The organism is Olsenella sp. AGMB03486, assembly GCF_040884255.1.
GTDB lineage: Bacteria > Actinomycetota > Coriobacteriia > Coriobacteriales > Atopobiaceae > Olsenella_L > Olsenella_L kribbiana.
The window spans coordinates 1-57029 of the sequence record NZ_JBEVTM010000004.1; the positions used below are offsets into that span (position 1 = coordinate 1).

General features: G+C 58.8%; 51 protein-coding genes and 1 pseudogene (1 of these 52 running past the window's edge). 14 read left to right on the forward strand and 38 right to left on the reverse strand.

Annotation, left to right across the window (positions count from 1 at the left end):
- Positions 1–153: 153 nt before the first annotated feature.
- From ABVS03_RS02725 to ABVS03_RS02775, 11 genes are all read right to left on the reverse strand, one after another.
- Positions 154–699, reverse strand: a complete 546-nt coding sequence (locus ABVS03_RS02725) for a flavin reductase family protein (protein ID WP_368017923.1) — start codon at positions 697–699, stop codon at positions 154–156.
- Between the two features lie 433 nt (positions 700–1132).
- Positions 1133–1606 carry a DUF1097 domain-containing protein gene (locus ABVS03_RS02730; RefSeq protein WP_368017924.1) on the reverse strand — a complete coding sequence of 158 codons (474 nt, stop codon included), beginning with the start codon at positions 1604–1606 and terminating at the stop codon, positions 1133–1135.
- Positions 1606–2850, reverse strand: coding sequence for an NAD-dependent dihydropyrimidine dehydrogenase subunit PreA (gene preA, locus ABVS03_RS02735; RefSeq protein ID WP_368017925.1), 1245 nt, complete (start codon positions 2848–2850; stop codon positions 1606–1608). The genes ABVS03_RS02730 and preA overlap by 1 nt, the downstream gene beginning before the upstream one ends.
- Positions 2850–4070: an FAD-dependent oxidoreductase gene (locus tag ABVS03_RS02740; RefSeq protein ID WP_368017926.1), complete on the reverse strand. Its 1221-nt coding sequence runs from the start codon at positions 4068–4070 to the stop codon at positions 2850–2852. Before ABVS03_RS02740 ends, preA begins: the two co-directional genes overlap by 1 nt.
- A gap of 407 nt (positions 4071–4477) precedes the next feature.
- The gene (locus ABVS03_RS02745; protein ID WP_368017927.1) at positions 4478–5413 is read right to left on the reverse strand and encodes a class C sortase; all 936 of its coding nucleotides are present in this window, start codon (positions 5411–5413) and stop codon (positions 4478–4480) included.
- A gap of 75 nt (positions 5414–5488) precedes the next feature.
- The gene (locus tag ABVS03_RS02750; RefSeq protein ID WP_368017928.1) at positions 5489–7177 is read right to left on the reverse strand and encodes a SpaA isopeptide-forming pilin-related protein; all 1689 of its coding nucleotides are present in this window, start codon (positions 7175–7177) and stop codon (positions 5489–5491) included.
- 79 nt (positions 7178–7256) lie between these two features.
- Positions 7257–8924: a SpaA isopeptide-forming pilin-related protein gene (locus ABVS03_RS02755; protein ID WP_368017929.1), complete on the reverse strand. Its 1668-nt coding sequence runs from the start codon at positions 8922–8924 to the stop codon at positions 7257–7259.
- On the reverse strand, positions 8911–11559 hold the full coding sequence (locus tag ABVS03_RS02760) for a DUF5979 domain-containing protein (RefSeq protein ID WP_368017930.1): 2649 nt from the start codon (positions 11557–11559) through the stop codon (positions 8911–8913). The genes ABVS03_RS02755 and ABVS03_RS02760 overlap by 14 nt, the downstream gene beginning before the upstream one ends.
- A gap of 1016 nt (positions 11560–12575) precedes the next feature.
- Positions 12576–13346, reverse strand: coding sequence for a phosphotransferase family protein (locus ABVS03_RS02765; protein ID WP_368017931.1), 771 nt, complete (start codon positions 13344–13346; stop codon positions 12576–12578).
- Between the two features lie 40 nt (positions 13347–13386).
- Entirely contained in the window at positions 13387–16092 is a 2706-nt protein-coding gene (adhE, locus tag ABVS03_RS02770; RefSeq protein ID WP_368017932.1) for a bifunctional acetaldehyde-CoA/alcohol dehydrogenase, read from the reverse strand.
- Positions 16093–16420: 328 nt separating this feature from the next.
- Entirely contained in the window at positions 16421–17227 is an 807-nt protein-coding gene (locus ABVS03_RS02775) for an HAD family hydrolase (protein WP_368017933.1), read from the reverse strand.
- Between the two features lie 248 nt (positions 17228–17475).
- Between ABVS03_RS02775 and ABVS03_RS02780 the strand changes: the two genes are divergently transcribed.
- On the forward strand, positions 17476–18342 hold the full coding sequence (locus tag ABVS03_RS02780) for an EamA family transporter (RefSeq protein WP_368017934.1): 867 nt from the start codon (positions 17476–17478) through the stop codon (positions 18340–18342).
- A 105-nt stretch (positions 18343–18447) separates the two neighbouring features.
- On the opposite strand, the gene ABVS03_RS02785 is transcribed toward ABVS03_RS02780, so the two are convergent.
- The 9 genes from ABVS03_RS02785 to ABVS03_RS02825 all read right to left on the reverse strand — a co-directional run bounded on the left by ABVS03_RS02785 (position 18448) and on the right by ABVS03_RS02825 (position 28567).
- A complete protein-coding gene (locus ABVS03_RS02785) occupies positions 18448–19176 on the reverse strand; it encodes a DeoR/GlpR family DNA-binding transcription regulator (RefSeq protein WP_368017935.1) in 729 nt (242 codons plus the stop codon).
- Positions 19177–19533: 357 nt separating this feature from the next.
- Positions 19534–20931 carry a dicarboxylate/amino acid:cation symporter gene (locus ABVS03_RS02790; RefSeq protein WP_368017936.1) on the reverse strand — a complete coding sequence of 466 codons (1398 nt, stop codon included), beginning with the start codon at positions 20929–20931 and terminating at the stop codon, positions 19534–19536.
- Between the two features lie 60 nt (positions 20932–20991).
- Positions 20992–21978, reverse strand: coding sequence for an aldo/keto reductase (locus ABVS03_RS02795; protein WP_368017937.1), 987 nt, complete (start codon positions 21976–21978; stop codon positions 20992–20994).
- Positions 21979–22086: 108 nt separating this feature from the next.
- Positions 22087–23100 (reverse strand): carbohydrate kinase family protein, encoded by a 1014-nt coding sequence (locus tag ABVS03_RS02800; RefSeq protein ID WP_368017938.1) that lies wholly within the window; start codon positions 23098–23100, stop codon positions 22087–22089.
- Positions 23101–23106: 6 nt separating this feature from the next.
- Positions 23107–23949, reverse strand: a complete 843-nt coding sequence (locus ABVS03_RS02805; protein WP_368017939.1) for a ketose-bisphosphate aldolase — start codon at positions 23947–23949, stop codon at positions 23107–23109.
- A 69-nt stretch (positions 23950–24018) separates the two neighbouring features.
- Complete coding sequence (locus tag ABVS03_RS02810; protein WP_368017940.1) at positions 24019–25089, reverse strand: NAD(P)-dependent alcohol dehydrogenase; 1071 nt, start codon at positions 25087–25089, stop codon at positions 24019–24021.
- A 127-nt stretch (positions 25090–25216) separates the two neighbouring features.
- Entirely contained in the window at positions 25217–26599 is a 1383-nt protein-coding gene (locus ABVS03_RS02815) for an MFS transporter (protein WP_368017941.1), read from the reverse strand.
- Between the two features lie 46 nt (positions 26600–26645).
- Positions 26646–27341 (reverse strand): allulose-6-phosphate 3-epimerase, encoded by a 696-nt coding sequence (locus ABVS03_RS02820; RefSeq protein ID WP_368017942.1) that lies wholly within the window; start codon positions 27339–27341, stop codon positions 26646–26648.
- A gap of 65 nt (positions 27342–27406) precedes the next feature.
- Positions 27407–28567 (reverse strand): zinc-binding dehydrogenase, encoded by a 1161-nt coding sequence (locus ABVS03_RS02825; RefSeq protein ID WP_368017943.1) that lies wholly within the window; start codon positions 28565–28567, stop codon positions 27407–27409.
- A gap of 758 nt (positions 28568–29325) precedes the next feature.
- Between ABVS03_RS02825 and ABVS03_RS02830 the strand changes: the two genes are divergently transcribed.
- Positions 29326–30045: a PrsW family intramembrane metalloprotease gene (locus tag ABVS03_RS02830; protein ID WP_368017944.1), complete on the forward strand. Its 720-nt coding sequence runs from the start codon at positions 29326–29328 to the stop codon at positions 30043–30045.
- 266 nt (positions 30046–30311) lie between these two features.
- On the opposite strand, the gene ABVS03_RS02835 is transcribed toward ABVS03_RS02830, so the two are convergent.
- Positions 30312–30995 (reverse strand): SDR family oxidoreductase, encoded by a 684-nt coding sequence (locus ABVS03_RS02835; RefSeq protein ID WP_368018071.1) that lies wholly within the window; start codon positions 30993–30995, stop codon positions 30312–30314.
- A 262-nt stretch (positions 30996–31257) separates the two neighbouring features.
- On the opposite strand from ABVS03_RS02835, the gene brnQ reads away from it, so the two are divergent.
- Both brnQ and ABVS03_RS02845 read left to right on the forward strand, forming a co-directional pair.
- Positions 31258–32592 (forward strand): branched-chain amino acid transport system II carrier protein, encoded by a 1335-nt coding sequence (brnQ, locus tag ABVS03_RS02840; RefSeq protein WP_368017945.1) that lies wholly within the window; start codon positions 31258–31260, stop codon positions 32590–32592.
- A gap of 55 nt (positions 32593–32647) precedes the next feature.
- Positions 32648–32842, forward strand: a complete 195-nt coding sequence (locus ABVS03_RS02845) for a hypothetical protein (protein ID WP_368017946.1) — start codon at positions 32648–32650, stop codon at positions 32840–32842.
- Positions 32843–32845: 3 nt separating this feature from the next.
- Here the strand turns inward: ABVS03_RS02845 and ABVS03_RS02850 are convergent, their stop codons facing one another.
- Positions 32846–33268, reverse strand: coding sequence for an HPr family phosphocarrier protein (locus tag ABVS03_RS02850; RefSeq protein ID WP_368017947.1), 423 nt, complete (start codon positions 33266–33268; stop codon positions 32846–32848).
- 14 nt (positions 33269–33282) lie between these two features.
- Positions 33283–33918: a family 1 glycosylhydrolase gene (locus ABVS03_RS02855; protein ID WP_368017948.1), complete on the reverse strand. Its 636-nt coding sequence runs from the start codon at positions 33916–33918 to the stop codon at positions 33283–33285.
- A gap of 48 nt (positions 33919–33966) precedes the next feature.
- On the opposite strand from ABVS03_RS02855, the pseudogene ABVS03_RS02860 reads away from it, so the two are divergent.
- Positions 33967–34023, forward strand: a pseudogene (locus tag ABVS03_RS02860) (hypothetical protein); the annotation flags it as partial.
- Between the two features lie 73 nt (positions 34024–34096).
- A complete protein-coding gene (locus tag ABVS03_RS02865) occupies positions 34097–34345 on the forward strand; it encodes a PTS sugar transporter subunit IIA (RefSeq protein ID WP_368017949.1) in 249 nt (82 codons plus the stop codon).
- 117 nt (positions 34346–34462) lie between these two features.
- Here the strand turns inward: ABVS03_RS02865 and ABVS03_RS02870 are convergent, their stop codons facing one another.
- Together ABVS03_RS02870 and arcC are read right to left on the reverse strand one after the other, a co-directional pair.
- Positions 34463–35788, reverse strand: coding sequence for an MFS transporter (locus tag ABVS03_RS02870; RefSeq protein WP_368017950.1), 1326 nt, complete (start codon positions 35786–35788; stop codon positions 34463–34465).
- Positions 35789–36195: 407 nt separating this feature from the next.
- Positions 36196–37152: a carbamate kinase gene (gene arcC / locus ABVS03_RS02875; protein ID WP_368017951.1), complete on the reverse strand. Its 957-nt coding sequence runs from the start codon at positions 37150–37152 to the stop codon at positions 36196–36198.
- A 204-nt stretch (positions 37153–37356) separates the two neighbouring features.
- Here arcC and ABVS03_RS02880 point away from each other — a divergent pair, with 204 nt between their 5' ends.
- Entirely contained in the window at positions 37357–38193 is an 837-nt protein-coding gene (locus ABVS03_RS02880; RefSeq protein WP_368017952.1) for a Cof-type HAD-IIB family hydrolase, read from the forward strand.
- A gap of 129 nt (positions 38194–38322) precedes the next feature.
- The gene (locus ABVS03_RS02885; protein WP_368017953.1) at positions 38323–38490 is read left to right on the forward strand and encodes a hypothetical protein; all 168 of its coding nucleotides are present in this window, start codon (positions 38323–38325) and stop codon (positions 38488–38490) included.
- Positions 38491–38786: 296 nt separating this feature from the next.
- On the opposite strand, the gene ABVS03_RS02890 is transcribed toward ABVS03_RS02885, so the two are convergent.
- The 8 genes from ABVS03_RS02890 to ABVS03_RS02925 form a co-directional block, all read right to left on the reverse strand.
- The gene (locus ABVS03_RS02890; protein ID WP_368017954.1) at positions 38787–40199 is read right to left on the reverse strand and encodes an APC family permease; all 1413 of its coding nucleotides are present in this window, start codon (positions 40197–40199) and stop codon (positions 38787–38789) included.
- Between the two features lie 8 nt (positions 40200–40207).
- Positions 40208–40555, reverse strand: a complete 348-nt coding sequence (locus ABVS03_RS02895; protein ID WP_368017955.1) for a P-II family nitrogen regulator — start codon at positions 40553–40555, stop codon at positions 40208–40210.
- A gap of 101 nt (positions 40556–40656) precedes the next feature.
- Positions 40657–41556, reverse strand: coding sequence for a helix-turn-helix domain-containing protein (locus ABVS03_RS02900; protein ID WP_368017956.1), 900 nt, complete (start codon positions 41554–41556; stop codon positions 40657–40659).
- A 152-nt stretch (positions 41557–41708) separates the two neighbouring features.
- On the reverse strand, positions 41709–42836 hold the full coding sequence (locus ABVS03_RS02905; protein WP_368017957.1) for a tyramine oxidase subunit B: 1128 nt from the start codon (positions 42834–42836) through the stop codon (positions 41709–41711).
- Positions 42837–42895: 59 nt separating this feature from the next.
- On the reverse strand, positions 42896–44062 hold the full coding sequence (locus ABVS03_RS02910) for an NAD(P)/FAD-dependent oxidoreductase (protein ID WP_368017958.1): 1167 nt from the start codon (positions 44060–44062) through the stop codon (positions 42896–42898).
- Positions 44052–44384, reverse strand: a complete 333-nt coding sequence (locus ABVS03_RS02915) for a (2Fe-2S)-binding protein (RefSeq protein WP_368017959.1) — start codon at positions 44382–44384, stop codon at positions 44052–44054. Before ABVS03_RS02915 ends, ABVS03_RS02910 begins: the two co-directional genes overlap by 11 nt.
- A 15-nt stretch (positions 44385–44399) precedes the next feature.
- The gene (locus tag ABVS03_RS02920; protein WP_368017960.1) at positions 44400–45995 is read right to left on the reverse strand and encodes an FAD-dependent oxidoreductase; all 1596 of its coding nucleotides are present in this window, start codon (positions 45993–45995) and stop codon (positions 44400–44402) included.
- A complete protein-coding gene (locus ABVS03_RS02925) occupies positions 45992–46342 on the reverse strand; it encodes a (2Fe-2S)-binding protein (RefSeq protein ID WP_330972025.1) in 351 nt (116 codons plus the stop codon). The genes ABVS03_RS02920 and ABVS03_RS02925 overlap by 4 nt, the downstream gene beginning before the upstream one ends.
- A gap of 403 nt (positions 46343–46745) precedes the next feature.
- On the opposite strand from ABVS03_RS02925, the gene ABVS03_RS02930 reads away from it, so the two are divergent.
- Entirely contained in the window at positions 46746–47741 is a 996-nt protein-coding gene (locus ABVS03_RS02930; RefSeq protein ID WP_368017961.1) for a DMT family transporter, read from the forward strand.
- 15 nt (positions 47742–47756) lie between these two features.
- Here the strand turns inward: ABVS03_RS02930 and ABVS03_RS02935 are convergent, their stop codons facing one another.
- Positions 47757–48929 (reverse strand): alpha/beta hydrolase, encoded by a 1173-nt coding sequence (locus ABVS03_RS02935; protein WP_368017962.1) that lies wholly within the window; start codon positions 48927–48929, stop codon positions 47757–47759.
- A gap of 187 nt (positions 48930–49116) precedes the next feature.
- On the opposite strand from ABVS03_RS02935, the gene ABVS03_RS02940 reads away from it, so the two are divergent.
- The 3 genes from ABVS03_RS02940 (at position 49117) to ABVS03_RS02950 (ending at position 51166) form a co-directional block, all read left to right on the forward strand.
- Positions 49117–50082, forward strand: a complete 966-nt coding sequence (locus ABVS03_RS02940) for a 3-hydroxyacyl-CoA dehydrogenase family protein (RefSeq protein ID WP_368017963.1) — start codon at positions 49117–49119, stop codon at positions 50080–50082.
- 306 nt (positions 50083–50388) lie between these two features.
- Positions 50389–50706 carry a hypothetical protein gene (locus ABVS03_RS02945; protein ID WP_330972021.1) on the forward strand — a complete coding sequence of 106 codons (318 nt, stop codon included), beginning with the start codon at positions 50389–50391 and terminating at the stop codon, positions 50704–50706.
- 13 nt (positions 50707–50719) lie between these two features.
- Complete coding sequence (locus tag ABVS03_RS02950; RefSeq protein WP_368017964.1) at positions 50720–51166, forward strand: hypothetical protein; 447 nt, start codon at positions 50720–50722, stop codon at positions 51164–51166.
- Positions 51167–51295: 129 nt separating this feature from the next.
- Here the strand turns inward: ABVS03_RS02950 and hslO are convergent, their stop codons facing one another.
- Entirely contained in the window at positions 51296–52207 is a 912-nt protein-coding gene (gene hslO, locus ABVS03_RS02955; protein ID WP_368017965.1) for an Hsp33 family molecular chaperone HslO, read from the reverse strand.
- Positions 52208–52446: 239 nt separating this feature from the next.
- Between hslO and ABVS03_RS02960 the strand changes: the two genes are divergently transcribed.
- Positions 52447–53742, forward strand: coding sequence for a serine dehydratase subunit alpha family protein (locus ABVS03_RS02960; RefSeq protein WP_368017966.1), 1296 nt, complete (start codon positions 52447–52449; stop codon positions 53740–53742).
- A 104-nt stretch (positions 53743–53846) separates the two neighbouring features.
- Positions 53847–54173, forward strand: coding sequence for a hypothetical protein (locus tag ABVS03_RS02965; protein WP_330972017.1), 327 nt, complete (start codon positions 53847–53849; stop codon positions 54171–54173).
- Positions 54174–54735: 562 nt separating this feature from the next.
- Here the strand turns inward: ABVS03_RS02965 and ABVS03_RS02970 are convergent.
- The 3 genes from ABVS03_RS02970 to ABVS03_RS02980 form a co-directional block, all read right to left on the reverse strand.
- Positions 54736–55659 (reverse strand): Abi family protein, encoded by a 924-nt coding sequence (locus ABVS03_RS02970; protein WP_368017967.1) that lies wholly within the window; start codon positions 55657–55659, stop codon positions 54736–54738.
- A 247-nt stretch (positions 55660–55906) separates the two neighbouring features.
- On the reverse strand, positions 55907–56284 hold the full coding sequence (locus ABVS03_RS02975) for an IS3 family transposase (RefSeq protein WP_368017968.1): 378 nt from the start codon (positions 56282–56284) through the stop codon (positions 55907–55909).
- Positions 56187–57029, reverse strand: the 3' portion of a protein-coding gene (locus tag ABVS03_RS02980; RefSeq protein WP_368017969.1) for a tyrosine-type recombinase/integrase. Its footprint extends 162 nt past the window's final position; 843 of the gene's 1005 nt are visible here — the last part of the coding sequence; the start codon falls outside the window, past its right edge — the gene reads right to left on this strand; its stop codon occupies positions 56187–56189. Before ABVS03_RS02980 ends, ABVS03_RS02975 begins: the two co-directional genes overlap by 98 nt.

Genomic DNA, 57029 nt, shown 5'->3' on the forward strand with positions numbered 1-57029 from the left:
AGGTCCCCCCAGAAGGATGCGGGACCGTATCTGCAGACAGAATCCCGGATACAGCAATGCCCGGTCCTCATCAATCCGGACGCATGACGGTGCAAAAGCATGCCGAGGCTGCCACAGCGGCAGCCCCGGCAGAGGAACAGAAGAGCTGGGAGGCTAGTTCTCGATCAGGTAGGAGCCTACGATCTGGCCAAAGACCATGATGTGAGGATTGCAGTTGGAGCCGGTAGCCGAAGAGTCCACATCCTGCGGATAGAACCTGCCTGCGATATCTTCAGGATAGAGCGCAAGATCCTGCACCTGGCGGTAGATGACCCTGCACTCGAGCGTGAGCGGAAGCTCCGCTATGCCCGGCACGCTCACCTCGTCGGAGTCGACAAGCGTGAGTCTTGCTTTCTCGACCTTGTCCACCTCGTTGCCATGGCAGCTGCCGCAGATGCCGACAATCTTCCTGTCGAAGCCGGTGAGCGGCACATTGACCGTGAACTCGGGATTGCGCTCGAGCATCTGGGCCGTATAGCGGCTCGTGCGGATATAGGCCTCGAAGACCGGCGCCGACCAGTTCGTGCCGATCGTCCCCCATCCGATGGTCATCGTATTGACCTTGCCGTCAGCCTTTGTCGTGAGAAGCACGCCCCGCGGGATTGCCCTCACGATATCCGATGCAAAGTCCTGCCATTCCACCTTGCGCTTGTTAGCCATAGACATCCTTTCTCCCAATACGTCACTGCGTAGGTTCTACCCTGTCATCCGCCACAACTTGCCGGCGTCCACAAGATGGCAGGACTGAGCAGATGCCGCAGCAAACGCCTGCTGTTGGCATCCGCTTGAGATGCTTGGGATCTGAGCCTGCCGGGCGCTTGCGAAGCGCTGAGAGAACCTTGTGCTTGCCGCACCGCTGTCCCCATCTTTTCCCATCGCCTAAAACCGCAGGGACAGCTCCAGCGGCACGCTCTGGGCAGACACCCTGATGCAATCGATGCAGGGGGCATACCAGCTGCCTGGCTCCTGTGCCATTCCTGCGTGCAGAGCATCTCCGGGCCAAGAGGCTGCTTCCCCTCTTATGCCAGGGCAGGCAGCCTCACAGGGAGACTGCCTGCCCAAAGAGACAGATGGTGACGTCGGTGGCTTGTGTCTACCGGCTCTGGACCTTCCTGTTCTCAGCTCTGTGCGCTGCTGCCTGTCCTGCCTTGTCGCAGGCAAGGCCGAGCAGGATGCCTGCCGCAAGAGACGGCACAACCATGGGAGATCCGCCTGCCGCGAAGGTGGAGAACGATCCTATGAAGGCACCCGAGATGAAGCCGAGGATATCGAAGCGGGCATCGGCGCACATGAGATAGGTCGTCACGCACGTCATTCCAAGTCCGACCGCATACCCAAGGACGCCCGATCCGGCAAGGCTGCCCAGAAGAAGCGATATGAAGGCAAAGAGGCTGCCGCTGCCGACGCTGGCAAAGAGCATCGGCAGGCCGTCTGCGCCCTTTCTGGGGCTCGTGAAGTAGGCGGTGCAGCCGGCAAAGCCTGCCCAGCCGACAAGGCCTGCTGCTGGCCCTATTGCCATCCACGCAGTGCAGAGAAGCGCTATCGCCAGAGACTGCGCACGGCCCATCAGCACACCTTCTTGGCAGCCGGATCTCCGGCAAATCCCGGCTTGATCACGACATCGCCCTTGGAGATGGCATGTGCAGGGCAGACGAGGGCGCAGAGATGGCAGCCGACGCAGCGCTCGCGGTCCAGCACCGGGCGCCTCTTCTCCTCATCCCACGCAAGTGCCTGATGCGCGCCATCATAGCAGGACACGTAGCAGCGGCCGCACCCGACGCACTTGTCCATATCGAAGGCGGGATAGACCTTGTAGCTGCGGTCAAGCTCCTCTGCCGGCAGCATGTTTTCTGAGGCAAGCCCGACCAGATCTTCCAGATGGTCGACGCCGCGCTCCTTCATGTAATAGGCAAGGCCACTCGTCAGATCGTCGATGATGCGGTAGCCATACTCCATGATAGCAGTGCAGACCTGGAGATTGCGGGCACCCAGAAGGATGAACTCTGCAGCATCCTCCCAGGTCTCAATGCCGCCGATGCCGGAAATCTGGACACCGGGAATGCGCTTGTAGAGCTCGTTCACAAAGCGCAGGGCGATTGGCTTCACGGCCTTGCCCGAATATCCCGAGACCGAGGACTTCCCGTCGATCATCGGCATGCCCACCAAGTTCTGGAGGTCGAGATTGGCGATGGACTTCACGGTATTGATGGCGGAGATGCCCGCGGCGCCTCCTCTGAGCGCAGCCTCTGCAGACGGCACCATATCGGTGATGTTGGGCGTCATCTTCGCGACGATCGGCAGATTCGTGCCCCGCTTGGCAGCAGCGACATACTTCTCGCAGAGCTCGGGATTCGTGCCCACATCGGAGCCCATCGCGTGTGTCGTCATCTGCGGGCAGGAGAAGTTGAGCTCGAGCATGTCGGCACCGGTCGCGGTGGCGCGGCGTGCCAGCTCGGTCCAGTCAGCCTCGGTCGGACCCATAATGGAGGCAATCAGCACTTTGTTCGGGAACTCCTTCTTGAGGCGCGCCATGTCAGCCATGGAATCCTCGAAGGGGCGCTCCGAGGTCTGCTCCATGTTCTTGAAGCCGACGAAATCCGTGCCCTCCTTCTTGAGGGTATCGAAGCGCGGAGACACCTCATTGATAACAAAGGAGGCAGGGGCTACCGATTTGAAGTAGACGCCGCCCCAGCCTGCCTGATAGGCCTTGCGGCACATCTCATAGCAGTTGCCTACCGGCGAAGAAGCCAGGCAGAACGGATTGTCGAAGTGGACTCCCAGAAAGTCGATGGAAAGATCCTTCACAGCCATCAGCGCTCCCCTCCCAGATATGCATCGATCGCGGCCACGGCCTGCTTGGCGCAGCGCACGGCATTGACGACCGTCTTGTCGCCCGAGACGATATCGCCCGCGACGAAGACCTGAGGATCTTGAGTCGTGTTTCCTTGTGCGTCGGACGTGAGGTCAAGCTGGAGGCCCGAAGCATCTGCCTTCTGGCCAACAGCCAGAACGATAAGGTCAGCCGTGCAGGTGAAGCTGGCATCTGCCTCGCGGTGGCGGAAGGTCACGGTATGGCCATCCACGCTCTCAGGCGCATAGCCATCGATGATCGTGACGCCTGCACGCTGCGCAGCCTCGAGCTCTGCCTTGGAGGCGCGGAACGCCGTCAGGAACTTGCGGCAGACGACCGTGACATAGGGGACGCCCGCCTTCTTGGCCGACGTGGCGGCATCCATAGCGGAGTCTCCGCCACCGATCACCAGAACGCTCTTGGGCAGGGAGAGCGTGCCTGCCGACTCCTTGACCCTGTGCAGGAAATGCACCGCCGTCTCTGCTGCCTCGTTGCCCTCGAAAGCGGAAAGCATCTTGGGCTCGGAGTAGCCGACGCAGACCAGCACGGCATCATGCGTGCTCTTGAGCTCATCGAGCGTGATATCCTGGCCGACCTTCGTGTTCAGATGGAAGTGAGCACCCAGCCTCTCGATGCGTGCGACCTCGCTGTCGACCACGGCATTCGGAAGGCGGTACTCGGGGATGCCATAGCGAAGGACACCGCCTGCTACCTTTTCTGCCTCATAGATATCGACCGCATAGCCAAGAACCCGAAGCGATGCTGCTGCCTGAAGGCCAGCAGGGCCCGAACCCACGACAGCAACCGACTTTCCGTTCGCCTCGCCAGCAGCAAGGACCTCCATGTCACAGGATTCCTCGAAGTCGCAGACGAAGCGCTGGATGCCGCCGATATCGATCGGCTTGTCGATGCCGGTGCGCGAGCAGGCAAGCTCGCAGGTGCGCTCTGTCGGGCACACACGTGCGCAGACAGCGCCAAGCGCATTGTTGCTGCGGATGGTTGCTGCAGCGCCCTTGAAGTTCCTGAAGCGCACGCTCCTGATGAAGCGTGCAGGATCGGTGCCTGCCGGGCACCCCTTCGAGCAGGGCGCGTCATGGCAGAGGAGGCAGCGTGCTGCCTCCTGGGCTACGGTCACGCCGGTATAGGCCTGGCCGAGCTCTTCGGTATAGGGAGTAGCCATATTCTCTCTTCCTCTCCACATCGTGCAGAAAACTCCCTGCCAGCTCTGCCCTTCCCCCGAAAATGCAGAGCCCTCAGCAGGGAGTTCTCACCTTAGTAACTATTCAGATATCTTTTGATAATTCTCTGTAAACGGTTATGCAATGAACTGCTGTCCATGCCAGAAAGATGTACACGCATCCATAGACATTCAACGCAGTGTCCGTCACAGACACTCAGCATCCATTGCAGCCATGAGCTGCGCCTTTGCAGATTGCAGGGGCTATGGCCATGTTCTTGGACAGCGTTTCAGCAAGCCAGCGAAGATATCCTCTCGATTCCATGAACGGTATAAGACGCTCCGGCACAGGTTCGCAGAATGGCCTCCAGCAGCAAAGAAGGCCCGCACGGATGGCGGGCCTTCGCTTCCTATCTCTTCTTCTGTCCAGGCAAAAGGATGTCTGGCCCATCGCTGCCGGATGGTCCCTGATCCTGTGCTTTCTTCTTGAGCTTTGCCTTCTTGCGGAGACGGTAGACAACGATATCGAGGACAAGGGCAGCGGCGGCAACGGCCACGATAAGGACAGCCCATTCGCGGGCACCCCAGTGCCTGTTCTGAAGCATTGATGCTTCCTGTGCTTCCTCCTGCGAATAGTCGGTCCTCACGCAATGGACCAGAAGCCGATGGTCGTTCACGCCGTAGGGCGTGCAGGTAACAAGCGTCAGGAGATCCTGGCCTGGCTGGATGGCAAGCGATGAGGTCTCATCGGGCCAGACCACCTCCGAAGAGGTGACACGGTAGGCCAGGACATCTCCCATCGTATGCAGCAGGACGATGTCGCCTTCCTCGAGCTCGTGGATATCGTCGAACATCCTGAGGTTCCGCATGCCGGAGTGTGCCGTAAGGACCGTATGCGTCGATGCGCCCCCGACAGGCAGGCTCGAGCCCTCAAGATGTCCCACGCCTGCCATCAGGACCGCATCGGAGGTGCCGTGATAGATCGGCATGCTGACATTGATCGAGGGAATCTCGATCCAGCTCATCATGGGGTCGTTCTCATAGGTGAGCTGCTGGCCATAGGAAACGATATCGTCCTCGGGTATCGAAGGCGCATCTCCGGCAAGCACGGTATTGTAGCTCTGTGCCTGCTGGAGATACCACTGCTTCTGGTCAGCAGGAAGCGCATCGACCTCGGCTGTGACCTTCGAGATCGTAGCGCCAACGCCCTGGCTTTCGAAGTAATCGACCACCCACGGCCACACAAGAAGGCCGACACCAAAAAGGATCACCAGAGCCGTGATGAGCCGGTCTGCCCAGCGCGGCAGTCTGCGCCGGGCTCTCTTCTTTCCCTCACCTTTTCCCAAACGATCTCACCTTCTCAAAGAACAGGCCCCGCAATGCGGGGCCTGCCAGAGCATGAATAACGTGCAGGGCAGATGCTACTCAGCGCTGTTCTCGTCACGCTTGCGGGAACGCACAAGGTGCGTGATACCGAAGGCAAGGACGACACCGCCGGCAACCCAGGTAAGGGTCACGCCCGCCTGGCCGGTAAGAGGCAGGCTCATGCCCGCCTTGTCCTTGACGGTGACGGTGACGGCGTTATCGCTGCCCACCGAGGCGTCGGCAGCGGTGGCGTTCGTGGTGCTCGCACCGACCTTGGTGAGTGCGCCATTCTCGTAGGTAGCCGTAATCGAGAAATCGAAGCTCGGTACCGTGTTGTAGCCATCCGGAGCCTGAGTCTCGACCACCGTGTAGGTGCCCACATCGAGGCCAGACACGGAAATGGAGCCGTCGTCGCCTGTCGTGAATACGTAAGGGTCGTCGCCCAGGGTGCCGTCAGACTGCACGTACTGCGTACCGGTACCCTCATCGGGCTTCGTTGCCTGGATGGTGAACTTCGCGCCGGAAAGCTTCGTGCTCTGCTGCGAGCTGTCGACCTTCACCAGATTGAGCTTGTAGGTGTAGTCGCGCACGCTCGCCGGCGTGGAATCGCCCCTGCTGTCGGTACCGGGGTTGTTGGAGTAGGTGAGCTTGACGGAGTTGTCATTGTACTCGCTCGCCACCTTGTACGCCTTGGCTGTGTCGAGCTTGGCGTTATAGGTCACATACACATGGGTGCCTGCATTCACCGGAATCGTTGCACCGGAGGTGTCTGTCAGGCTCTTGAGGTTGGCGAACTCCACCCCGAGCGTGCTCGTACCGTTGTCGTTGGAATCAAGCGACGTCGTATACGAAGTTGACGCAACCGTATAGTCTGTGCCGTTGGTGTTCACCGTGACCTTAACAGTCGAGCTATCGGCAGTAAGGCCAGCAGAAAGGGTATCGGTGAACTTGTAGTAGTAGGTTCTGTAGCTGGGCAGTGCATCAGCGACCGTACCGCTCAGACGGTACTGCAGGTTCTGGCCTACCTGGGAATCGGCGACGTTGCTCCAGCCGGCACCCGCTGCATCGTTCTTCACTTCCTTGGTCACCTTAGGAAGATCGGACTTGGGCGAAATGGTGAGGGCGCTGCCGCCTACCACCGCATAGATGGGAGCGGTGCCCACCTGGTTGGTGCCGTTGTTGGTCGAATCGCTATTGGTCAAGAAGAGCCAGTAGCCTGGGGAGAGGACTTTCGCCTCACCAATCGTGAGCGTCGTCGGGGTCAGGCTCGTGTCAGCACGCAGGGCGTTAGCGATATTGGAATAGAGCTTCCCGCTCTCGATGATCGTGTCCGTACCGGAGCTTCCTTCCGCAGGAAGATGCGTCGCCAGATAGTCTGCGGCTTCCTGGGCCGTCGTTCCCGTATAGGAGCTGTCGAGCGCTTTGATCTGGGCATTGACCACGGTTGCGACCTCGTCGCTTGCCCAGGCGATATTCGAGGCGGTCTTCGATGACCCGTTGTCCACAACATCGGCCTTGAAGATCTGATAGCCGACCGTCGTCGTGGCATCGGAGGTGTTGTTAGCGTTCTTCTCGATGGTCACAGAGTCCGTCTGGCTGTCCGTGGTCGTCGTGGTGCCGCTCGCAGAAGTGCCTGTATCATCTGCCAGTGCGATCGTGACCGGTGCTGCCACGCTCCCCATCGTCAACGCAAAGCTCAGGCCTGCTGCTATGGCCTTTGCGGCAATGCTTGTGTGCTGCTTCATAGTGTCCTCCATATTTTTCTGTACGCGGATCAATATCTGTCTGCAATCACATGATGCTTCCTGCATCACGCATCTGTGCCTAGTGCCTGTCTCCCCCTCTTCTTCTGAGAACGCCTGCTGCTATCAGAATGGCTGCTCCTAGGACCACAAGCCCCAGAGCAAGGCCGGAAGGGTTCAGATCGCTCATGTCGGGAAGGCCAAGCTTCTCAAGAATGGAAGTTTCTTCATGTGCATTGGGCACCGATACCGTAGCTATGCCGCTCGCGCTATCGAAGCCAGACGCTTTGAGCGGAGATTCTGCAGAGAGCTCGGCTTCAGCTGAGTTCCTCGTGGCAGGGCCAGACACAATCTGGTCCGGCTCATAAGGAACCGCAAGCGTGATGGTCCGCGTCCCAGCAAATGCCTGGTATCCCGCCGGTGCCGAGACCTCCTCCACTGTGAAGGTGCCTGCATCGACACCTTTGGCACAGATCATACCGTCGCTCCCGGTCGTGACCGTTGCCTCGTCAGAAGACCAGGTGCCATCCGGGGCCAGATAGCGTCCCCTGTCGTCCCTGATCCTCAGCACCGCTCCAGAAAGCGGCGTGCCGTCATCTGCATCGCATTTCGTGAGGATGAGATTCCAGCTATAGGCAACCGCCTTGGATTCCTGGGTAGTGGTCGTCTCGGTCGAATAGGTCGACTTCGGATAGATGAGCGTGACAGTGTTCACACTGCCGTTCTCCAGGCCGGTCCCAAGAGATGCGCTCAGAGGCGCACTGTAGATGACGACAACACGAACTCCTTGGGAAGCATCGATTGCATGGGCCTTGACAGCCTCCATCAGATCGAGCGCAACCTTGAAGCTTCCGCCATCTGCTGCAGGCGTATAGGTAGGTGTGTATTCCCCATCGTCGAGCTCTGTCCAGCCTTCGGAAACCTCAAGACCTGTCTCCCACACGTCTGCGGCTGCAGAAGCAAGGTAGACATGGATATCGGAAGGCTCGGCAAGGCCTGCGCCAAGCGTGTCGTCGAAGACGATCTTGTAGGAGGTATAGCTCGAGAGGATGGAAGGCACCGTCGCATCGAGACGCCAGTAAAGGTCGTCTCCTGCTGTGGCGTCCGCCTGCTTCTGCCAGACATCATCCGAGTCCTCGAGCACCTGCTTTTCCACTGTCGGTACGCCGGACTTGGCAGCAACCGTCACATCGGAGCCGCCAACCACCACAAGGATGGCAGAAGTCCCAGACTGGTCCTGGCCGACGCTCGAATCCCTGCTCGCGACAATCCAATAGCCTGCGCTCAGAGGCTTGGACACGCCCGCTTCAAGGGTCTCCCTCTCAGCTGCCGTCTGCATAAGAGCGGAAGCGATTGCGTTGGGAACAAAACCCTGGGCAGAAGCAGAGCCGCTCTGGACATTGTTTCTGATCCATTCTGCAGCATCGTTTGCATCTGCGACGCTCTCGGCACGCACGGACGGATTGACACTCTGGATTGCCGCGGGGACAGCCGAGGCAGCTGCTTCGGTTGCCCACGCGATGTTTGCGACAGTCTTCGCGCCGTTAGTGCTGTCTGCCACATCGCCCGCGAAGATCTGGTAGGCGACAAATTCAGTCGCTGAGCCATCGGCAGCATTGACGGTCAGGTTTCCCGCGTCCGATGCATATGCAGGAGCAGGCATAGCGAGAAGGAGCGCGAAAGCTGTGACGGCAGCCAGGACGAGGCTGCGCCTGATTGCAGTGAAGCGGTTCTTCCTAGTCACGGCCATCACCGCCCTTCGCAGAAGCATGGCGGCGGATATGCATCCAGACGGCCGCGCCAGCAAGCACGGCGATGCCCGCAAGGTAGGTCGGCCCCACTCCATCAGATCCGGTGAGAGGAAGCGATGACATGCTGCGCGTGTTGGTGAAGCTTGCCTGAGACGTCACATCCTTTGCAATCGTGCCTTCCGCATTCTCGGAAGTGGTGGTGTAGCTATTGTTCAGCTCCTCGGTCACTGTATAGGTAGCACCTGCCGGCAGATTCGATGCGGTTTTGGTCTGGCCGTCAGCAAGCGTGAAGGTTGCCTCTCCGTTGGAGAATTCCATATCGCCGTATGTTCCTGTGAGGTTTGCACCCGATCCGCCAAGCTTCACCGTAAAGGTGAAATTCCTCGTGGAGTTCACTTCACCCTCCACATGCTTGGTCACCGAGAGAGTGCCCACCTGTACTGTATTGGTGAAAGCAGCGGTTGCATCAGCAGACAGCGCGCCTGACGATCCGGTGGACGTGACATCGTATTTCAGGGCATTGTCTTCATTGCTTGTGGCTTCTTCCACCGTATAGCTGCTGCCGGAAGGGATGCCTCCGATCGTGACCTGCTGGCCACTGCTCAGGCTGACCTTTCCCACGCCGTTTTCGTTAAACGTGATCGTGCCATCTGCAGGAGCTGTGGCACCAGAATCTGACGTCGTTGCACCGGTATAGGCATACGTGCCGGAAAGCGGATTTCCGTCTGCGCCCTTCAGCGTGACCGTGAAGGTAAAGACCTGCGAGGCATCTGCCGCCTGGCCCGAGACAGTCTTGCTCACTGTAAGCTTGTAGAGGCGGGTGTTGGTGAAGATGGCCGTAGCGGTTGCGTCCTTCGCAATCTCGCCACTACCGCCAGTCGTGGCAGACGAGTAGTCTGAATTCGGGGTTTCGACAACCCCATAGGTCGTCCCTGCAGGCAGATGCTCGGCCATCGCAGATTCGCCATTCTTCAGAGTGACGTTTGCCACGCCATTCATGAACGTCATGTTCCCGTATTTCCCGTTGATGTTCGTATTGTCCAGCGTGACCGTGAAGGTGAATTCGGTTGCGGAGTCCGTCTCCCCCACCACCGACTTGGAAACGGTGAGGCTGCCCTCGTTTGCAGGCGAGAGCTTCAGCGTGGCGTTCACCTGCTTCTGCTTGATGACAGCGCCGATCATGTGCTGGAAGTTCTTGCCGTCGGAGGCGGTGTAGGTATCGGGGTTGGGCGAGTACTGGCGATATTCCTGCAGCCAGGTGAGCGTGTCGCTCACCGTGATCTTCATATCGGTCGCCGTAGGCTTCGTCGTCGAAACGAGGTAGAAGCTCGTGCCGGCGGACACTGTCGAGACCGGGGTGCCGTCGAGCAGGTGAGCCGACACGCCCGAGGGGAGCGTGAGCGTGTACAGGCCATGGTAGTTCTCGCCTTCTGTCACCGAGAGCGTGCCCGTCTTCCATACCCCGTACTCGGGATCGTAGGCGAACTGGCTGTCGCCGGAGACCGTGACATCGGCCTCGTCAGGCTCGGCGCGCAGGACCTGGTCGGCAATCGCAGAGTTGAGCAGCTTGACGGCGAGCGCCTTCTGCGTGACCTCGCCGCTCTTCGAGTTGAGCGTATTGTTCTCGATGCCGTAGTCGCCGAGCACTGCCCAGATGGCATACTGGGTGGCCTCGTATGCCTCAGCCTCTGTTACCGCATTGGCATCTGAATGGTTCTTGTTGTATATCTCGAGCGGCGTCTTGTCGTACCAGGGAGCATAGGCCATAGCGACTGCCGCCTGGTAGAAGGGCGTGGCGCGGATCTCCGCCGACGTGTGGCCGGAGGGGGTCGTAGTGCCTTTCATGTAGTAAGTCAGCTCTTCGTTCACAAACTGCATAAGCTTATTGAGGTTTTCGGTATTGTCCGGGTAGTCGCTGTAGGAGAACACCGTGTCACCGATGGAGTCGGGGAAGTCGGTCCTGATCCAGCTTGGCGGGTTGAGCAGGGCGTTGAAGGCGTCCTCGGAGATGCCCGTGGTCGAGTCGACGATTGTATACATGTTCAGGCCGTTGTAGGGATAGCCGGCATAGAGGATAGCGAGAAGCTTGTTCATGCAGGCTTCGTACTCTGCCTGGGACTTGAATTTATCCGGCGTCAGGTAGCCTTCGATATAGGAAGGCACGGTCGGAATGGTCGGCGTGGTATGCGGCCAGTGCGACGAGTTGTTCATGCAGTAGAGGATGATGCGGCCGTTGGCGCTTTCGGGATCCGCTACATAATGAATGTCGGTAGCTGTGTCGTATTGGATTGTGATGCCACCTGTCGCAGTCAGGGGCGATGCCAGAATCTGTGCAGCAAGTGCCGTTGCAGCGCTGTCAGAGCTGCTCTGCCCTGCAGCAGATGAGCTGGTGCTCTCAGAGCTTGCGGAAGCGCTCGAAGAGGACGACGTATCAGAAGATGCTGAAGAGGAAGAAGGGCTGGCACCTGCCGTTTCTGATGCAGACGAAGTGCCTGCGGCTGCTTTGGCAGACGTGCTGTCTGTTGAGCTGCCGGCAGTCCCTGCACTATCGTCTGCGGATGGCGTGACGGTGGCATCTGCCGATGCCGCAGTCTCCGCTGCGCTTTCCTCGCCCGCAAAGGTACGTATAGGCACCAGGAACAATGCCAGAACAATGGCGCACATTGCTGCAATAAGAGCAATGCCGCTCCCTCTCCCCAATTTCATCTATCCGTCCTAATCTGTGCCAATCGCTATCCCTTAGTTTTGAGAACTATTTAGTAGCACTTATCGTTATGAATATTCCTATAATCGAGCTTGGAATTGTGCGGGCAGCAGCTGTTATTCATGCTGTCTCTACAAATGTTGGCATAACTGTCACATATTTTCAGGTTTCTGAGTCCATTTCTTCCTATGGAGACAGCTCCACGAACTCGGCAGATACAGTATCCTGAAAGAATCTGGGCAACATCTGTTCTGAAATCTCAGCCATAAGTTCTGGACAGCCTTTTCAGATTGACAGCATTCATGCAGGCATTCCCTGTCTTGAGACGCTCTGACGCCGCACTCATATGAACGCGGACACCTGCTTGTCAGGATGAAAAGAAAGAAGCTTACAGAATCGGATTTGTCCGATCTCGCTTTCCGTCCGCTGAAATGATGCCTCTCGGTCTGCACAGGACCGGAACCCAAGACACGCCTGCAATGGCCCACGAGATGCAAGGATGCTGAAAGAGTGTATCTGAAAAGCAGTCTGCAGCATTTCTTGAATCTCTTCTAAATACTTGATTCATCTCATTTTATTATTTTCTAAATCAATTACTGTTTAGTTGCATCTCTCTGTAGTGTCGCTGCTGTCACATGAGCATCACTTCCCGTCTCTCCGATGTTCTGCAGCCAGACAAGCGAAGGGGCTGGCAGACATCAAGACGGCAGGCATGCTCAGATACGCCCTATCTGCAGTTTGGGGGCACCACCGAAGGTCTGTACCAGACAGCGACGTTTGATGGACAGGATGTACAGCGGAAGAAGCCCGAAGCCGGCACTGTGCCAGATAGGCTTCAAGGCAGCAGTTGCCATACGCACGCCCGGCAAACAGGAGAGCGGCAAAAAAACGGAGGCGTCCTCCTTTCGGAAGACGCCTCCTGGACAATGCTCTTGCCTTGTGAGCTTTATTCGTAGTCGCTCGCTGCGTCGATCCAGCTCTTGAGGAACTCCTCGTTGCCCTTGCGGCCACGGGAAAGCTCGGCTGCCGCAACAACCGGCAGCCAGTACATGATCTTCTGCTTCGGCACATCTGCCGTCACAGAATAGAGGTCGAGGTACTTGTCTGCGGCCTCGGGGAACTCGAGCTTCAGCAGCATGTATGTCATTGCTGCGTCAGCCTCGGGCAGGCCCACGGTCACATGCGTCCAGTCGCAGATGAACGGCTCGCCTTCGCCGATAACGACATTCGTCGGATTGAAGTCGCCGTGGCAGATGGCAAAGCCGCGCTTCATGCGGTCGGCCTTCATCTGGAGGTCATAGCGCACGGAAGGATCGAGATCCTTGACGCGGGCAATCATGCGGACGAGCTTGTCTCCCTGAGCCGTGAGTGCGGCAGGAGCAGGCGTCTTCTGCACCTTGATCTGAAGATCGACGAAGAGCTGCAGGAGCTCGTCGAACTTCGGCGTACCCTTGGCCTCGACCATCATCTCGTGGAGCGTGGTGCCCGGATGGTACACCATGGACAGAGCCCAGGAGCCATCCATCACCTGGGAGACCTCGAGGACCTTCGGCGTGTTGAGGCCAGCGGTCGCAATGCGGGCGAGGTTCAGGGCCTCGCGGAAGATGTCGATGTCGGGCTTCGTCGGAACGAAGACCTTGACGGTACGGTCGCCGTCCTTGTAGACGACCTTGTTGTGACGGCGGGCAAGCTCGACCTTATCATCGGAAAGCTTCATGTTTTCCTTCTTCCTCTCGGAAAATGCTTTGACCCAGCTGCTACTCGGACTTCTTCTCGTCTGCTGCCTCTTCGGCCTCGACCTGGCCCGGAGCAGGCGTCTCCTTCATCTCTTCGCGGATCTCGAGACCCTCGTCCTCATAGGACGTCGCAGGACGGCCATAGTAGGCATCGAGGTACATGCTCTTGATCTCTGCCACGAGCGGGTAGCGCGGGTTCGCACCAGTGCACTGGTCGTTGAAGGCGTTGAGCGACATCTCGTCAAGCGTGTCGAGGAAGTACTTCTCGTCCACGCCGTACTCGGCGATGGTCTTCTTGACGCCGATGAAGTCCTTGAGGTCCTCGATGCCCTTCATGAAGTTCTCGAACACCTCGTCGTCGTCCTTGCCGGTGAATCCGCAGAAGCGGCCCATCTCGGCGTAGCGCGCCTTGGCATGCGGATACTGGTACTGGGAGAACGTGCCCATGCGGGTCGGACGCTCAGCAGCGTTGTAGCGGGCGACACGGGTGAGGATGACAGCGTTGGCCCAGCCGTGCGGGATGTGATGATAGGCACCAAGCTTGTGTGCCATCGAGTGGTTGAGGCCAAGGAAGGCGTTGGCGAATGCCATGCCGGCGAGGCAGGAGGCGTTGGCCATGTGGTCGCGGGCCTCGACATTCGTGGGCTCCGCATAGGCCTTCGGCAGCCAGTCGAAGACGAGCTTTGCGGCCTTGAGGGCGATAGCGTCGGTGTAGTCCGATGCCATGATGGAGACATAGGCCTCCATGGCATGGGTGAGGACATCGATGCCGGAAGCGGAGGTGAGGCCCTTCGGCTGCGTCATCATGTTGTCGGTATCGACGATCGACATCGTCGGCATGAGCTCGTAGTCCGTGATAGGCCACTTGATGCCGGTCTCGGCGTCCGTGATGATTGCGAACGGCGTGACCTCGGAGCCGGTACCAGAGGAGGTCGGGATTGCGACGAACTTTGCCTTCTCGCCCATCTTCTTGAAGCGGTAGACACGCTTGCGGATATCCATGAAGTCGACAGCCATATCGTCGAACTTCTCTTCGGGATGCTCATACATGGTCCACATGATCTTGCCGGCGTCCATGGCGGAGCCGCCGCCGATTGCAATGATCACGTCAGGCTGGAAGGCACGGAGGAGCTCCTCGCCCTTCTCGGCGTCCTGCAGCTTCGGGTCAGGAGAGATGCTCCAGAAGCTGGAGTGGGTGATGCCCATCTCGTCGAGCGGCTTCTCGATCTTCTTGGTGAAGCCGGAGGTGTAGAGGAAGGAGTCGGTGACGATGAAGGCACGCTTGCAGCCGTAGACTTCCTTGAGCTCGCGCAGAGCGACCGGCATGCAGCCCTTCTTGAAGTAGACCTTCTCGGGAGTCCTGAACCAGAGCATGTTCTCGCGCCTCTCTGCGACCGACTTGACATTGAGCAGCTGGTGGATATCGAGGTTCCCGGAGAAGGAGTTGCCGCCCCAGGAGCCGCAGCCCAGCGTCAGGGAAGGTGCCAGCTCGAAGTTGTAGATGTCGCCGATGCCGCCGAGCGAAGCCGGGGTGTTGATGAGGATACGGCAGGTCTTCATCGCGTTGTAGTGCTTCTCGACCTTCTCGGTCTCGCGCGTGTCGATGAAGAGCGAAGAGGTGTGGCCGTAGCCGCCGTCAGCGATGAGACGGGAAGCCTTGGCAAGGGCATCGTCGAAGTCCTTGGCGCGATACATGCCGAGGATCGTCGTGAGCTTCTCATGTGCCCAGGGGTTGGAGGGCTCGACGGAGTCGGTCTCGCCGATCAGGATCTTCGTCCAGGCAGGAACCTCGACGCCTGCAGCAGCAGCAATCTTCGTTGCTGGCTGGCCGACCATCTTGGCATTGACGCCGCCGTTGACGATGACGATGTTGCCGACCTTGTCTGCCTCTTCCGGATTCAGGAAGTAGGCGCCCCTCTTCTGGAACTCAGCCTTCACCGCGTCATACACGCCGTCGAGCACGATCACGTTCTGCTCGGTAGCGCAGATCATGCCGTTGTCGAAGGTCTTGGAATGCATGATGGAGCTGACGGAGTCCACGACGTTTGCCGTGTCGTCGATGATGGCAGGGTTGTTGCCCGGGCCGACGCCCAGAGCCGGCGTGCCGGAGGAGTAGGCAGCATTGACCATGCCCGGGCCACCGGTCGCGAGGATGATGTCAGCTTCCTGCATGAGCGTGTTCGTGAGCTCGATGGAAGGCACGCTGACCCAGTCGATGATACCCTTCGGGCATCCTGCTGCCTCTGCAGCATCGCGGACGATGCGTGCAGCCTCGGTCGTGCACTTCTTTGCACGCGGGTGCGGAGAGATCAGGATGGCATTGCGCGTCTTCAGGCAGATCAGGGTCTTGAAGATGGCCGTGGAGGTCGGGTTCGTCGTCGGGATGACAGCAGCCACGACACCGAGCGGCTCTGCGACCTTCGTCATTCCGAACGCAGGATCGCGCTCGATGACGCCACAGGTCTTCGTGTCCTTGTACTTGTTGTAGACGAACTCGGCGGCGTAGTGGTTCTTGACGACCTTGTCCTCCATGACGCCGTAGCCGGTCTCATCGTAGGCCAGCTGCGCCAGAGGAATGCGCGCCTTGTTGGCAGCGAGAGCGGCGGCCTTGAAGATCTTGTCGACCTGCTCCTGGCTGAACGTCGCGAATTCAGCCTGAGCGGCACGCATCGTCTTCAGATGGGCCTCCAGCGTCTCTACACTGTCGATGATGCTTTCCTGTGACATCCGTTACTCCTTTGCTTTGTACGGGTGTAGCTCCACTTGCGTGATGCACCGGAAAGCATGAATCCCCACCCAGCTTCCCAGCGCAGGCATACAGGACAGGATAGATGCAGGTGCTCTGCAGCCATCCATCGATGCATTATAAATAATCTTCGATTTATTGTCTTTCCTTGACGATAATCAAGGAAACGGGCCAATTGATTATTAGTATGCATATATCCACTGCTATATGCATTCATTTATATTATTAGCCCGGAGACAAAGCGTTTTATCTGTTGCAGCCGTTTGCCGAAAACGTTTCCGATGCGCTTCCGCACGGATGCAGCACGTGCTAATCTTCCGCGGACAGCTCTTGTACCAGCGCGTGGAGCTCCGCCTGCACGGCATGTTCCCTGTTCGTGCCGATGACGCGCTCGGCAATCTGCTTCACGGCGTAGCGGGCATTCCCCATCACATAGGGATGTCCCACCGCACGAAGTATCGCGTAGTCGTTCATGGAGTCGCCGAAGGCAAGGACCTCAGAAGAGTCGATGCCGTAATAGGACAGTACGGCTTCGAGACCTGTTGCCTTCGAGATGTCCTTGGGCATCACATCGATCCAGGTATTGCCTGACGGCATGAACGTGAAGATATCGCCGAGCTCGCGCTCGAGCACATAGACCATGTCCATGATCTCGGAGGGACGCTCGCAGCAGACAGCTGCCTTGATGATGGAGATATCAGGCGAAGGCGGATCGAAGAGACGCTGCGCATTCGGCAGATCCTTGTCGAGCTCCTTCACATAGCTCGACTGGTCGTCGAGCAGGAAGGTATGCTCCCAGTCATAGAGCACAAGATGGAGCTCATCGAATGCCTGGCAGGTGCGGAAGAGGCGAAGGATCCCTCTCGTGGAGAAGACCTCGCGGTCGAGGAAGCGCCCATCAGCAAAGACCTGGGCGCCAAGCGCTGCCACATAGTCGATCTCGTCAGCGACCGGTGCGAAGAACCATCTGAGCGTCGAATAGCGCCTGCCTGAGCTTACGCAGAAATGGACGCCCTGCTCCCTGAGCTCGCGGATGATCTTGAAGGTCTCGGGCGGGACCTGGGAATTCTCATCGAGGAGCGTTCCGTCCATATCAGTAGCGACAAGCTTTATCATGTATCCCTCCCAGCCAGCTGGTTGTGTCAGTGCCTACAGGCTACCATAGCACGCCCAGATGCCTGCCTTCTGCAACCTTCCGTCGGCTGATGGACCCGTTATCCGAAGCTGACCGACACAAGACAGAAGCCTGTCCAAGATATTGCTGCCGTCTCAGCAATATCTTCCAGAAAGACGCTTCCCTTCCGTCCTTCTGGATCTATGATGATAATAGTTCCTAATAATAGATCGACAGGAAGGAATCTGCCATGTGGATCCTTGCAGCCTGCGCATCGGCACTCTTTGCCGGCATCACTTCCATCCTCGCCAAGTGCGGCATCCGCCATACGGACTCGGACGTCGCCACCGCCGTGCGCACGGTCGTCGTGCTTCTCTTTGCCTGGCTCATGGCAGCGCTCGTCGGCTCCATCTCGACAATCGGATCCATCTCTGCCCACTCGATGCTCTTCCTTGCACTTTCGGGAATGGCGACAGGTGCCTCCTGGATCTGCTACTTCAAAGCGCTTTCCATGGGTGATGTCAACAAGGTCGTGCCGATCGACAAGTGCTCGGCTGTCCTTACCATCCTTCTTGCTATCGTCCTCTTCGGCGAGACCGATGCCCTCGCCGTGAAGCTCATGGGCTCTGCCGGCATTTTGATAGGCACCTTCCTCATGATCGAGCGCAAGAAGCAGGACCACGCTGTCGAAGGCAATTCCTGGATCTGGTACGCCGTGGGATCTGCCGTCTTTGCAGCCCTCACATCCATTCTTGCGAAGGTCGGCATCGAAGGCGTCGAGTCGAACCTCGCCACAGCCATCCGCACCTGCTATGTACTGGTCATGGCATGGATCGTCGTGGCCCTGAAAGGAAAGCTCGGCGAAGTGCGCCACATCGAGAAGGGCGAGCTCGGCTTCATCTGTGCATCCGGCCTTGCTACGGGCGCTTCCTGGCTCTGCTACTACTATGCAATCCAGACCGGCATCGTCTCGATCGTCGTGCCGATCGACAAGCTCTCGATTCTTGTCGCTATGGCATTCTCTGCCGCCGTCTTCCATGAGACCTATACGAAGCGCTCACTCACCGGCCTTGCCCTGATCGTGACAAGCACGATAGCCATGGCAGTCGCGAGATAGCAGCGCCCCTCCTGCCGGCCATCAGACAGCATGGCATGGCAGCACGCTCCTCAAGACGCCCTGAATCTCGAATCTTGCCGCACAGGACCAGGCGTATGAGCAGCATCAATACACCAGATTGATTCCTCTGTCGCTGCAGAGGCCGATCCATGCATCCGAAGGCTTCTGGTCGGTGATGATATAGGAGATATCGTCGAGCTCCATCAGCTTCAGCAGGGCCACCTTGTCGAATTTTGCGTGGTCAGCCAGGATGGCAACCTGGTTTGCCTGCATCTTCATCACCCGCTTGACGACAGCCTCGCTCTCATAGGAATCCATGACCCCGCGCTCGATATCCAGGGCTTTGCAGCTCAGTATTGCAAGATCGACATGATATTTCCGGATGCTCTCGATGGCCGATTCGCCCTGGAACGACAGCGATTTCCAATTGTAGGCGCCACCGGTACAGATGAGGTTGTAGGCCGGTTCGAAGCTGCCATCGCAAATCTTCGCCGAATTGGTTATCACGGTAAGCTGGGAATCATCTCCGACAGCCTTGAGCGCTTCCAGAACAGTGGAGCTGGCATCGGCAATAACGGTCTCCGAGAGCCTGATGATTTCCGCTGCCTTCATCGCTATGCAGCTTTTCTCTTTTGCATGGCTCTGCTGACGACGGAGGAAGTGGACGCCGCCCCGATCGACGCTGTTCCAGATAGCGCCACCATGAATGCGGGTCACATAGCCTTGCGCTTCAAGCTTGTCCAGATCGCGCCGCACGGTCTCTTCAGTGACGCCCCATTGTCCGCTGAGCTCTGCAACGCTCACGCGATTCGCAGAATGTATATACTGCTTCATCTGCTCTTGGCGCTCTGATGCTCTCATATCTCCAACTCCACACTCATACAGTACTCCTGGGCAGCTGAAACAGCTCACAGTATCAGCTGCCTGAACACGAAGCAGACATCATGCATAGTATCTAAACTGCCGCCTTGTTCTCCTTGCTGTCAGCAATGCTCTTTTTGGGACACTCTCTTCTTCTGCCAGATCTTCCATGAGCCGACGACGCAGATGCCACATCGGGAGCCGCAAGCACGATGCAGATGCCTGCATTTATGAAAGATCGGACGGATCCAGGAAAGCGCCTGGCTCCGCCCTATTCTTATCCATTCAGCCGCGCTCTCTTGTGCGATTGGACTACATTTTCGGCAGAATTCATCCTGCCTGTCTGTCCATGTATCTCTTCCGGTCAAGCAGCCCTTCCTTGAAGCTCACGATCACGTTCGTTGCCGCATCTCCTACAACATTCATGGGCATGACTGCCATTCCAGGCAGATAGTTCATGGCCAGCACGAGCGAATAGCACGTCATGCACAGCGGCGTATTCAGGCCGATGCCCAGCATGACAACATAGACGAGGGTCGTCCCTGCAGCAGGAATGGGAGGTGTGCCGAATGCGCAGGAGATCGAGATCAGGGCTGCGACCACAAGCATGCTCGGGGTCATATCGAGACCAGCCGCAGTGGCGATGAAGGTCACGGCAATGATCTGCATGGCCGTGGTGCCGTTCATATGGACCGTCATGCCTGTAGGCATCACGAAGCTCGTCACCTCTTCAGGACACCCAAGCTCTTCCATGCAGGTCTTCATGTTGAGCGGAAGCGTGGCTGCCGAAGACTGCGTCGCTGCACCGAAGAGCGCAATCTTCGCTGTCTTCCGCATGAACGGAATCGGATTGAGATGCGTCGAGAGCAGGATGCCAATCGGATAGATGATGAAGAGAAGGCCGATGCATCCGACAATGGTCGTGGCCATCCAGACGATGGTCGGACGGAGGTATTCGATGCCATACAGTGCAAGCCCACGGGTGATCATGCAGAAGATTGCAAACGGAGCGCAGCGGTTGATCACAAAGGAAAGACAAGTGTTGATGATATCGTTGATGTTGCCGAGAACATCTTTCAGGGGCTTCGCGGCAGTCCCCATACGCGACATGCAGATGCCGAGCACGATAGCAATGAAGCAGACTGCCAGGATGGAATTGTTGGACGAAAAAGCCGACAGCATGTTGCTTGGAATGATATCGATGATTGTCGTGAGCGGATTGTATGCATTGATGGTTGAAAGCTCTGCAGCCTGTCCATCAGGAAGCGTGACCGTGAACCCTCCAGCCGACTTGACCGCATACGCAATCAGCGAGGCAAGGATGGCCGTCGCCGCATAGAAGCTGAGGAAGACCGTTACCGTCTTCACCGCGATGCTGCTGAGCTTCTTCGGATCTGCAAGGCTGCACAGAGCAAGCGACAGCGATGTCAGCACCAGCGGAACGATGGCAGCCTGCAGAGAGTGCATGAAGAGCTGCCCCACTATATAGAAGAGCCCGATTCCGCTGATTCCTTCTTCGGTGGTGATATCTATGAACAGGAACTTGTTCAGCGCATTCCACGCGGGACTGCCATCGCCCAGCGCAAGGCGCAGGGCAAGGCATGCCGCACCGGCTATAAAGCCCAGAATCACTGCAATGAAAATCTTCCTCACTATGGTGCGGCCAGCATTCCTCTTCGCCGATCCAGCCAAAGCTTCCTGCTGTTCGCCGGCCTTGTCGTCACTCATGTTGCCTCCCCCTCAGCCTTGCCGTTCGCAGTCCCGCGCCCCTCGCTGCGTATCCTGCGTCTATTTGTCCAGGTCTTCAGCCATCTTCCTCATCAGCTGCTTGTCTTCGTCAGAAAGGACGATATCTGCAGCAGGGGCATTCTGGCGCACCTGCTCGGGCGTCGTGGCACCGGTCAGAAGGTTCACGACGTCACCCTGGTTCATGATCCAGGCAAGGCAGAGGGTCGGGATGCTGCATCCATACTTCTGTGCAAGCGGCTTCCAGGCATCGAGCATATCGATGACACGCTCCATGTTGCCCGGCTGCCACCACTTCTTGTTCGCACGTGCATTGCCCGGCTCGGGACGATAGTCCTTTGTGATGGTCCCCGTCAGAAGTCCCTGCTCGAGCGGCGAATATGCCTGCATCGTGATCTTGTGCTCCTTGCACAGCGGAATGAGCTCGTCTTCCACCGCACGATCGAGCACGCTGTACTTGCCCTGCACCAGATCGAGCTCGCAGCAGTCCACGTATTCCTTGATCTGGGAGATGCTGACATTGGCTGCGCCGATAGCACGGATCTTGCCCTCGCTTTTGAGCTTGTTGAGCTCGGCCACCGTTTCGCTGATCGGCGTATAGAACGGCTCGACCGAAGGCCAATGTGTCATATACAGATCGATGTAGTCGGTGCCGAGACGCTCGAGCGACTCTTCCACCTCGAGACGGACCGACTCAGGCGTGAGATTCTTGTACAGCTGCCGGTCGCCGACCTTGTTCCAGACGGTGCCCTTGCGGTTCCAGACCACGCCGCACTTCGTGACGAGCACCACCTTGGACCTGTCGAGCTTCTTGAGGGCCTTCCCGACAATTCTTTCGCTGTTGCCGAAGTTGTATCCAGGAGCAGTATCGATCATGTTGATGCCGGATTCTGCTGCCGCGACAATCGTGTCGACTGCGATATCCTCGTCGGGACCACCGCTCCAGGCAGGGCCTCCGCCGATAGCCCACGTGCCAAGGCCCATCTTCGAGACCTGAATGCCGGAGCTTCCGAGTTCCATGTAACGCATAGCTACCTTCCTTTACGGTATTGATGCTGGTTTCTGTACATAAAGCCCCTGGAACAGGCGGCCGTTTCCATAGACATATGGCTCTGCTTGATCCAGGGGCTGGGAAAGCTAGGCGTGCTGCTCTCTATACAGAGCAAGCTGCCTGTCGAACAGATCTCTGTTCTTCACGCCCGTCGTAGCGCCGATGCTTGTTATCGCAAGCGATGCCGCAACGTTGCCGTACGCACCGCATTCCGCGAGTGTCCTGCCCTCGAGCAGGCCTGTGATGAATCCCGAAGCGAAATTGTCGCCTGCACCGATGGTGTCCACGGCACGGATTCCCTTCATGGCCGGAACGATGAGCTTTGACCCGTCCTGGCTCTTTATGAAGACACCGCGCTTGCCGATCTTGATGACAACATGCTTCACGCCATACCCCAGGATCTTGTCTGCGACGCGCTCGATATCGTCCTCCCCTGTCATGAGGCGTGCCTCATCGCAGTTCGGGAAGAAATAGTCCACATAGGACAAGGCTTCTGCTATATCGTCGAACGTCTCTCCGAGACGGGGCTTAATCATATCCGCCGTGATGGTCATGCCGGCAGCTTTGGCTGCCTTGAAGATCTTCACGAGCGCTTCGTTATCCAGGCGGGGATTGTTGAAGAAGCTCGCCAGGGAAAGAAGCCTGCCACGGGGAATGAGTGCCAGATCGACATCATCAGCGTCCATCTTCCAGAGGCTGCCATTGCGGTTCGTGACGAAGGTCCGCTCGCCGTCCGCAGTCACGAGTCCCACATTGATCGAGGTATCGATGCCATCGCGCTGCCGTATTCCTTCGGTATCGATGCCCTCTTTGCGGCAGTGGCTGAGAATGTATTCTCCGACCACATCCTTGCCGACCATGCTCACCAGCCCGACCTTATGTCCAAGCCTGCTGATGATCGTCGATTCGTTAATTGCGTCGCCGCCGATGGTCATGCTGATCTGGTCAAGCGGATACGATTCGCTGTCAAAGATGTCCTTGCTCACGGGCTGCAGCGGAACATCGACTATCGCCGCTCCGACGCATACCACATCCAGAGGGCGCTCGTCATGCGGCGCGGCAGATGAAGCGGCTGGCTCGTTGGCTTGCTTGGTAGACATCGCGGCCTACCTCACATCTGCCTTGTCGGCATCACCGAACAGCTCGATCTTGTAGAGCGCACGCTCCTTGACAGCCTGGCGCACGGCACGCTCGAGCTCGAGGAACGACGAGTCAGTGTTCTTCTGGATGGCACCCATTGCAGCATCGCAGAGCTCGGTGTGGATGTTGATCTTGGCAATGCCGAGAGAGATTGCGGTCTTGATATCTTCGTCGCCGATGCCTGACGCACCATGCAGGACAAGAGGAACATCGACTGCATCGCGGCACTTCTCGACGACCTCGAAATTGAGCTTCGGCGTCGCGGAATAGTGCCCGTGGACATTGCCGATTGCCACTGCAAGGGAGTCGCAGCCAGTGCGTTCGACGAACTCGGCTGCCTTGGAAGGATCGGTGTAGGCATAGGCTGCAAGAGCCTCCTCATACACCGTCTCGTTGCCGACATGGCCAAGCTCGGCCTCGACGGGAATGCCGAGCGGGTGGAAATAATCCACTGCAGTCTTGATTTCCTTGATGTTCTCCTCGAACGGAAGAGCGGAGGCATCGCGCATCACGGAGTTCATGCCATGGGTATAGGCATTCTTGATGATCTCCATGCTGCGGCCGTGATCCCAATGGGTGATGACAGGAACCTTGGCTGCCTTTGCCATGGACACCATCATCCAGCAGAAGTCCTCGAATGACGTGTTGCCAACGAATCCGGTGCCGAACGAGATGATGACCGGGGCATTGTCCTCTTCGGCAGCGTCGATCACGCCCATGAGCATTTCTGCGTTCCAGACATTGAAGTGCGGAATCGCGAACTGTCCATCCTTGGCCTTGTTTTCCCAATACTTGATGTTGGCGAGCATATCGGTTCCTTTCATTTGCGGGCACACAAAGTGCCTTCAGCGGATACTGGACTCAGATTTCTGGCATCCTTATTCGCAGCCTGGCGTGCCTGCGACCTTGACGACACCCTTGACCATGTCGATCTTCTTCTGCGGGTCGATTGCATCGGAAAATGCCTTCTGGACATCCCGGTAGTCATAGACATTGGTGACCATGCCCTTGACATTGAACTTCCCGGTCGAGATGGCCTCAATGGTGCGGGGATAGTCATTGCAGTAGCGGAAGGATGTCTGGATGGTGACTTCGCGGTTGATCTTGAGGAAGTCGATAGGCACCGGCTTGCTCTGCGTGCCGACCATCATGATCTTGCCGCCACGGGCAACAAGCTGCACAGCCTGCTGCGCCAGGAAGGCAGAGCCTCCGCACTCGAAGACAAGGTCCACGCCGTGGTCTCCGAACTTGTCAGCCGAGCGCAGGTACTTGACGGTATCAGTCTCCTTGCCATTGATCGCCTCCTTGGCACCGAGCTTCTTTGCCAGCTCAAGCTTGGAGGGGATGACATCGACAACGGTGATATCGGTAGCTCCGAGGCTCCTGCATGCCTGCAGCGTCATGAGGCCGATGGTGCCGCAGCCAAGGATGACGATATGGCTGCCCAGAGAGGCGCCGCCGAGGATAGCGGCATGCATGCCGACCGCAGCCGGCTCGACCAGAGCGGCTTCCACCATGCTCATGCCTTCGGGCACCGGATACACCCAGTCCTCGGGATGGGTCATGTACTGGCAGAGCGCACCACGGTAGTTGGGCTGCGTTGCCATGAAGTCGACATCGGGGCAGATGTTGTAGCGTCCGGTCCTGCAGTACTCGCATGAGCTGTCGGGAACGCCTGGCTCGACCAGCACCTTGTCGCCAGGCTTGAATCTGGTGACGTCGGAGCCGACCTTCACGACTTCGCCGGATACCTCATGGCCAAGACCGATTTCCTGGTTGGGATCTTTGGGCGGAATGAAGGGACCGAACTCGAAACCGTGGATATCGGATCCGCACATGCCGACATACTCGACCTTGATCAGCACTTCCTTCGGACCTGGCTCCGGAACAGGAGCTTCCTTGATCTCGAAATGCTTGGGTGTGACAAGTATCGCTTTGGAGTTCTTCATGGCTTCGTCCTTTCAGGACAATGACGGGAACAGGCAGAATCTCTGCATGAAAAGGGGGCGCCGCCAGTGCCGGATCAAGCACCGGCGGCATAAGGAGGGAAGGCAATGGATTTGGGCGATGATGAAATCAGACGTTGCCGATGGCCTCGACGGACTCGCCACGGGTCTCCACACCGAAGATGGCAACACAGACTGCGATGATGACGGCAACTGCTGCCAGAAGCATGAACACATAGCTGGAGCTCTGAGCGGCAAGCGCGGTGACAAGGAATGGGAAGAACACGTTGCTCACGCGGCCCATTGCATTGCAGAAGCCAGAGCCGGAAAGCTTTGCCGAAGTAGGCCACATCTCAGGCACATACACGGCCGATGCATAGCAGACATACATGTAGATGATCGTGTTCATGATGAAGGTAAGCGCAATGAGGCCACCCATGCCGACAAGCCCCATCGAAGTGAGGAAGCCGATCAGCACTCCGAACACAGCCATTCCGACCAGAAGGATGACACCCATTTTCTTGCGGGAGATCCTGTCCATGACAAGAGAGGCGATGAAGATGCCGAACGGAGCACCGAACAGGCCGAATACCGTCATGAACTGGGACTGGGACGTGTCATATCCGAGGCCATTCATGAGCGTCGGCATCCATGTCATGAGCGTGTACTGAATCGTGTTCATGCCGATGAGCACCAGCGAGCCGACAATGGTACGACGGAGCAGCTTCCCATGGAACAGGGCAGAATACGGCAGACGCTTGACCTCGGCAGGAGGCTCGGTCACAGGAGGCAGAGGCTTTCCGGTCGACTCCTCAATCTCCTTCTCGATCTTCGTGACGATAGCGTCAGCCTCTTCCACACGTCCCTGGGACTCGAGCCAGCGCGGAGACTCGGGGAACTTCTTCCAGACCATGATGGTGGCGACGATGGAGAGCACGGAAGGAATCATGAACTCGACGCGCCAGTTCATGCTCATTGCCATTCCCGAGCCCATAAGGAGAAGAGCGATCAGGTTGCAGATAGGATGGGCCCAGTTTCCGATGAATGAGGTGCGGCTGGACCAGGTTCCACGGTTGCGGCTTGGCACATACTCAGTGAATCCTGCAAAGAGCACGACCAGAAGCGCACCGAGGCCGAATCCCTGGGCAAGCCTGAAGAAATAGAGCACATAGACATTCGGAGAGAGCGCCGCACCGATCATGACTGCAATATGGATGCACTCATACAGGATGATCGATTTCTTGCGTCCGATCTTGTCGCCGATCGGGCCGCCGACCAGAGCGCCGAAGAGCTGGCCGATGGTATAGGTAGTTCCCCAGAGTGCGAGAAGGGTGCTGCCTTTCTCGAGCCAATGGACTTCGTTCAGCAGGATGTTCTGAACAGCACCGCTGATTCCGTTCGACCAGCAGACCAGCAATGCGAATGCCGTGACAAGCCACATCTTCACATGCCATTTCGAATCAGGCAGCCGGTCGAGCCTTGCACCGATATTGGCACCCTTGGTGTTTTCCATATCTGTTGTATCCTCTCGCTTTCGATTCATGCATCACATTGCGGAATCAGTGCCTCGCAGCGCCCGCAAGCTCTGTCCTCACTTCCGACTCCATGACCTGCCAGGCCTTCTCGATATCGGAATCCTTGTTCCAGAGTGCCGGCGGCCCCAGGACGACCACATCTGCCCCAGCTTCGTATAGTGGCCGGTAGACATCCTGGTTCATGGAGCCGTCCGCCTCGATCAGGAAATCGAGATGCATATCCTGGCGCCATTGCGCCAGTGTGCGGATCTTGTCGTATACCTCAGGAATGACCTTCTGGCCGGCATAGCCGGCATCCACGATCATCAGGGTCACCTTCGAGAGAAGCGGCAGGTAGTAGCGGATGGCTTCGAGCGAAGAAGCAGGATTGAGCGCGACACCGGCCTTGCAGCCCAAAGAAAGAATCTTGTTGAAGGTGACGAATGCATCGCTTTCGATGCAGTCAGTATGAGGGGTGATAAAGGTCGCGCCAGCCTTGGCACAGTCCTCGATGATCCATTGGGGATGTCTGACCATCAGATGTGCATCCATCGGAGTCTTCACATGCGGCTTCAGCGCGGCCATGAAATCGGGGCCAATGCTGTAGGTCTTCACATAATTGCCGTCCTTGATATCGATGTGCAGAAAATCTGCCCTTTCATCGATATAGGAGACCTGATGGGCAAAATCGAACAGGTCGCAGCAGCCCATCGACGGCGCAAGAAGGAGCTTCCTTTCCATAGGAGCACTATCCTTTCGTCTGAGATGGCTGGCTCCTTGACAGGAGCCAGCCTTTGGATATGCCCCTACTCGAAGTCGTAGTCGTCCGGATAGTCGGCCTCGCCGTACTCCTTCTCGTCCTTGTCCGGCTCATCGTAATGGAAGATGCACTTGACAGCGGATTTGTCTGCCATGGCAGCAAAGCCTTCCTTCCACTGCGAGAGGCCGAGCCGGTGCGTGATCATCGGCTGGACATTGATTGCGCCCGAGGCAAGCAGGCGGATGCATTCACGCCATGAAGTGGAGTCATATGCCTGGTGGCCGATGATGCTCTTGTTCCATTCGGTGATGTTGTTGATGGAGAACTCAAGCGGCTTGAAGCCCATGCCGACACGCACGACTTCGCCATTCGGACGCAGCATCTCGAGCGACTGCTTGAGCGCGATATTGGCACCGGAGCATTCCACGACCAGGCCAAGATTGTCACGTCCGCAGATCTCGGTGCAGCGCTTGACGACATCTTCCGTGGAACCATTCACGCAGTGCGTAGCACCAACCTCGCGCGCAATCGGGAACCTCGTCTCGACATCATCCTGCAGGCCGACCATAACAATGTTGACAGCGCCCATGATGCGGGCAACCTGCACCGCGAACAGTCCCAGAGGACCGGTGCCAAACACGACGACGTCCTGGCCAGGAAGGAAGCTCGACTGCTGGGCAATTGCCTTGTAGGAGTTGGCAATCGGGTCGAGGACGGCTGCCTCCTCGTACTTCACGCCTTCTGGAATCTCCCAGATGGCATGAGGATGAAGCTTGAGGATTCCGCCGGGAATCTTTGCATACTTGCTGAATCCGCCCGTGCCGCCGAATGCCTGATAGTTGTTGTCGAGGCCAAGTCCGGTCTTATGCTCGCACAGCATGAAGTCGCCACGCTCGCAGGCAGGACACTTGCCACATGCCTTTCCTGCATTGTCGGATACGACACGCTGGCCGACCTTCCAGTCAGTAACATTCTCGCCGACCTTGACAATGACACCCGCAAACTCATGTCCACGGATTGAGTTGAGCGTCTTCGAGGTGTTCTTGCCCTCAAGATCTGCGTACCAGTGCTTCATATCGGCTCCGCAGATTGCCGCAGCCTTCAGACGCACGATCACGTCATCAGGACCACATTCGGGAGCCGGCATATCTATGTAGTGGTAGCCGCCGAACTCGCCATGGTCGCAATACCTTGTCAGTGCCTTCATGACTTCCCCTCCAATAACGCCGCTATCTCTTTTGCACAGCTGCTGCACGGCACAAGGAGAATCCGCACTGCATCCAGCCATGAATCTCATGCGGGTATCCAGCCAGCAGGAGCAGCGTGCCAGCCAGACATGGCATATCGATTTGAAAGAATGCAGAACTTTGAAGCAGCTATCCTCATGCTGTGCGTGAAAGCCTGGCCGCTCGTTCCTCGCCAGGTCTCCTTGGCACGCATTCTTTATACCGTACTTTTTCTTCGTTTCACAGATATTTTCTTCGTTTTGCTCTGTATTTACCTGTGAACGGCAGATATTTTGGTCGGAACGGTCAAACTTATAGAAGAAACAGTCATATTGCGTTCTGTTTGACAGAGAAACGGTCCCCAGTCCCATGGGATGCCATGCCTCTGCATCCAGACGAGGGAGGCACCTGCGGCATCGCAAATCTTTCCATGCCATCGCTGTGTCCTTCTTGCAGCTCTTCATTGAGTTCCAGGGGCAAGAGCAGAGGGAGCCAAGATACTCCGAAGACATGCAGCATGTCTCGTTCTGGTCAGATGAAGATGAAGGGGGTGCAGCCCATTGTTCCAACGGCATAATCCAGGCAGCCTGCCTGCCACCGCATGGCGGCACCCATAAATCCTGTCTTGCCGCTCTTCGGTACGGATGGCAATCGCAGCGTCCGACATCGTTCAGCCAAGTTGGACTGCCTCTCGACTCATATCATCTCTGTTCCTATAGTATTAGGTCCAGCTATTGATATGAGTGACCATGGGGTGACCGATATGAGGATTCTCCTGATGATGGCGGTGCTTCCTGCTGCCTTCCTTATGGCATACGTCTGGCAGATGGATCCTGTCGACAAGGAGCCTCTGCCCCTTCTCGCAAAGCTCTTCCTCTTCGGCATGCTCTCCACCCTTCCCGCCATCTTGATCGAGACAGCAGGATCTGATGCCCTGCTTGGAGGTGGCATGCCCCAGGACTTCCATTCCCTCCTTCTCATGAACTTCGGTATCGTCGCCGTGACAGAGGAATGCTCGAAATATGTGTTCCTGCGTCTTGCCTCCTGGCATGACCGGAACTTCGACTATGTCTTTGACGGAATCGTCTATGCCGTCTTCTGCGGCCTTGGCTTCGCTGTGGCAGAGAATATCAGCTACGTCTTCTCGTTCGGACCAGGTGCCGCTGTCGTCCGTGCCTTCACTGCCATTCCTGGCCACTGCGTCTTCGCTGTCTTCATGGGCTCGTTCTATGGCAGGACGAAGCTTGCACAGGTACAGCAGCGGCATATCCCTCGCCTCTGGAATGGCCTTCTCTCCCTGGCAGTGCCCATCTTCTGCCACGGTGTCTATGACACGCTCGCAGGCATCGAGGGAGCAGACGCTGTCTTCTTTGTGTTCCTCCTTGCGCTTGTGCTCATTGCCTCTGCCACGACGAAGCATGTGTCGCGGCGTGCCGAGCGCATATCGATCTGGTACTGACAGATATCCAGGCCTCTTCGTCTGGCCATCCGCCATCCCTGCAGCTTGCTTTGAGCCCCTTTCCGTTCTTCTCAATGGTTCACGGGCTGCGCAAAGAGGGGCTGCCCAGACAGAGAGCGGACGGCACAAGGCATCTTTCAGCATTGCCCTGGACATCCGCAACAAGCAGGCGCCCGCAGATTTCGCCCGTACGCCCAGCACCATGACAAAAGCAGCCCCTGGAGCCAGCATAGCTCCAGAGGCTGCTTCTTTCCTACCGAGACCGCCTACACGATGGTCCATCCGCCATCCACAAGCACAAGCTGGCCTGTCACATAGCTCGACGCATCGGATGCCAGATAGAGCATCGTGCCATTGAGCTCGCCCGGGTTTCCACGCCTACCCATCGGGCAGCCATTCCTTATGCCCTCCTCATAGGCCTGGTCCGTGACCTTTGCCGCCATCTCGGAGGCAAAATAGCCCGGCCCCAGCACATTGACCGTGATGTTGTGCTTTGCCCACTCGGAAGCAAGCGCCTTGCTCATCATCAGCACGGCGCCTTTCGAGGCGGAATAGGCGCTTCTGGGCACGCCGTTCATCGTCACGACGCAGTGGAACGAGCCGATGTTCACGATCTTGCCGTAGTTCTGGCGCAGCATGATCTTGCCGACCTCGCGGCAACAGTAGAAGACGCCATTCACATTGGTATCGATCGTCTTCTCCCACGATCCGTCATCTGCCTCGACAGCAGGAGTCGAGAATCCCGTGCCGGCATTGTTGATCAGGATATCGATGCGGCCGAAGGCATCTTCTGCCGCCTTGGCCATCTTCCTGACGCTGTCCTGGTCCGACACATCGCATGGGACGGCCAGGCACCTTGCGCCCAAGGCTTCGATCTCCCTCTTGACCTCTTTGAGACGGTCCACCCTGGGGCACAGATGCAGACATTGGCACCCTGCTCGGCAAGGCAGAGCGCAAACTGCCTCCCCAGACCCGACGAAGCCCCTGTCACGATCGCATTCTTTCCTTCAACCGAGAAATAGTTCTTCATGGTTCACTGCTCCTTCCGGCTTTCGCCACACAAAATGTTAGTCTGTTCTCACAATCATGAGGGGAAGATTCTGTCCGGCTGCAGAAGCAGAGCTCCATCCGGCCAAGACAGTGCACCCCGTGACCCCTTCCATGCTAGTCTGGAAGGCCTGGGCATCGCATCCAGCCGAAAGGAGCAGCGCTATGGATGAGGACAGCACGCCTGCCAGGCATTCGCTTGGCTTTCGAGGCACCTTCGAGGTGGGCATGGCGCTCTTCTCGATGTTCTTCGGAGCAGGCAACCTGATCATCGCACCGCTTCTGGGCGTCCAGTCAGGGCCTCATGCCCTAGCTGCAACGCTGGGATACCTCGTATCGGGCGTCGGCCTGCCGATAGCTGCCATCATCGCCCTTGCCCATGCCGGCACGGCCGAGAGCCTCCTCTCCCGTATCGGGCGCAGGTTCTCCCGTCTCTTCACGATCCTTGTCTATCTTGCTATCGGCCCTGCTCTCGCCATTCCCAGGACCGCCTCCACGTCCTTCGAGATGGCAAAGCCGCTGCTCGAAGGCGGCGGAAGCGCTGCTGTCCGGTTCGCATTCTCCGCCATCTTCTTTGCCTTCGCCCTTGCGCTTGCGCTCCGGCCGGCCCGGATCGTCCGTCTCATGGGCAAGGTCACAGGACCGCTCCTCATCGGCCTTCTGGTGCTGATGGTGCTCGCCCAGATCCTTGCTCCGGCGGCAAGCCCGCTCGAGGCAGCCGAAGGAGCCTACCGCGAAGCGCCTGCTGTGGCTGGCTTCATCGAGGGATACCAGACACTCGATCTCCTTGCCTCCTTTGCCTTCGGTGTCGTTGTAACAGGCAGCATCCGCTCCCGCGGCATCGCGGACCATAAGGACCAGGCTGCCCAGGTCGCACGCTCCGGCATCGTGGCCGGCCTTCTTATGGCTGCAGTCTACGGTGCGCTCAGCTATCTCGGGACCCGCATGGGCACGGCCCTGCCCGATGCAGCAAACGGCGCCGAAGTGCTCTCCGCTTCGGCAGATGTCCATTTCGGCCATGCCGGCACACTGCTTGTTGCAGCCATCTTCCTGATTGCCTGCTTCAATGTCTGCACAGGCCTCATCTCTTCCATCGCGGAGTACTTCAGCACGACGTTTCCGAAGCTTTCCTTTCGGGCGTGGGCCATCCTCATTGCAGCCATATCCTGTCTTCTCTCGAATGCCGGACTCACCGCTATCCTTGCCTTCTCGGTTCCGCTCCTCATGGCGCTCTACCCGATGGGCATCTGCGCTGTCGCAATGGGCCTCATTCCGGGCTCGGATTCCCATCCGCTCATCTGGCGCGTCGCAATGGCTGCCATCGGCATCCAGAGTGCGGCCTCGGCCATCCGCGATGCGATCTGTCCTGGCCTTTTCCTTCCGACAGACATGCTCCCCGGCTCCTCGCTCGGCCTCGGCTGGATCGTGCCTGGCATCGCAGGCGCTGCCGCAGGGGCCCTGGCCGCGGCCATCCGGCGCCGCGTCTTCCCGGCTGGCTAGACTCTTTCCCAGACGGGTATCAGCCTTCCAGCAGAAGCGATCAAGGGAGGCACCCATGGCCGACGAGTTCTTCGAAGACGACGATCCCTATTTTCTGGTCTCAGACCGGCTCGATGCCGGCGAGGCACCCGGAAAGGTCCATGCGTGGGCCACAAAGCAGCGCAGGAAGGCAAAGGACGAGGTGCTCCGCAGCCAGTGGGATGAAGCGCTGCGCTATATCGAGGAAGAGCATCCCGAGCTGACGCGCTAGCGCCTATCGTGTTCCACCACGCTGTGGCCGCTGCCTGAAAGCGCGTGCCTCAGGATGCATGGACGGCTCGCAGGCGCTCTGCTTCCCAGGCACAGAAAGGCTCTCCTCCAAAAACAGGAAGGAGAGCCTGCATTGTCCATATCCGTTGATCTCACAGCCTTCGCGGCGCTCGGCTGCAAGGCCAGAAAGCTTCATCAGGGCCTCTGCAGCCTCCTCCTCGTCCGTTCCCGAGCAGGTGATGGTCGCTTCGTCGCCCTGGCATACATCAAGCCCCAGGACAGCGAGCATGTCCTTGCAGCTGCAGGAACCTCTGGGCGTCTCGAGCGTGACTGCGCATCTGAACGAAAGGGCACAGCTCACCAGATCTGCCGCAGGACGGACATGGAGACCGGCGGGGTCTTCTATGCGCACAGCCAGGATCTGCATGAGGGCCTCCGTTTCTACAGCTTGCCGCCGTTCGTCGCGATAGCATCGTGGTACCAGGAAAAGCTGTCCTTCCTGATGCGCCTGCCCGTCCCCTTCCCTTCATCGTCCAGATCGACGTAGATGAAGCCATAGCGCTTCGGCATCTCGGACGAGGAGCAGCTCACGATATCGATCGGGGCCCAGGCATAGTAGCCGCGCAGGTCTTCGAGGTCATGCGCGCCGAACTGCATGTCATGGCCCTTGTCTTCGAAGAAGCGCAGGGCATGGCCTGGGTAGATGCCCCGGAGCAGCACGCCCCCGAAGCAGTACTCAATCTGGTTGTGGCGATAGCATCCCAGCACATCCTCGGGATCGGACGAAGCCGGATAGTCAGCACCGCCGCAGAGCATCATGCCGATCTTGAGATCGGGGTAGTTCTCGTGCGCGTAGCGGGTGGCGCGTGCACATGCCACCATCTCGTTGTGCTCGCCCTGGTATTTCGCCTCGGCGAGGTTCTCCACCTTGTCGGCGCAGATGCCGAGGTGGTTGAAGGACTCGGCCGAGACCAGGTTGATCTGGTTCACGAGAATCCAGAGCTTGACCCGGTCGTGGTAGCGGTCGAAGAGCACCTGGCAATAGCGCTCGAAGAGCCCGATGAGCTCCCGCTTCATAGATGAAGGCCTGTTCAGGCGCAACTTCTATCCGCAGACGAGGCTCCCATGATAAAGGCGCTTGCACAGGAGTTCACCGAGGCAGGCCTGTGCAACCCCAGCTATGTCCAGGAAGTGCTCTGCCGCAAGAAGCTTTCCCCGACCTCCTTCGGCAACGGCGTTGCCATCCCCCCATTCCATGAACGCCTCGACAGCACGGTCGTTCCTCTCTGTCGTTGTCAACGACAAGCCGATGGCATGGGGGACGCAGAAGGTCAGCCTCATCATGCTCATGGGCCTCTCAGAAGCAGACCGCAAGGGATTCCGCATTCTCTTCGACAGCCTGCTCGAGGTTCTCTCCGATCCTGCAAAGGTCACGCAGCTGACCCGCTCGGATATCTACGACGAGTTTGCCAGGAAGCTGAATGACATGATCATGGGTGCATAGCAGCCCAGACAGGACCGGTACCCGGTGCCTGCACAGGCAGGACGCATCCTGCCTCCCGAAACAGAAAAAGGCCGCTTCCCATCGGGAAAGCGGCCCTGGCTGCATCTTTCAGGAATGCTATGCCTCGAACTCCATGTCCTTGGATTCCTTGATCATGAGGAGCGCGACAAAGGCAACGACGGACATGGCAACAAGGTACCAGCCCACACCCTGGATGCCGAAGGCAGCGACAAGTGCCGTAGCGATCGTCGGGGCGAAGGCGCCACCCAGGATCGAGGCGAGGTTGTAGGCAAGGCCAGATCCCGAATAGCGCACGTTTGCCGGGAAGAGCTCAGGCAGATAGGCGCCGCAGGGACCGAACAGGCCGCCCATGAGGGCAAAGCCGACAGCGAGGAAGACATAGACGGCAAGGGAGTTCTGCGTCGTCAGAAGCTGCGGCGCGAAGAAGCTGAAGACGACCGTCAGGAAGGTGGCGAGCAGAAGCACCGGACGGCGTCCGCGCTTGTCTGCCTCGACGCAGCCGACGACGATGAAGACAGCGAAGAAGACGATAGCGGCAAGCTCGAGCTTGAGGAAGTCGGTCTGCGCAAAGCCCAGGGTCTTGACGCCGTAGGAAAGCGACCAGGTGCCGAGCAGATAGAAGAGCGTGTAGGTGATGCCCATGGCACAGGTGCCAAGAACGACCTGCTTCCAGTACTTGCGGAGCTCCTTGAGCGGGCTCTTGACGACACGGTCCTCCTTCACGGCCTTCTGGAAGACCGGCGTCTCGCTCATGCGGTTCCTGACAACGAGGCCCACGACGACAAGCACGGCAGAGAGCAGGAACGGGATGCGCCAGCCCCAGGCAACCATCTGGTCGTTCGTGAGGTTCGACTCGAGCACGAGGTTCACGCCGTAGGCGAAGAAGAAGCCAAGCGGAGCGCCGAGATTCGGGAAGGATCCCCAGAGGGCGCGCTTGTTGGCAGGAGCGTTCTCCGTTGCCACAAGGGCAGCTCCCGACCACTCGCCGGCAAGGCCCAGGCCCTGGCAGGCACGACAGATGCAGAGCAGGACGACAGCCAGGGGGCCAAGCACGTCGTAGCCCGGCAGCACGCCGACGACAAACGTCGCCGTCCCCATCATCATCAGAGCCATGACAAGGGTCTGCTTGCGGCCGAGGCGGTCGCCGAAGTGGCCGAAGAGAAGCGAGCCGAAGGGGCGTGCCAGGAAGGAGACTGCGAAGGTCACGAACGACAGGAGCGTCGCCAGGAACGGATTGGACTTCGCGACATCCGTGAAGAAGACGAGGCCGAAATAGCTTGCAGCAGCGATCGAGTAGCAGTAGTTGTCATAGAACTCGATGGCGGTACCGATCATGGAGGCTGCCATCACTTCGAGGACGGAGTCGCGGTGCGGCTCTTCTGTATCTGCGGCCGGATTCACGGCCATTGCGTCTGATGCCATCTTTTTTCCTTTCGATAGATATAGCAGGAGGCCCGGAACTGCAGATATGCAGCCCCGGGCCTCCTCAACCGTGGCTGCCTGCAAGGGTGCAGGCAGCCATGCATGGCAGCCTGCACCTAGATAATCACGACGATGGTAATGAGGCGTGCCATGGTGAAAGATCCTTTCGGGTGTGCGTGCGCCCTGTGCGCTCGCGTTGAGTGAGACTATGACGGTCAGGAGAGGAAAACTTGGCAAGATTGAGCCCTGCGTAATATACATGAAACACTATTCGGCAGAACGCATCGTTTTGTCGGCAAGCGGTATGCAGATGAGCTGGGAAAACGTTACTATCTGCATGGAATGCGCTTTTTATTTAGCAAATACAGGTATATGGAGAAGCTGTTGTCTGCATTCATGCAGCGCAATCAGGCATGGACTGTCGTGCCGGAGAGCCCGTCGATCACATCCGGGGCCTTCACAAGCGAGCCTATGACGCAGGTACGGCCCGGGCGGCTCCGCACGAACTTGATGGCAGCACGCACTTTGGGCTCCATCGAACCCTTCCCGAACTCTCCTGCATCGGCGAGGCGCTCTGCCTCATCCGCCGCGATGTCCTCTATCTCCTTCTGCTCCGGCGTGCCGAAGCCGGTGCAGGCATGCTCGACCGCCGTAAGCAGGATGAGCCGCTCGGCGTAGCAGTCCTCCGCCAGAAGCTCTGCGCCCATATCCTTGTCGATCACCGCAGCAACGCCCTTGTAGGCGCCCTTGTCCGAGTAGTCGCGTATGACGGGGATGCCGCCGCCTCCGCAGGCGATAGGGATGAATTCATTGTCGAGGAGGTTCAGGATGCTTGGCGCCTCGACGATCTTCTTCGGCTCGGGGCTGGCGACGACCCTTCTCCAGCCTCTCCCGGAGTCCTCCATGAAGGACATGTCGGGATGCTTTGCTTTGAGCGCATCTGCCTGCTCCTTCGTGAGGAAGGGTCCGATCGGCTTGGTCGGATGCACGAAGGCAGGATCGTCCGGATCGACCTCCATCTGTGTCACGACGGTCGCGACATGCCAGCGCTTGTACGCCTTGTGCATAGCGACACCAAGGGCCTGCTGGAGGTGGTAGCCGATATATCCCTGGCTCATGGCACTGCACTCAGGCAGCCCCATGGCAGGAGCCATGCCCGCCTCGGAGGCATAGCTGAACGTGTCCTGGATCATGCCGATCTGGGGACCATTGCCGTGGGTGATGATGATCTCGTTGCCGTGGGAGATCATCTCGACAAGAGACGGCGTGATGGCGCGCAGGCGCGCCATCTGCTCTTCCGGCGTATCTCCGAGGGCATTGCCGCCCAGAGCGATGACCACACGCTGATCGGTATTGATACGCATGAAGAGCCTCCCTGCCGAGCTTGCCAGGACATGTGCCAGATTAGCGCAGGCAGAGCCGGCATCTCCCAGACCTGGAAAACCGTCACCCCCTAGCAACGTCTTGGCCATTGAGCAGAAAAAGTTGCTCGGGCCTGCCATCTGCTGCCATCCAATCCGCGTAGCATAGAGGACGGAAGACAGCAATGCGCCAGAAGGGATACCCGCATGTACAGGCTTGTGGCAAGCGATATGGACGAGACGTTCCTCGATTCCGGCCATGAGGTGCCGGAAACGAATATCGAGGCAATACGCGAGCTCAGGAAGCTTGGCTGCCTCTTCGTCCCGGCATCGGGCAGAGCCTATGGCTCTGTCATGGAATCCCTCCATGCGATTCCCCCCGAGCTCCTCGAAGGCTCCTATCTCATCAGCTACAACGGCGGATGCCTGAACCGCATAGGAGACGCAGAACCTCTCTCCTACCACACGCTTCCCCACCAGAAGGCAGAAGCGCTCTATGTGTACGGCATCAAGCTCGGCTGCGTGAGCATGCACGTCTATGAGGTATCGGGCAAGGTCTGGGGCTGGAATCTCCAGCCTGAGGAAGTGGACTATCTTGCAGGCCACATGGATATCGAGCCGACAGATGCCGCCTCGCTCGACTTCCTCGAGGATGTGCCCATTGCAAAGATGCTCTACTGCATCCCTGACGGGACAGAGGAACTGCAGAGAATCGAGCGCGAGATGCCCGTAGAGCTCAAGCAGGGCACCTCGACGACCTTCAGCTCGGGGCGCTATCTCGAGTTCAATCCCGAAGGCGTCGACAAAGGCCAGGGTCTTCGCAATCTCGCCAATCTCCTCCATATCGATCTTGCCGAGACGATAGCCGTGGGAGATGCTGCAAACGATGCAGGCATGGTGGATGCCGCAGGCGTAGGCGTCTGCGTCGCAAATGCACGCGACGGCCTCGACAGGGTTGCAGACTATAGGGCTGCATCGACAAACGATGACGGGGTCATCAAAGAGATCCTGGAGAAGATCGTCCGCCCCGCAAACGAGGCATAGGCCATCTCTGGCAGCCGCCTCTCCCCTCCTGCATCCTGGCCTTACTGCATCCTTACGCGCTGCAGATGCCCTGCATAAGCAGGTCAGCTATCTTGAGGGCAGGACAGGTCTCAGATGATGGGAGCGCCTATGCACAAGACGTTCGTCATTCCCTGCAGTCCCCATGCTGACAGGATGGCAGAAGCAATCGAGCAGAGGGCGAACAATCTCGAGCAGGATGGCTACGACGTGGTCTCTTTTGCTGTCTCTGCCAAGGCCATCATCCTGGCCAGGAAACGTGATTCCGGGGAGGCATGACCATGGAGAAGCATCTCGAAAGCACTTGCAGTCATCGGCACCATCGGCGTTGTCTGCGGCATCATGGGCTGCATCGGCCTTTTTGCAGGCGGCCCCTTCGGCGATTTCATGCAGGGAGCCACGCCTGGCATCGTGATCGGGCTTTCCGCCCTTCTCCTTATCATCCGCCCCAAGGCTGACCAGGCATCTCAAAACGAAGCTTCGGACCTTGCAAACAAGATCGAGGCATCCCCCATGAACGAAGCCCCTCCCCGGCAATGTCCGGAAAGGGGCTTCAATCTTTCTTGGTTCTTCCTCTATCTCCAGATGCCGCGCCTGTGGCGGATCGTGTAGTAGAGGTCGTTCTCCATTGCCAGGACCTCAGGAATGGGGACAGGCTTCAGCGGAGCCATGTGCATCTTCTTCTTGATCCAGATCCAGGAGTAGATGCCGAGCACAAGGAAGCAGGCAGCCGAGAGCAGCCAGATTGCAAGGGCTTCGTCCGGGTCGGACGAGATGTTTGCAATCATGAAGATTGTGCCCAGGATGCCAATGACGGGAATGAGAGGGCCGCCCGGGACCTTGAAGGCACGCGGTGCCTTCGGGAAGCGCTTCCTCAGGACCAGCACGTCGATATCCGCAAAGATGTAGGACACGAGCCAGAGCACCGTCACGACGAGGATCAGAAACGAGATCGCATCGGAGGAATCGCCCGAGAAGAAGGCAATGACGCAGATGGAAATCGTGACGAAGAGAATGGCCACAGCCGGTGCCCCATGCTTGTTCTTCTTTGCGAAGAAGTGCGGCATCATGTTCACCTTTGTCATTCCGTCCGTGATCTGGGAAAGCCCGTTCACGGTCGAGTTCTGCGACCCTGTGAAGGCAAGCGCCGAGACGACGCACATCCAGATCTTCCCGAAGCTGCCCAGAAGGTCCTCGCCGTAGAGCAGATGCGGCGTGGCAGACTCGGAAAGGCCTGCCCAGGGCACGTAGTTCGAAAAGCCGACAACGACAATGGAATCCATAACGAAGATGAGGCAGAGCGAAAGCGCCATGCCAAGCGGGATGTTGCGCTTTGCATTGCGCACGTCCTTCGAGATGGGGATTGCATACTCGGCGCCGACGAAGAGCCAGGATGCCGTGCCGACAGCGGCGATGACCGAAGCGGGGTCGGTCGCGACAGCAGCCTCCTGCTGGACGATCTGGCCTGTGCCGAGCTTGAAGGCGCCGATGAGGCCAATCACGATCATCGAGATCAGAAGCAGGTAAGACACGAAGTCCTGGAGCTTCGCGAAGACATCGACACCCATGAGAGCGCAGATCGCGATGACAGCAGAGACGAGCGTCGGCCAGAGCGCAGCCGGAATCGGAATCGGCAGGGTCTCTGCCATGACGGAACCGAAGATGGCAGCCTCGACGCCGCCGCAGAGGATGTTGCAGACGAGGTAGCCGCCGACCATCGTGACAAGGGTCGGAAGAGGTCCGAGTCCTGCAAGCGTGTACTGCACAAGTCCGCCTGTTGCATTGGGCATGAGACTGTTGAGCTCTGCCATGCAGGCAGCCGAGCACAGGTTCAGGACGAGAGCGATGAGCATGGCCGGGATGAACATGAGGCCCGCCTCGCCGGCGCCCTGTCCAAGCGATACGAGGCAGCTCATCGAGACGATGAGGCCCATCGAGACAGAGACGACATTCCTGAGCCCGAGCGGCTTGTCCGTGTCGTTAGCCATGTTCCCTCCTAGATAGCGTCAGTGCCTTCATCGCCGGTACGGACGCGCACGACCTGTGCAAGGTCGCTCACAAAGATCTTGCCGTCACCGATGTGGCCCGTATAGAGCTCCTTCTCGATCAGGTCGACAAGCTCGGGCACGCGCTTCGTCTCCACGACGACAGAGATCATGGTCTTCGGCAGGAGCTCCATCTCGTAGTTCTCGTCGACCTCGTATTCCTTCGTGCCCTTCTCGACGCCGCAGCCAAGTACCTGCATCACGGTCATGCCGCGCACATGCGCCTTGCTGAGCGTACGGCGCAGCCCGTCGAACTTCTCCATGCCGGTGATGATGTCGATCTTCGATACGTCAGACATTGAAGCCTCCTTCAGGCGCAGAAGCGCCCTTGTCCGGGACACGCCGTGCCCTGCTTTTAGGTTGGTTGATTGGATTCCTGGAGATGCCAGGCTGGAAGAGTCTAGGCTGCCGGAGAGACGGTCAGGCGGAACTGCCCTGGCGTCATGCCGGCGAACTCGTTGAACTCATGCACGAGATGCGACTGGTCCGCATAGCCGCAGGCAAGGGCGATCTCGGGAGCGTTCTGGATATCCTTCTCGCCTGAGATGAGCTCCATTGCACGCTGGAAGCGCACGAAGCGCGCATAGAGCTTCGGAGAGAAGCCGTGCACCTCGGCGAACGCCTTCCTGAGATAGTGCGGAGAGACGCCTGCAGCTGCTGCAACAGAGGAGATCGGAGCAGATCCGCCCGTGCGCAGGATCTCGTGGCGGGCGAAGCGCTCGAGCTCGCGCACCTTGGAGGTGCCAGGCTTTGCTGCAGGAATGCTTTCGTCCTGTTCCCAGGTCACGATGGCAGAGGCAAGCACCTGCATGCGCGCCTTCTGGTCCGGGGCCTCGAAGAGAAGGTCTGCGAGCCTGCCCTCCGAAGCATCCTTGTCGAGCACGATATCGGCGTCGACGAGGTCTTCAGGAGAGAGCCCCTTCGGAAGCGGTGCCTCACCTGAACGGAAGCGGCAGCCCACCCAGGAACGCCCTTCCGCGAAGGCCCAGGTACGGGCAGAGGAGACCGTGCCGCCAATCACAGCAACGATATCGGAAGAACCGATGCCGAAGGAAAGGTCGACGCAGCCATCCGGAACGGCCCACGAATGCGCCGCCTCAGATCCGGTAGAGAAGGCATAGACGAGCGAGGCGCTGCTGCCGGCAAGCTTCTGTTCGTGGTAGTCGAGAACACCGAGCGGAAGATAGGGCTGATGCGTCCTCTCGAGTGCTGGACCATCTTCCTGCGTGCCTTCGGTCTCCTGCTTTGCGGCACCGGTCCCACTGGACACGCCGCATACACGCCTTGCACTTCCGGCCATTGCTGCCTCCCACAACGTGTCGGAAAGCAGCGTCTCCCTGTTGGCGCGGCTTTCCCCATTGCCTCAAAGGTACAAGCCGCGCTTTGCAGGGATTTGCGGGGGCGGTTACAGGCCTGTTGCCCGACCGTTTCGATTGCCGCCCCCGCAGACCATCAGAACATCTCCGGCTTGTCCCAGAGGTTGAGCTTCACGCCGATGCCGAGCTCTTTGGCCTTGCGGTAGACATCGCCGCCCCAGGCGATATCCTCGACCGGCATGCCGCCGACAGAGTAGACAATCGTCTGGTCCTCGCTCACACGGCCCGGCACCTTGCCAGTGATAACGTCGGCAATGTTCACGATCGAGGAGCGCTCGATCTTGCCCTCATGCGCAAGGTCAGTGAAGGCGCAGCCGATAATGCCCATCTTTGGGTAGGTCGGATACGGATACTCCTCTTCCCATGCGTCGTAGAGGCCCATGTTGTCGACGACGAGGCGGCTCTTGAGAAGGAACTCCTCGTCAAAGAGGGCAGCCGAGGGCATGGACACGAGCGCGCCCGGTTTGATCCAGGAGCCCTCGACCTTCGGGAAGGTGGAGATGTCGTCTGCGACAGTCGTCGTGAACGAGACGATGTCGGCGTCCTTCACGGCCTCCTCGATCGTATCGGCGACCTCGATCGTCTTGATGCTCGGAAGCTCTTCCTTCACGAAGGAGACGAAGGAGTCAAGCGAGCGCTTGCCACGGCCCTTGATGCGGATCGTGTCGAGCGTAGGGCAGGCTGCCACGAAGGCAGCAGCAGAGGTCTTGCCCATGACGCCAGGGCCGACGATAGCGGCGATTCTGGCATCCTTCGGTGCCAGATAGCGGGCGCCGACACCGGGGATGCCGCCCGTACGATAGGCGGAGAGGAGGTTTGCGGACATGAGGGCAAGAGGGGCGCCGGTATCCTTGTCGTTCAGCATCATCATGAGGATGGAGCGCGGCAGGCCCTTGGCCTTGTTCTCCATGTTGGAGCCGTACCACTTCATGCCCGCCATCTGCCAGCGGCCGCCGAGGTAGGCAGGCATTGCCATGAACCTTCTATCCTCGCCGTTTTTCGGCATGCCCGGGAACTTCGGGTCGTCCGGGAACATGATCATCGTGCCGTGCGAGTTATGGTTCTCGCCGCCCATCACGTAGTCGCCCTTGGCAAGCGTGACGAGGAGCTCCTCCATGCAGTCAACGCAGGCAGGCATGTTCTTCACACCTGCCTTGATCATGTCAGGCTCGCTGAGGTACAGGAAATCGATGCGGGTATCCATGGAATGGTCCTTTCTGTCAGGCGGCAGCACCGCACGTGAAAGCTGGAAATACCTGCCGTCTAGGCACGGGCATGGAAGCGGTCGTAGCGGAAGGCCGAGATGTCGAGCGTCGTCTTCTCATCGCGTGCGACCTCGGAGAGAAGCGTGCCGACAATCGGGGAGATGCCGAAGCCGTGTCCTGTGAAGGCGCAGCCGACAACAAGACCCGGCACTTCGTCAATGGCACCGAGCACGGGCACGCCGTCGATGCAGACGTCCTCGTAGCCGCCCCAGGTGCGCACGATCTTTGCATCGGCGAGCTTCGGGATGTAGCGCAGGATGCCGCGGCAGATGGCAGGAGCCGTGATGGACGACGTCGCATCGTGGCCGTTGTCCTTGTTCACATCCTCGAAGCCGGAGTCGCCACCGAAGACGAACGAGCCGTGCTTCGTCTGGTGTCCGTAGAAGTCGGCGTCAGCTGTGCCGAGCATCTGTGGGAACATCTTCGGCTCCATCTCGGTCACAAGCGCCTCGATGAGGACATTCGACATCGGCACATCGATGCCGACGGTGCCGAGGATCTTGCGGGAGGCATAGCCTGCGCAGACGATCACGCGGTCGGCCTCGAACGTGGCTTCGGGGCAGACGACCTTGCGGACAGCGCCGTGCACCTTCCTGAGCTCCGTGACCGGCATGCCGGTGTAGAAGCGCACGCCGAGGCGGCGCGCTGCCATGTAGTAGGCATAGGTGGCCTTCAGGGGGTTTGCATGGCCATCCGTCGGGCACCAGGAGGCGCCTATGACCTCGTCGGAGAGGTATGGGTTGATGGCCCGGACCTCGTCTCCCGAGATCATGCGCATGTCGAGGCCCTGGGCCACGGCCTTGTCGCGCAGGCCCTCGAGAATCTTGATGTGGCGGTCGGTCTTGCCGAGACGGAGGTTTCCGCCCTGGCAGTACTCGACATCGGCACCGAGCTCCTCGGAAAGGGTCGGCCAGAGATGCTTCACGGCATACATCGCAAGCGGAAGCTCGCGCGGGTCGCGGCCGGACTGGCGGACACCGCCGCCATTCCTCGTCGATCCGCCATTGCCGATGATGTCAGAGGCCTCGAGCACGATGACGGAGGTGCCTTTCTTTGCCAGATAGTATGCTGTCGCACAGCCGATGATGCCAGCACCGACGACGATCACGTCAGCCGTGCGCTCGGGGATGTCGGCCGTCGTTCCCTTTGCCATCTCACTCGCCATCCCTTCCACCTTCCTTCGCGAATACGCTCATCTCGATCGGACGCATGGGAGCACGCGAGCTTGCAGGCTCGAGCTCGTCAGGCGAGACAGCGAGCTCCCGGGCAACGATGCCCTTCACGAGACGTGCGCAGGTCTGTCCCTGGCAGAGCCCCATGCCGCAGCGCAGATACCTTCTGATCTCTGCAATCGTGAAGAGGCCTGCATGCACAGCCTGCCTGATCTCGCCCTGCGTGACTTCCTCGCAGCGGCAGACGATCATGTCATCTCCCGGCTTCGGCTCGAAGGGGCCGAGGTCCCTTGTGCGGTCGTTGATATCCTTCATCTGGAACACTCCCCCTCAAGCTTCTGCGACAGCATCTGCTGCCTTGAAGAAACGTGCCTTCATGGCCATGTCCTGCGGCACCTTGACCGTGACGATCGCGGTATGGTCGAAGGCCTTCGTGCGCTTGACGCCCGTGACTTCCGCCTCGCAGACCGGCTCGCCGGAACGTCCGAGCGCCATGCCCTTCTGGCCTTTCGCAGGCAGCGGCAGGAACTCATAGGGGAACGTGACCTCGGCATATCCCGGCTCCGTCTCCTCGTTCACGAGGAAGATGGCCTGGCCCGGGCAGGACGCGACGCAGAGTCCGCATCCGATGCAGGAAGCATCCGGCTCAAGCTGCGGCAGTGCGGTGATGTGGTCGCCGACCTTGATGCAGTGCTTCGGGCAGACGTCCTGGCAGGGGTTGCACGGGATGTTCTGCGTGCACTCGATGACAGGATGGATGCCGACACGGTGCGTGACGCCCGGGAAGCGCTCGATCTCGTCGTCTGCCACATAGCCGTGAAGCAGGAGGCTCTTCGAGACGGGGATGCCCTCTTCGGTCTCCTCAATCTTCTTGCCGCGGTTCTTCGGGGCGAACATGCCCTGGCGCAGGCCATCGAGCGCCTTCTCGTTGGCGGCAACGCCCTCTTCCATCTCGTCCTCGGAGATGTAGCCGAGGTAGGAGGCGGCAGCAAGTCCAGCGATTCTGCCTTCGATCATGGCAGAGGATGCTTCCTCGATGCCCGAGACATCGCCTGCGGCGAAGATGCCGGGGATGGACGTCTCGCCGAGGTCGTCCACGACCGGAACCTGGCCGCCGCGCTTCCTGTCATCCACGACGTTGCAGCCGTCCATCTTGAAGAGCTGCGACATCGGGGAGAGGCCGACAGCGACGCAGATCGTATCGACGTCGAAATGCTTCTCGGTGCCAGGGATGAACTGGAAGTGCGAGTCGACCTCGGCAATCGTGACGCCGGTCACGTGGTCCGTGCCCTCGGCACGCTTGATCGTGTGGGAGAGGTAGAACGGGACGCCCGTGCGGGCGACCTTTGCGGCATGCACGCCGTAGCCGCCGACATGGGGAGCTGCATCGACGAGCGCCACGACGTCGCAGCCTGCCTGCTTGAGCTGGTAGCTGACGACGAGGCCGACATTGCCGGTGCCGAGCATGAGGACATGCTCGCCCGGCTTTACGCCGTGCAGGTTCATCATCGTCTGGGCAGCGCCGGCGCCGATGACACCAGGAAGCGTCCAGCCCTCGAACGTGACCATGTTCTCGGCTGCGCCCGTGGCGACGACGATTGCATCGCCCTTGTAGTGGTTGACCTCAGAGCCCTGGCGGACGACGATCTCCTTGTCCTGGTAGAGGCCGATGACGGTAGAGTCAAGCTCGACCTCGACGCCGAGCTTTGCCGCCTCATCGAGGAGCTCCTGGCCGATAACGAAGCCACGGACCTTGGCGCGGTGCTCCTTCGAGCCGAAGAACTTGTGGATCTGCTTGAAGAGCTGGCCGCCCGGGCGAGCGTTCTCGTCGAAGACGACGACGGAGACGTCGTGCTTTGCCGCCTCGATGGCAGCGGACATGCCGGCGGGGCCGGCACCGACCACGATCAGATCGTAGCGCTTCATGCCGCACCGCCTTCCTTTCCGTCCGTCTCATCGAAGGGGACATCCGTGACGCCGTACTGGGTCTCGACCTTCATGCCTTCCACCAGAGGCGTCATGCAGGTCCTCACGTTGGGAACGCCGTCGACGACCATCACGCAGTCCGTGCAGCGGCCGATAGCGCAGAAGATGCCGCGGGGCTGGTGCTTCTTGGCCGTATAGCGGTGCACCATCACGCCCGCTGCCTTGAGAGCCATAGCGACCGGCTCCCCCTCATAGCCCTGGAGCGTCTTCCCGTCATAGGTGAAGCTCACGAGCTTTCCCTTCTCGGGCACGCCAAGTATCGGATGTTCAGCAATGCGCGTTCCCATGGTCCCCTCCCTGGTTCTGTATGCAGAAGGTCTTGGACCCTTCTGCATTGCACTTGCTCTTTTCGCCTCTCTGAGGCCCTCCCTGGAGGCCTCCTCAAGGCTTGAGACTGTAATACGGCAGGTCAGAAGGCGGGTATTGTAAAAAAGGGACCTCTCGGCATCTTGAAACAGTGGTTTTGCGAGCGCGCAATCTTCGGAAACAAGCAGGAAATCCCGACGGGAAAAGCCTGCAACAAGCAGCTCCCACATGCCAGAAGGCATCCCTCAGAAGACAGGAGCCAGCCATCACCTGCTATCTGCGCACTCTCTGGGTCTTGCCAGGCAAGCCCCGATATCTGCCACCCATCAGCTACACTTTCCATTCGGCAGATGGCACGATTTTCCAGAAAGCAGCAGATACACGATGGCAGAGACATCCCAGAAGGCGGCCGTGAGCCCCAAGACGCAGAAGATATTCGGTTCCTGGGCAGGCATGCTTGCAGCCTGCCTCATTGCCTGCTTCCTCTGGGGATCGGCCTTTCCCTGCGTGAAGATAGGCTATGCCTTCTTCGGCATCGCCGCCTCCGATACCGCCTCGATCATCATGTTTGCAGGCGTGCGCTTCACGCTCGCAGGGCTCCTCGTCGTGGCCGCCCTCTCGATTGCAAGACACAAGCCGTTCCTGCCCGAGAAGCGCGACCTCAAGGTCATTGGCATCCTGTCGCTCTTCCAGACGATCCTCCAGTACCTCTTCTTCTATGTGGGCCTTGCGCATGCCACAGGCGTCACGAGCTCCATCATCGAGGCCACAAACACATTCTTCTCTGTCCTTCTGGCAGCGCTTGTCTTCAGAAACGAGCGCCTCACGACGAGAAAGGTTCTGGGCTGCATCGTCGGCTTTGCCGGCGTCGCCCTGGTCGACCTCGCCGGACAGACCGGTGCCGGCTTCACATTCACGCTCGCAGGCGAAGGCCTCGTCCTTGCCTCGACGATCGCTGCCGCCACCTCGAGCAACCTTGCAAAGCGCTTCTCTGAGGAGCACGATCCTGTGCTCCTGAGTGCCTGGCAGTTCGTCTTCGGCGGCCTCGTGATGCTCATTGTCGGCGCGGTGGCAGGCGGACACGTCGCGCCTGCTCCTGCATCGGATCCTGTCGCCTCGAACCTTCTGCTCCTCTATCTGGCCTTCATCTCTGCTGCCGCCTACTCGCTCTGGTCTGTCGCCCTTGCCTGCAACCCGCTCTCGCGTGTCGCCGTCTTCGGCTTCATGAACCCGGTCTTCGGCGTCATCCTCTCGGCGCTCCTGCTGAACGAAGGCAGCGTCCTCGACCCTGCGACAGCCATCATCTCGCTTGTCCTCGTGAGTGCCGGCATCATCATCGTGAACCGTCCTGCAGAAGAGCCGAAGCCAGCAAAGGCCTAAAAGGCAGGAAACAGGCTATCCCTGCGGCGCATCGAGCTGCCTCATCCCGTCATAGAGGTATTCCTGGGCGCTCGTCTGCGAATGCTCGTAGCCATCCACCACGAGATAGACGAGGTTCGCGGCAAGCGTGCCATCTGCATCCGCAAAGCCATCATCGCTCGTGCTGAAGGCATCGGTGCGCTCCTTCAGGCGGTCGACCATCACGCTCATGTTCTCGTACGTGATATCGGCTGTGCCATCTGCTGCAAAGACGAGATAGTCCTCCTTCGGCATCCCCGATGCCACAGCAGCATCAGCCACGGAGTCTGCCTGCGCGATGCACTCATCGTCGGTCGATTCGTACCTCATGTTGCCGCAGAGCGGCAGGTAGTACTTGAACCAGGGCAGGTAGTGGATGAGCACATACCACGTCTCGTAGGCTCCCATGGAGAAGCCGCCGAAGTGGCGGCGCTCGCGCGATGCCGCAAAGCCTGCATCGTCTGCCGTTGCGGCAAACGTGCGGTAGTGCGTCTCGACTGCCGGCATGAGATCTCGGCCAAGCTCATAGATGTAGGACGTGAACTCTGATGCCCAATGGTCATTCCCCTCAGGGATGGAAGGCGTCACGACGATGGTCGGCCGCACGAGCCCGTCTGCCATCAGATGGTCCAGGATCCTCTTTGCATCCGAACCAGACGTATGGGGCTCGCCAAGCCACGAGCTCTCATCCCCGCCTGCTCCATGCTGGAGATAGAGGATATCGAAGGGCTTATTGCCGCTTGCACTGTAGCCATAGGGCAGATAGACATTGCAGGTCTTCGTGAACGTCTTGCCATCCCCTGCCCCGTCATCCCCGTAGGTCTGAGTCTCATACTCGAAGGCCTCGATGGTTCCTGGATGGTCGCAGTCCTCGAAATAGCTCTCCGGCACCGGCTGGATATCGGCATGCACCGCCTTCGTCATCAGATCGGCATCTTCGATGCTGCGCTCGGCAAAGCCATGCGCATCGAAAGCAGAATCATCGCCGCTCTCTGTGCCCACGCCTGCATCCGCTGCTGCATCTTCCTCGACTGAGACTCCGGAATCGGAAGATGTACCACCTGCAGCTGAGCAGGCAGAGATGAGGGCCGTGCCTGCCAAGAGGCCTGAAGCCTCGACAAAGCCTCTCCTCGAAATCGTCCATCCTGCGTTCCTTGTGCCAGTCTTCATCTCGGAGCCTCCTGTCTCTGAGCTGATTCTAGGCCGAAAGCAGAGATGCCGCCTGCTGCATGCTTTGCCGCACTGCCGCGCATTCCCGAATCTTTCCGCTCCTGAAGCCATACAGCAATCCCTGCCTCTGCTGACTGGCCCGGACCTATACTTCAGGCAGCAGCAAACGGCAGAAGAAAGGGGCTTCATGAAGGCAGAAGACATCAAATGTGCCGCATCGGTCTGTGCAGGCGTCATCGGCTACAGCTATGCGCTCAAGTTCGCAATGGTAGGGCTCGAGGTCTGGGCACAGAACAGGACCGAAGAGTCGAGCGCCCGTGCTAAGGGCCGCGTCGAGGAGAGCCTCTCCTCGCTCGTGAAGAACGGCGTCTACACCGAGGATGAGGCAAAGGAGGTTGCGGGGCGCATCCACTACACGACATCCATCGCAGAAGCCGTGAAGGAGGCCCAGTTCATCCAGGAGAGCTCGGCTGAGCACTACGACGTCAAGTGGCAGATCGTGGACGAGATCGAGGCCGCGGCCGCCCCTGATGCCATCATCGCAAGCTCCACCTCAGGCCTGCTTGTGACAGAGATTGCCAAGAATGCGAAGCACCCCGAGCGCTTCTGCGGCGGACACCCCTACAATCCGCCCCATCTCATCCCGCTCGTCGAGATCACCCGCGGTGAGAAGACATCGGAAGAGACCGTAGAATGCGCCAAGGCCTTCTACCAGAAGCTCGGCATGGAGCCCGTCGTGCTCAAGAAGGAAGCGCTCGGCTTCATCTGCAACCGTCTCCAGATGGCCCTCTACCGCGAGGTCGCGAACCTTGTCATGTCCGGTGTCTGCACCGTCGAGGATGCAGACAAGGCCGTCACGTTCGGTCCAGGCATCCGCTGGGGCATCATGGGACCGTCGCTAGTCTTCGAGCTCGGAGGAGGTGCAGGCGGCGTCTCTGGCCTCATGAACCATCTGCATGACTCGACGACGCTCTGGCTCCAGGACATGGCAGACTGGAAGGAGTTCCCTGCCGAGTGGGCAGACATCGCGCAGAAGGGTGTCGACGAGGAGCTGGCACATCGTCCTGCAGAGGTCGGCAACACCCCTGAGACCCTGGCAGAATGGCGCGACAAGATGCTCATCGAGGAGCTGAAGCTGCACCACAAGCTGTAGAGACAATCGTTTCCCTGCAATGAAAGAGTGCCGACCCGCGGACTGCAGGGCGGCACTCGGCTTTTCTGGGTGCAGCAGACCTATCCAAGCATCTCTTCGAGCTCTTCAGGTGCGAAGACATAGTTTGCGCCGCAGAAGTGGCAGTGGACATCGGCAGACCCGACCTTCGCGATCAAGTCGCACGGTACGGTACATGCTCCTAAAACCAGAGACCTAGAACAGGCACGCAGCCCTTCAATCCTGTCGGTCCGGCATCTTATAATTCAAAACAACTCGCTTCATTCGCCAGCAAGGAGGGAAGACAGCATGGACGTGAAAGAAGCCGTCAAGATCGCTGCCGCCTATGTAGCCAATTTGGAAGGCATGGCAGCAGACGAACAGGGAGAAACAGACCAGGACAAGGTTCTCCGGGACATTCGGTTTGCTATCGAAGGCACCCGCTACGACGACGAGCACAAGCTCTGGGATATCACTGTTGGATTTGCTCGCAAGTGGGACCAGGCAAGCGCTTCTCCTCTGGCAGGCCTTTCCGCAGCCCTGCAGCCTCCCCGAGACAACCGCACGTTCAAGACAGTTTGCATCGACGACGTATCCGGAAAAGTCGTTTCATATGGTGATAAATAGACCAAGAAGAGTCGTGCTCGATGCGAATATGCTTGTGCTGCTTGCCTACGGCACAATCGATCGCAATGCGCTTGGCAGAAAGCGCAGGGTACGTGCCTACATGCCGGAAGACATCGATATAGTGCATTCGGTTATTGCACGGTTCAGCCAGATGGTCGTGACGCCGAATGTGGTCACCGAATGTTCCGATCTTATGCCTGACAAAGGCGATGAAGCCGAGAAGACATGGCTCAGATTGTTTCTCCAGGCAAGTCCTGAAGTGAGCATCGAAGAATATGTTCCAAGCAGGACCATTGCAGATCGAGATGAATATCTTTGGCTCGGGATTGCGGACTGCTCGCTACTCTCGCTCATAGATAGCGATACTGTATTGTTCACTGCGGATGGCAGGCTGCATGATGTCGCAGCACGCATCAATCCGCTCTGTATCAACTTCAATCACCTGAGAAACTTTGCATAAACGTCGCCGGCGCATGCTATAGAAGCATGACAGAGCGCTCCGCGGTCCAGCGCCCGACGAAATACAGCTTAGCGTTTCGCAAGAGAGCACTTCGCCGGGTCGCATCTGTTCTATCTAAGGCAGGCAGCTCTATCCGAGCATCTCTTCGAGCTCTTCAGGAGCGAAGATGTAGTTCGCGCCGCAGAAGTGGCAGTGGACATCGGCAGGCTCGCCCTTCGCAATCATGTCACGCATCTCATGCTCCCCCAAAGCCATCACGCACCGGGCTGCGCTCGAGCGGTCGCAGCCGCAGTGGAACTCGGCAGGCATGACAGAAAGCTCCTGGAAGTCCATGCCACGCAGCAGATGGTCAAGCATGTCAGTGGGGCTCATGCCGCTCTCGAGCATGTCCGTGACCGACTTCACGCCACGCATATTGCTCTCGAGGTCCTCAAGCACATAGTCGTAGCAGCCCGGCATTGCCTGGATAAGGAAGCCGCCCGCCTGGCGCACGGAGAAGTCCGTATCCACAAGGACACCGACGCCGAGCGTCGTGGGGATCTGCTCGCTCACGGCGAAGTAGTACGTGAGATCGTCTGCAATCTCCCCTGTGACAAGGCCGACCGTGCTCGAATAGGGGTCCATCCCCGGTATGTCATGCACGACGGAAAGCGTGCCGGGCGCAAGCGAACGTCCGACATCGAGATGGCCGTCTTCCCTCAGCGGGAGCCAGACATTCGGATGGTTCGCGAATCCCTTGACCTGCCCCCTGTTGTTCGCGGTGACCGTAAGGCCGCCGACCGGGCCATCGCCGCGTATGCTCAGCGTCACGAGCTCGTCGTCCACCTTCGACATTGCGCCGATCATCTGTGCTGCCATCATGAGACGTCCGAGCGCTGCTGTCACGACGTTGCTCGTATGGTGATGGTCGCTTGCTGCCTGCACGGTCTCGCGTCCGGTGATAGCGAAGGCACGGAGCTGCCCGTCTGCTGCCGTGCCGCGGACGATATGGTCATGGGCGCGGATCTTTGCATCCGCAAAATCGATGATGGTATCTGCCATGGAACTCTCCTCTGCCTGCGTGCCATAAGGCACCTCTTCATTGGCTTGTGTGATACCCCAAAATATCATCCCTGTCATGCAAGAATTGCGACCTCACAGGCCGCACATCACATGTTCACGGCAGCCATGCCTTGAAGCTCTGTGCGGAAATGGAAAAAGAGACTCGGTAGAATGATGGAGCCTGAAACCACGAGACAGCAGAGACTGGCAGGCCAGCCACAGAGAGGAAGAATCTGCTCATGATGGACACAGATGAGGCTCTCTCATTCCTGCACGAGACGGTCGCCCCTTCTCTTGGCTGCACCGAGCCTGCCTGTGCCGCACTTGCTGCTGCAGCGGCAGCAGCCACGCTCGAAGGCGCGCCAGAACATATCTCCCTCACCGTCAACCCCGGCCTCTACAAGAACGGCATGTCTGTCGCGATTCCTGGCTTCGATGCTGTCGGCATGCCCTATGCCGCAGCCCTGGGCGCCCTCATCGGCACAACCGAGCATGGCCTTCAGATCTTCTCTGGCATCACGTCCGAAATCGTGAAGGCAGCCCATGCGCTCGTGGAATCAGGCAAGGTAGAAGTAAAGGTCGACACAGATAAGAGCAGCATCTATGCTCGCTGCACGATAGCATCCGGCGAAGAGACAGCAGAAGCCCTGATCGAAGGAGCACACACGAATATCGTCGAGGTCACACGCGACGGGAAGACCTGCTTCGAGAAGGATGCAGAAGCGAAGAGCGAAAAGCCAAACCTCACAGCTTCGCTTGAAGACATGACCATAGCCGAGATAAGCGGGCTCGCAGACCGCATGGACCCGGCAGACATCGACTGGCTCGTCGATGCTGCAGAAATCAACAGTCAAGTGGCCGCCTACGCCGAGGAGCATCCAAGCCCTGTCGGCATCGCCTCCGCCCTCTCCAAGACCACATTTGTCGGAGAGGCAGACGAGATGATGCGTGCCGTCGGCTCTGCCATCGAGTCGAGGCTCGATGGCGCACCCTGCACGGTCTCGAGCAGTGCCGGTGCCGGCAGCAAGGGCCTTGCCCTCACGCTTCCGCTCACCATTGCCGCAGAGCATGCAGGATCCGACCGCACCAGCCTGGCACGCTCCCTTGCCTTCGGACATCTGCTCAACAGCTACATCAATGCGAGAATAGGCAAGCTTTCGGCTGTCTGCACCTGTGCAGCCGCTGCCTCCACTGCAGCTTCCGCTGCGCTCGTGAAGCTCTGGGGCGGCAGTACCGATGAGATGGGCTTTGCCATCCGCAACATGACGGGCACCATCGCCGGCATGATCTGCGACGGCGGAAAATGCGGCTGCGCAATGAAACTGGCAATGGCAACGAATGCGGCCTATCTATCTGCGAAGATGGCATGCGCAGGCTCGGCACTTCGTGCAAGCGATGGCATATGCGACGTCACACCAGAGCAGAGCATCGAGAACATGGCCCGCATCGCCCACAACGGCATGAAAGATGTCGACCGTGAGATCCTCGAAATCATGCTTGCCAAGAAGGAGCAGCGGGACTGCAGAGAGCGCTGATTGCAGGAGCATCATCCAAAGCAGGAGTCTGCTCTTACCGTACGCTGCGCTGACCTGGTCCCCATAAGCTGAACATGGACCCATCCTCAAAATGCAGGAGCGCCATGGATATCGAATACAAGGTCGAGTTCAGCTACGAAGAATTCCGAGGGATGCTTACGAAGATCGGCAGCTTCTCTATTCGCAAGATGCGGATAGCCAGGCTCGTGTGCATCGCGCTCTGGGCCGTCATCTGCCTTTCCATTCTCCTCAATGCATTTAGCCACAGCATGCTCGATCTCGCGCAGCTCTTCTATATCGTGTTGGCTCTCTCTAGAAGAGATTGCCATGCCGGAGGAGATCCTGAAAAAGCATCCCGCCCTTCCCCAGAAGATATCGGAGGCCATACGGCAGCAAACAATGCAGCTCGCCAATGCATTGGAGACGCATGACAAGGCCTGGGCAGATGATCTGACAAGCTGGCTTGAAGCTGTCTGAGAACGGTGGGCATATGCAGGCCCTGCCTGGCCAATCATCCTCTTCAATCAAGTCCGCTGTCATTAGGATGCAGCATCTTCTCCTGCAACAATTGGGGGCAAGCCTATGAGCTGCCCCAAGTGGCAATACGTTGCAGCCGAAATGTTTGAGGTCACAGTCTATGGAGGTGCATTGCCATTGTTAAGCACCAGGCGGTCTTAGATGACTCTGCACGGAGCATCTAACTGCTCTGATAAATAGCTTCGGTATGCCGCTAGCACGTTGGAGGATACTCTTGTCTGCTATCCCAATCGCCGCAAGCGCGTCCAGCTTCCAGCTCAACTCCTGTTCGCGTGTTCGCTCCTGCGCATAGCCGGATAGCTCACCCGAGGGGTTGTCTCCTCCCTTCCCCTCAGCAGATGCTACACGAAACATCCCCATATCCATATGCGCCACTCATCCGCCGGAAGAGCACTGAGCGGGTCTGGATACCATCGGTCTCGCTTCCTTGATAAATCAAGTTTTCTTCACGCTGATTTAAAGAATCATTGTCTCAAAATCATGCTCGGTCAGGCGCATGCCTTGCAGAAGCGATTCTTCGAGGCCGGCATCAGCTGCACCCACTTCACGCAGAAGCGCCAGCACCTCACAAGCATAAGATGAAAGGCGCTCGGCAGGAACCACGGTACTCATAGCGCGCAGCAGTTCTCCAAAGCCCTTATCGATGTTCTTACCAGCTCGGGCACAATACAACCTCTCCCCGTGAGCACAGACGTTTCTGAACTCAGGTAGGGTGTGGTAGGCATATTCGAGTGCCCGCTGCTTGACCACCGGACGTCCCAGGGCACGTGCCAGCGCCACGCAGGTGCGAGTCTTCACAGACTGCTCTTGGAAGTCGAAGAAAGCCGACATTATCCCGAACGTGAGACACTTAGAAGCCACCCACAAAGGAACGACGTGATAGTTTTTATCGTAGTGGGCAATGTAGGCTTTGTGAGGTCGGTTGTCACGTACCCCCTGCAGAGTCGAAAGAAGTCGAATGAGCCCTTTGGTGTACCGCCATTCTGGTCTGTAATCGGACTTGGAGCAGTAGCATGCAGGATCCAGGTAGTCATCTGGCCCGCCATGTACCGAGCAGAAGGCGTAAACGGTTGCTGTGCGCATGGCAGCTTCGGCCTCGAGAAGTATTGCCATGGTGACGTCGCGCAGCTCCTTGTCGAAGATGAACACACGGCTCAAGGCGTCGAAGGTAGATCCATCACGATAACGGTCCTCACCAGCAAGGTTGGAGGCTTCAAGGTCAAGAAAGGCATCCTTGTAGCCATTCACGACAGCATAGTAGTTTTCGCGCAGGAGGAAGGCAGCTGCGCGATTCTGATCGCTGATGCCAAGCCCACGTGACCGCAAGATTTCGACCTGTTCGTCGATAGTCTTGAAAGGCTTGGGATTTTCGCGCGACATACTACACCACCTCCCTATATACAGAGAAACCGCCAAGTGCCTCCGGCACCTGACGGCTCTCCTGCCCACAGCTCGAATCGAACGTGTGAGCGTCTCAATGGCTAAATAATAAAGCATCCCCAGATGTAGGTCAACGCTATCGCAGCCTCCGAAGAGAGTCGCAGCTGAAGCGCAGCAAGCGAGACATTACATGAGCGTTTGCCTTGTCCGAACGGGACTGCGGTGGTGATCCTGGACCGAATCCATCCTACGCTGCCAGCAGGCCCAAGTCCCTGCGGTACTGCATGGGGCTCCTGCAGTCCAGGTCGCCCTTTGTCCTGACATCCCTGTACCATCTGAGGTAGGCGTCGAGCATCCCCATGAACTCCTCGAGTGTAACCCCGGTCCAGTCGCAGCCGTGGAAGAGCTCTGTCTCCAGCCTCCCGAAGAAGCCCTCTAATGCGCTGGATGCGATTATGTGCCGAGTGGGTGCCGGACGGCAGGCGGAGGGGCCCGGCCATCCGGCGCCCAGCACATAATGCATCGCGCTACAGGGATTCGAGGAAGCTGAGGATGTCCCCCTGGGCTCTGTAGCGCCTGCAGCCGGATTCCTGCCGGCTGTCCGGATGCACCCTCGCCAGCGCATCTTCCTTCCTGGACATGCTTGCGACCATGTATCTGTGCGTCGTCTGCACGCTCTCATGCCCCAGCCATATGGCGATCGTCGAGAGGTCGACTCCGGATTCCAGCATGGCCATCGCGCAGGAATGGCGGAACACGTGGGGCGTGATCCGCTTTCCGGCGAGGGCAGGATGGAGCTCCGACGCCCGGCGAACGGCTGCATCGATCCGCGACCTTGCGCCCGACCTGCTCGGATGCTCGACATTCCTCCCGGGGAAGACGAAGTCGTCGGCTCCGAGCTGCCTCTCCTCGGCGAATGCCGTGACCTCGCCGGCAACCTCTGGCCAAAGGGGCAGCGTGCGCTCCTTGCGCCCCTTTCCCGCAAGATGCACCGAGAGCCTGCCCCCGCGCCTCTCGAAGCTGCGCATCCTGAGGGCGACGGCCTCGCTTATCCTCGCTCCCGTGCTGAAGAGCAGCGACAGCAGGAGATGGTCCTCCTGCCCGCGCCGCGAGGCGGCATCGCATGCATCGAGGAGCCAGCCGACCTCCTCCTGCGTCAGATAGCCGACCTCGCGCCTCTTCTCCGTGCGGCGGGGGATGTCCGAGATCCGCTTCATCTCGGCAAGCCGCTCCGGAGCCCTGTATGCCGCATATGAGCAGAACGCCTTTATGGCCGCGAGCCTGCAGTTCACGGTCTGCGCCGAATTGCCGCGCCTCTCGGCGAGGTACAGCAGGAATTCCTCGACGTTCTCTGCCGTGAGGTCGTCCAT

Excerpts from the sequence above, each read along its gene's own strand:
- ABVS03_RS02940 (WP_368017963.1), top strand. The coding sequence starts at position 49,117 with ATGAAGGCAGAAGACATCAAATGTGCCGCATCGGTCTGTGCAGGCGTC.
- ABVS03_RS02820 (WP_368017942.1), bottom strand. The coding sequence starts at position 27,341 with ATGGAAAGGAAGCTCCTTCTTGCGCCGTCGATGGGCTGCTGCGACCTG.
- ABVS03_RS02920 (WP_368017960.1), bottom strand. The coding sequence starts at position 45,995 with ATGAAGCGCTACGATCTGATCGTGGTCGGTGCCGGCCCCGCCGGCATG.
- ABVS03_RS02825 (WP_368017943.1), bottom strand. The coding sequence starts at position 28,567 with ATGAAGGCACTGACAAGGTATTGCGACCATGGCGAGTTCGGCGGCTAC.
- arcC (WP_368017951.1), bottom strand. The coding sequence starts at position 37,152 with ATGCGTATCAATACCGATCAGCGTGTGGTCATCGCTCTGGGCGGCAAT.
- ABVS03_RS02885 (WP_368017953.1), top strand. The coding sequence starts at position 38,323 with ATGCACAAGACGTTCGTCATTCCCTGCAGTCCCCATGCTGACAGGATG.
- ABVS03_RS02855 (WP_368017948.1), bottom strand. The coding sequence starts at position 33,918 with ATGAAGCGGGAGCTCATCGGGCTCTTCGAGCGCTATTGCCAGGTGCTC.
- ABVS03_RS02935 (WP_368017962.1), bottom strand. The coding sequence starts at position 48,929 with ATGAAGACTGGCACAAGGAACGCAGGATGGACGATTTCGAGGAGAGGC.
- ABVS03_RS02870 (WP_368017950.1), bottom strand. The coding sequence starts at position 35,788 with ATGGCATCAGACGCAATGGCCGTGAATCCGGCCGCAGATACAGAAGAG.
- ABVS03_RS02730 (WP_368017924.1), bottom strand. The coding sequence starts at position 1,606 with ATGGGCCGTGCGCAGTCTCTGGCGATAGCGCTTCTCTGCACTGCGTGG.
- ABVS03_RS02895 (WP_368017955.1), bottom strand. The coding sequence starts at position 40,555 with ATGTCTGACGTATCGAAGATCGACATCATCACCGGCATGGAGAAGTTC.
- ABVS03_RS02970 (WP_368017967.1), bottom strand. The coding sequence starts at position 55,659 with ATGTCGCGCGAAAATCCCAAGCCTTTCAAGACTATCGACGAACAGGTC.
- ABVS03_RS02905 (WP_368017957.1), bottom strand. The coding sequence starts at position 42,836 with ATGGATACCCGCATCGATTTCCTGTACCTCAGCGAGCCTGACATGATC.
- ABVS03_RS02880 (WP_368017952.1), top strand. The coding sequence starts at position 37,357 with ATGTACAGGCTTGTGGCAAGCGATATGGACGAGACGTTCCTCGATTCC.
- preA (WP_368017925.1), bottom strand. The coding sequence starts at position 2,850 with ATGGCTGTGAAGGATCTTTCCATCGACTTTCTGGGAGTCCACTTCGAC.
- ABVS03_RS02780 (WP_368017934.1), top strand. The coding sequence starts at position 17,476 with ATGTGGATCCTTGCAGCCTGCGCATCGGCACTCTTTGCCGGCATCACT.
- ABVS03_RS02810 (WP_368017940.1), bottom strand. The coding sequence starts at position 25,089 with ATGAAGAACTCCAAAGCGATACTTGTCACACCCAAGCATTTCGAGATC.
- ABVS03_RS02945 (WP_330972021.1), top strand. The coding sequence starts at position 50,389 with ATGGACGTGAAAGAAGCCGTCAAGATCGCTGCCGCCTATGTAGCCAAT.
- brnQ (WP_368017945.1), top strand. The coding sequence starts at position 31,258 with ATGGATGAGGACAGCACGCCTGCCAGGCATTCGCTTGGCTTTCGAGGC.
- ABVS03_RS02830 (WP_368017944.1), top strand. The coding sequence starts at position 29,326 with ATGAGTGACCATGGGGTGACCGATATGAGGATTCTCCTGATGATGGCG.
- ABVS03_RS02740 (WP_368017926.1), bottom strand. The coding sequence starts at position 4,070 with ATGGCTACTCCCTATACCGAAGAGCTCGGCCAGGCCTATACCGGCGTG.
- ABVS03_RS02845 (WP_368017946.1), top strand. The coding sequence starts at position 32,648 with ATGGCCGACGAGTTCTTCGAAGACGACGATCCCTATTTTCTGGTCTCA.
- ABVS03_RS02790 (WP_368017936.1), bottom strand. The coding sequence starts at position 20,931 with ATGAGTGACGACAAGGCCGGCGAACAGCAGGAAGCTTTGGCTGGATCG.
- ABVS03_RS02800 (WP_368017938.1), bottom strand. The coding sequence starts at position 23,100 with ATGTCTACCAAGCAAGCCAACGAGCCAGCCGCTTCATCTGCCGCGCCG.
- adhE (WP_368017932.1), bottom strand. The coding sequence starts at position 16,092 with ATGTCACAGGAAAGCATCATCGACAGTGTAGAGACGCTGGAGGCCCAT.
- ABVS03_RS02815 (WP_368017941.1), bottom strand. The coding sequence starts at position 26,599 with ATGGAAAACACCAAGGGTGCCAATATCGGTGCAAGGCTCGACCGGCTG.
- ABVS03_RS02725 (WP_368017923.1), bottom strand. The coding sequence starts at position 699 with ATGGCTAACAAGCGCAAGGTGGAATGGCAGGACTTTGCATCGGATATC.
- ABVS03_RS02910 (WP_368017958.1), bottom strand. The coding sequence starts at position 44,062 with ATGGCGAGTGAGATGGCAAAGGGAACGACGGCCGACATCCCCGAGCGC.
- ABVS03_RS02750 (WP_368017928.1), bottom strand. The coding sequence starts at position 7,177 with ATGAAGCAGCACACAAGCATTGCCGCAAAGGCCATAGCAGCAGGCCTG.
- ABVS03_RS02865 (WP_368017949.1), top strand. The coding sequence starts at position 34,097 with ATGAACGCCTCGACAGCACGGTCGTTCCTCTCTGTCGTTGTCAACGAC.
- hslO (WP_368017965.1), bottom strand. The coding sequence starts at position 52,207 with ATGGCAGATACCATCATCGATTTTGCGGATGCAAAGATCCGCGCCCAT.
- ABVS03_RS02765 (WP_368017931.1), bottom strand. The coding sequence starts at position 13,346 with ATGAAGCTTTCCGATGATAAGGTCGAGCTTGCCCGCCGTCACAACAAG.
- ABVS03_RS02930 (WP_368017961.1), top strand. The coding sequence starts at position 46,746 with ATGGCAGAGACATCCCAGAAGGCGGCCGTGAGCCCCAAGACGCAGAAG.
- ABVS03_RS02975 (WP_368017968.1), bottom strand. The coding sequence starts at position 56,284 with ATGCGCTGGCGAGGGTGCATCCGGACAGCCGGCAGGAATCCGGCTGCA.
- ABVS03_RS02900 (WP_368017956.1), bottom strand. The coding sequence starts at position 41,556 with ATGGCCGGAAGTGCAAGGCGTGTATGCGGCGTGTCCAGTGGGACCGGT.
- ABVS03_RS02795 (WP_368017937.1), bottom strand. The coding sequence starts at position 21,978 with ATGCGTTACATGGAACTCGGAAGCTCCGGCATTCAGGTCTCGAAGATG.
- ABVS03_RS02960 (WP_368017966.1), top strand. The coding sequence starts at position 52,447 with ATGATGGACACAGATGAGGCTCTCTCATTCCTGCACGAGACGGTCGCC.
- ABVS03_RS02925 (WP_330972025.1), bottom strand. The coding sequence starts at position 46,342 with ATGGGAACGCGCATTGCTGAACATCCGATACTTGGCGTGCCCGAGAAG.
- ABVS03_RS02850 (WP_368017947.1), bottom strand. The coding sequence starts at position 33,268 with ATGCAGATCCTGGCTGTGCGCATAGAAGACCCCGCCGGTCTCCATGTC.
- ABVS03_RS02805 (WP_368017939.1), bottom strand. The coding sequence starts at position 23,949 with ATGCTCGCCAACATCAAGTATTGGGAAAACAAGGCCAAGGATGGACAG.
- ABVS03_RS02785 (WP_368017935.1), bottom strand. The coding sequence starts at position 19,176 with ATGAAGCAGTATATACATTCTGCGAATCGCGTGAGCGTTGCAGAGCTC.
- ABVS03_RS02965 (WP_330972017.1), top strand. The coding sequence starts at position 53,847 with ATGGATATCGAATACAAGGTCGAGTTCAGCTACGAAGAATTCCGAGGG.
- ABVS03_RS02755 (WP_368017929.1), bottom strand. The coding sequence starts at position 8,924 with ATGGCCGTGACTAGGAAGAACCGCTTCACTGCAATCAGGCGCAGCCTC.
- ABVS03_RS02890 (WP_368017954.1), bottom strand. The coding sequence starts at position 40,199 with ATGGCTAACGACACGGACAAGCCGCTCGGGCTCAGGAATGTCGTCTCT.
- ABVS03_RS02915 (WP_368017959.1), bottom strand. The coding sequence starts at position 44,384 with ATGAAGGATATCAACGACCGCACAAGGGACCTCGGCCCCTTCGAGCCG.
- ABVS03_RS02775 (WP_368017933.1), bottom strand. The coding sequence starts at position 17,227 with ATGATAAAGCTTGTCGCTACTGATATGGACGGAACGCTCCTCGATGAG.